Annotated in this window: 52 protein-coding genes, 1 pseudogene and 1 other annotated feature (1 of these 54 running past the window's edge); of the genes and pseudogenes, 26 read left to right on the top strand and 27 right to left on the bottom strand. The window is 35.4% G+C overall.

Features of this window, described 5'->3' with window-relative positions; all coding sequences use genetic code 11:
- The 3 genes in view from TS1_RS04800 to TS1_RS04790 are tightly spaced (at most 24 nt apart) and all read right to left on the bottom strand, a layout consistent with a single transcriptional unit that may run on beyond the window.
- On the bottom strand, positions 1–1,109 hold the 5' portion of the coding sequence (locus TS1_RS04800) for a PIN/TRAM domain-containing protein (RefSeq protein WP_068708376.1). 4 nt of this gene lie to the left of the window's left edge; only the first 1,109 of its 1,113 coding nucleotides appear in the window; it begins with the start codon at positions 1,107–1,109; its stop codon lies off the left edge, out of view.
- A gap of 24 nt (positions 1,110–1,133) precedes the next feature.
- Complete coding sequence (gene radA, locus TS1_RS04795) at positions 1,134–2,504, bottom strand: DNA repair protein RadA (RefSeq protein ID WP_068708393.1); 1,371 nt, start codon at positions 2,502–2,504, stop codon at positions 1,134–1,136.
- Positions 2,505–2,517: 13 nt separating this feature from the next.
- Complete coding sequence (locus tag TS1_RS04790; RefSeq protein WP_068708375.1) at positions 2,518–3,027, bottom strand: dCTP deaminase/dUTPase family protein; 510 nt, start codon at positions 3,025–3,027, stop codon at positions 2,518–2,520.
- Positions 3,028–3,216: 189 nt separating this feature from the next.
- Here TS1_RS04790 and TS1_RS04785 point away from each other — a divergent pair, with 189 nt between their 5' ends.
- Positions 3,217–4,116 carry an aldo/keto reductase gene (locus tag TS1_RS04785; protein WP_068708374.1) on the top strand — a complete coding sequence of 300 codons (900 nt, stop codon included), beginning with the start codon at positions 3,217–3,219 and terminating at the stop codon, positions 4,114–4,116.
- A gap of 43 nt (positions 4,117–4,159) precedes the next feature.
- Here the strand turns inward: TS1_RS04785 and TS1_RS04780 are convergent, their stop codons facing one another.
- Entirely contained in the window at positions 4,160–5,248 is a 1,089-nt protein-coding gene (locus TS1_RS04780) for a YkvI family membrane protein (protein ID WP_068708373.1), read from the bottom strand.
- A 36-nt stretch (positions 5,249–5,284) separates the two neighbouring features.
- On the bottom strand, positions 5,285–6,622 hold the full coding sequence (locus TS1_RS04775; protein ID WP_068708371.1) for an aspartate aminotransferase family protein: 1,338 nt from the start codon (positions 6,620–6,622) through the stop codon (positions 5,285–5,287).
- A 269-nt stretch (positions 6,623–6,891) separates the two neighbouring features.
- Between TS1_RS04775 and proB the strand changes: the two genes are divergently transcribed.
- Together proB and TS1_RS04765 are read left to right on the top strand one after the other, a co-directional pair.
- On the top strand, positions 6,892–7,698 hold the full coding sequence (gene proB, locus TS1_RS04770) for a glutamate 5-kinase (RefSeq protein ID WP_068708369.1): 807 nt from the start codon (positions 6,892–6,894) through the stop codon (positions 7,696–7,698).
- Positions 7,695–8,942 (top strand): glutamate-5-semialdehyde dehydrogenase, encoded by a 1,248-nt coding sequence (locus tag TS1_RS04765; RefSeq protein WP_068708367.1) that lies wholly within the window; start codon positions 7,695–7,697, stop codon positions 8,940–8,942. Before proB ends, TS1_RS04765 begins: the two co-directional genes overlap by 4 nt.
- Positions 8,943–8,977: 35 nt before the next feature.
- On the opposite strand, the gene TS1_RS04760 is transcribed toward TS1_RS04765, so the two are convergent.
- Complete coding sequence (locus TS1_RS04760; RefSeq protein WP_068708365.1) at positions 8,978–9,616, bottom strand: pentapeptide repeat-containing protein; 639 nt, start codon at positions 9,614–9,616, stop codon at positions 8,978–8,980.
- 118 nt (positions 9,617–9,734) lie between these two features.
- On the opposite strand from TS1_RS04760, the gene TS1_RS04755 reads away from it, so the two are divergent.
- Entirely contained in the window at positions 9,735–9,941 is a 207-nt protein-coding gene (locus tag TS1_RS04755; RefSeq protein WP_068708364.1) for a hypothetical protein, read from the top strand.
- Between the two features lie 238 nt (positions 9,942–10,179).
- On the top strand, positions 10,180–11,802 hold the full coding sequence (locus TS1_RS04750; RefSeq protein WP_068708362.1) for an ABC-F family ATP-binding cassette domain-containing protein: 1,623 nt from the start codon (positions 10,180–10,182) through the stop codon (positions 11,800–11,802).
- 39 nt (positions 11,803–11,841) lie between these two features.
- On the opposite strand, the gene TS1_RS04745 is transcribed toward TS1_RS04750, so the two are convergent.
- From TS1_RS04745 to dnaA, 15 genes are all read right to left on the bottom strand, one after another.
- On the bottom strand, positions 11,842–12,702 hold the full coding sequence (locus TS1_RS04745; protein WP_068708360.1) for a DegV family protein: 861 nt from the start codon (positions 12,700–12,702) through the stop codon (positions 11,842–11,844).
- Between the two features lie 338 nt (positions 12,703–13,040).
- Positions 13,041–14,333 carry an adenylosuccinate synthase gene (locus TS1_RS04740; protein ID WP_068708358.1) on the bottom strand — a complete coding sequence of 431 codons (1,293 nt, stop codon included), beginning with the start codon at positions 14,331–14,333 and terminating at the stop codon, positions 13,041–13,043.
- A gap of 225 nt (positions 14,334–14,558) precedes the next feature.
- Complete coding sequence (locus tag TS1_RS04735) at positions 14,559–16,481, bottom strand: fructose-bisphosphatase class III (protein ID WP_068708356.1); 1,923 nt, start codon at positions 16,479–16,481, stop codon at positions 14,559–14,561.
- A gap of 137 nt (positions 16,482–16,618) precedes the next feature.
- A complete protein-coding gene (gene dnaB / locus TS1_RS04730) occupies positions 16,619–17,983 on the bottom strand; it encodes a replicative DNA helicase (protein ID WP_068708354.1) in 1,365 nt (454 codons plus the stop codon).
- Between the two features lie 89 nt (positions 17,984–18,072).
- Positions 18,073–18,525, bottom strand: coding sequence for a 50S ribosomal protein L9 (rplI, locus tag TS1_RS04725; RefSeq protein ID WP_068708352.1), 453 nt, complete (start codon positions 18,523–18,525; stop codon positions 18,073–18,075).
- Positions 18,526–18,534: 9 nt separating this feature from the next.
- Complete coding sequence (locus tag TS1_RS04720) at positions 18,535–19,989, bottom strand: GGDEF domain-containing protein (RefSeq protein WP_068708350.1); 1,455 nt, start codon at positions 19,987–19,989, stop codon at positions 18,535–18,537.
- A 185-nt stretch (positions 19,990–20,174) separates the two neighbouring features.
- A complete protein-coding gene (gene rpsR / locus TS1_RS04715; RefSeq protein ID WP_068708348.1) occupies positions 20,175–20,414 on the bottom strand; it encodes a 30S ribosomal protein S18 in 240 nt (79 codons plus the stop codon).
- A gap of 24 nt (positions 20,415–20,438) precedes the next feature.
- Entirely contained in the window at positions 20,439–20,933 is a 495-nt protein-coding gene (ssb, locus tag TS1_RS04710) for a single-stranded DNA-binding protein (protein WP_068708346.1), read from the bottom strand.
- Between the two features lie 41 nt (positions 20,934–20,974).
- Positions 20,975–21,274: a 30S ribosomal protein S6 gene (gene rpsF / locus TS1_RS04705; protein WP_068708344.1), complete on the bottom strand. Its 300-nt coding sequence runs from the start codon at positions 21,272–21,274 to the stop codon at positions 20,975–20,977.
- A gap of 246 nt (positions 21,275–21,520) precedes the next feature.
- A complete protein-coding gene (gene gyrA, locus TS1_RS04700) occupies positions 21,521–23,983 on the bottom strand; it encodes a DNA gyrase subunit A (RefSeq protein ID WP_068708343.1) in 2,463 nt (820 codons plus the stop codon).
- 26 nt (positions 23,984–24,009) lie between these two features.
- Positions 24,010–25,974, bottom strand: coding sequence for a DNA topoisomerase (ATP-hydrolyzing) subunit B (gene gyrB, locus TS1_RS04695; protein WP_068708341.1), 1,965 nt, complete (start codon positions 25,972–25,974; stop codon positions 24,010–24,012).
- A complete protein-coding gene (gene recF / locus TS1_RS04690) occupies positions 25,975–27,096 on the bottom strand; it encodes a DNA replication/repair protein RecF (RefSeq protein WP_068708339.1) in 1,122 nt (373 codons plus the stop codon).
- On the bottom strand, positions 27,083–27,322 hold the full coding sequence (yaaA, locus tag TS1_RS04685) for a S4 domain-containing protein YaaA (protein WP_068708337.1): 240 nt from the start codon (positions 27,320–27,322) through the stop codon (positions 27,083–27,085). Before yaaA ends, recF begins: the two co-directional genes overlap by 14 nt.
- A gap of 191 nt (positions 27,323–27,513) precedes the next feature.
- Complete coding sequence (gene dnaN / locus TS1_RS04680) at positions 27,514–28,644, bottom strand: DNA polymerase III subunit beta (protein WP_068708335.1); 1,131 nt, start codon at positions 28,642–28,644, stop codon at positions 27,514–27,516.
- A gap of 157 nt (positions 28,645–28,801) precedes the next feature.
- Positions 28,802–30,136 carry a chromosomal replication initiator protein DnaA gene (gene dnaA / locus TS1_RS04675; protein WP_068708334.1) on the bottom strand — a complete coding sequence of 445 codons (1,335 nt, stop codon included), beginning with the start codon at positions 30,134–30,136 and terminating at the stop codon, positions 28,802–28,804.
- 536 nt (positions 30,137–30,672) lie between these two features.
- Between dnaA and rpmH the strand changes: the two genes are divergently transcribed.
- The 4 genes from rpmH (at position 30,673) to jag (ending at position 32,946) form a co-directional block, all read left to right on the top strand.
- Positions 30,673–30,807: a 50S ribosomal protein L34 gene (gene rpmH / locus TS1_RS04670; protein WP_014125892.1), complete on the top strand. Its 135-nt coding sequence runs from the start codon at positions 30,673–30,675 to the stop codon at positions 30,805–30,807.
- Positions 30,808–30,927: 120 nt separating this feature from the next.
- Entirely contained in the window at positions 30,928–31,263 is a 336-nt protein-coding gene (gene rnpA / locus TS1_RS04665) for a ribonuclease P protein component (RefSeq protein ID WP_068708333.1), read from the top strand.
- 19 nt (positions 31,264–31,282) lie between these two features.
- Positions 31,283–32,125, top strand: a complete 843-nt coding sequence (locus TS1_RS04660; protein ID WP_068708332.1) for a YidC/Oxa1 family membrane protein insertase — start codon at positions 31,283–31,285, stop codon at positions 32,123–32,125.
- Between the two features lie 20 nt (positions 32,126–32,145).
- On the top strand, positions 32,146–32,946 hold the full coding sequence (gene jag, locus TS1_RS04655) for an RNA-binding cell elongation regulator Jag/EloR (RefSeq protein ID WP_068708330.1): 801 nt from the start codon (positions 32,146–32,148) through the stop codon (positions 32,944–32,946).
- A gap of 132 nt (positions 32,947–33,078) precedes the next feature.
- Here the strand turns inward: jag and TS1_RS04650 are convergent, their stop codons facing one another.
- A complete protein-coding gene (locus tag TS1_RS04650) occupies positions 33,079–33,390 on the bottom strand; it encodes a heavy metal-binding domain-containing protein (protein WP_068708327.1) in 312 nt (103 codons plus the stop codon).
- A gap of 240 nt (positions 33,391–33,630) precedes the next feature.
- Here TS1_RS04650 and mnmE point away from each other — a divergent pair, with 240 nt between their 5' ends.
- The 4 genes from mnmE (at position 33,631) to TS1_RS04630 (ending at position 38,405) form a co-directional block, all read left to right on the top strand.
- Entirely contained in the window at positions 33,631–35,025 is a 1,395-nt protein-coding gene (gene mnmE / locus TS1_RS04645) for a tRNA uridine-5-carboxymethylaminomethyl(34) synthesis GTPase MnmE (RefSeq protein WP_068708326.1), read from the top strand.
- A 12-nt stretch (positions 35,026–35,037) separates the two neighbouring features.
- Entirely contained in the window at positions 35,038–36,927 is a 1,890-nt protein-coding gene (gene mnmG / locus TS1_RS04640) for a tRNA uridine-5-carboxymethylaminomethyl(34) synthesis enzyme MnmG (protein WP_068708325.1), read from the top strand.
- Positions 36,928–37,163: 236 nt separating this feature from the next.
- On the top strand, positions 37,164–37,664 hold the full coding sequence (locus TS1_RS04635; protein ID WP_068708324.1) for a phosphatidylglycerophosphatase A family protein: 501 nt from the start codon (positions 37,164–37,166) through the stop codon (positions 37,662–37,664).
- A gap of 117 nt (positions 37,665–37,781) precedes the next feature.
- Entirely contained in the window at positions 37,782–38,405 is a 624-nt protein-coding gene (locus TS1_RS04630) for a phosphoribosyltransferase (protein WP_083498241.1), read from the top strand.
- A gap of 93 nt (positions 38,406–38,498) precedes the next feature.
- Here TS1_RS04630 and TS1_RS04625 read toward each other — a convergent pair whose 3' ends face one another.
- A complete protein-coding gene (locus TS1_RS04625; RefSeq protein WP_068708322.1) occupies positions 38,499–39,395 on the bottom strand; it encodes a LysR family transcriptional regulator in 897 nt (298 codons plus the stop codon).
- 489 nt (positions 39,396–39,884) lie between these two features.
- Between TS1_RS04625 and TS1_RS04620 the strand changes: the two genes are divergently transcribed.
- A complete protein-coding gene (locus TS1_RS04620; RefSeq protein ID WP_068708320.1) occupies positions 39,885–41,027 on the top strand; it encodes a lactate oxidase in 1,143 nt (380 codons plus the stop codon).
- A 186-nt stretch (positions 41,028–41,213) separates the two neighbouring features.
- On the opposite strand, the gene TS1_RS04615 is transcribed toward TS1_RS04620, so the two are convergent.
- Positions 41,214–42,038, bottom strand: a complete 825-nt coding sequence (locus tag TS1_RS04615) for an Rgg family transcriptional regulator (RefSeq protein WP_068708318.1) — start codon at positions 42,036–42,038, stop codon at positions 41,214–41,216.
- Positions 42,039–42,129: 91 nt separating this feature from the next.
- Here TS1_RS04615 and TS1_RS04610 point away from each other — a divergent pair.
- The 12 genes and pseudogenes from TS1_RS04610 to guaB all read left to right on the top strand — a co-directional run bounded on the left by TS1_RS04610 (position 42,130) and on the right by guaB (position 53,817).
- Positions 42,130–43,358: pseudogene (locus TS1_RS04610) on the top strand (MFS transporter).
- Between the two features lie 202 nt (positions 43,359–43,560).
- A complete protein-coding gene (locus TS1_RS04605; RefSeq protein ID WP_068708317.1) occupies positions 43,561–44,058 on the top strand; it encodes a hypothetical protein in 498 nt (165 codons plus the stop codon).
- Complete coding sequence (locus tag TS1_RS04600; RefSeq protein ID WP_068708315.1) at positions 44,055–44,843, top strand: DUF6681 family protein; 789 nt, start codon at positions 44,055–44,057, stop codon at positions 44,841–44,843. Before TS1_RS04605 ends, TS1_RS04600 begins: the two co-directional genes overlap by 4 nt.
- A gap of 274 nt (positions 44,844–45,117) precedes the next feature.
- Positions 45,118–46,434 (top strand): C1 family peptidase, encoded by a 1,317-nt coding sequence (locus TS1_RS04595; protein ID WP_068708313.1) that lies wholly within the window; start codon positions 45,118–45,120, stop codon positions 46,432–46,434.
- A gap of 259 nt (positions 46,435–46,693) precedes the next feature.
- Positions 46,694–47,518 (top strand): glycosyltransferase family 8 protein, encoded by an 825-nt coding sequence (locus TS1_RS04590; RefSeq protein WP_068708311.1) that lies wholly within the window; start codon positions 46,694–46,696, stop codon positions 47,516–47,518.
- Between the two features lie 143 nt (positions 47,519–47,661).
- Positions 47,662–48,378, top strand: coding sequence for a 16S rRNA (guanine(527)-N(7))-methyltransferase RsmG (gene rsmG, locus TS1_RS04585; protein WP_068708309.1), 717 nt, complete (start codon positions 47,662–47,664; stop codon positions 48,376–48,378).
- A 68-nt stretch (positions 48,379–48,446) separates the two neighbouring features.
- Positions 48,447–49,217: a ParA family protein gene (locus TS1_RS04580; protein ID WP_068708307.1), complete on the top strand. Its 771-nt coding sequence runs from the start codon at positions 48,447–48,449 to the stop codon at positions 49,215–49,217.
- Entirely contained in the window at positions 49,201–50,085 is an 885-nt protein-coding gene (locus tag TS1_RS04575; protein WP_068708305.1) for a ParB/RepB/Spo0J family partition protein, read from the top strand. Before TS1_RS04580 ends, TS1_RS04575 begins: the two co-directional genes overlap by 17 nt.
- Before the next feature lie 14 nt (positions 50,086–50,099).
- Positions 50,100–50,288, top strand: a complete 189-nt coding sequence (locus tag TS1_RS12510; RefSeq protein WP_068708299.1) for a DUF951 domain-containing protein — start codon at positions 50,100–50,102, stop codon at positions 50,286–50,288.
- A gap of 6 nt (positions 50,289–50,294) precedes the next feature.
- Positions 50,295–51,395, top strand: coding sequence for a redox-regulated ATPase YchF (ychF, locus tag TS1_RS04565; protein ID WP_068708297.1), 1,101 nt, complete (start codon positions 50,295–50,297; stop codon positions 51,393–51,395).
- A gap of 85 nt (positions 51,396–51,480) precedes the next feature.
- Positions 51,481–52,176, top strand: coding sequence for a DUF1129 domain-containing protein (locus tag TS1_RS04560; RefSeq protein ID WP_068708295.1), 696 nt, complete (start codon positions 51,481–51,483; stop codon positions 52,174–52,176).
- A gap of 156 nt (positions 52,177–52,332) precedes the next feature.
- Positions 52,333–53,817, top strand: coding sequence for an IMP dehydrogenase (gene guaB, locus TS1_RS04555; RefSeq protein WP_068708294.1), 1,485 nt, complete (start codon positions 52,333–52,335; stop codon positions 53,815–53,817).
- A gap of 46 nt (positions 53,818–53,863) precedes the next feature.
- Here the strand turns inward: guaB and serS are convergent, their stop codons facing one another.
- The 3 genes from serS to TS1_RS04535 all read right to left on the bottom strand — a co-directional run bounded on the left by serS (position 53,864) and on the right by TS1_RS04535 (position 57,280).
- Entirely contained in the window at positions 53,864–55,135 is a 1,272-nt protein-coding gene (gene serS, locus TS1_RS04550; protein ID WP_068708292.1) for a serine--tRNA ligase, read from the bottom strand.
- 58 nt (positions 55,136–55,193) lie between these two features.
- Positions 55,194–55,397, bottom strand: a binding site (T-box leader).
- Positions 55,398–55,431: 34 nt separating this feature from the next.
- Positions 55,432–56,601 carry a sensor histidine kinase gene (locus tag TS1_RS04540; RefSeq protein WP_068708285.1) on the bottom strand — a complete coding sequence of 390 codons (1,170 nt, stop codon included), beginning with the start codon at positions 56,599–56,601 and terminating at the stop codon, positions 55,432–55,434.
- On the bottom strand, positions 56,591–57,280 hold the full coding sequence (locus TS1_RS04535) for a response regulator transcription factor (RefSeq protein WP_068708283.1): 690 nt from the start codon (positions 57,278–57,280) through the stop codon (positions 56,591–56,593). Before TS1_RS04535 ends, TS1_RS04540 begins: the two co-directional genes overlap by 11 nt.
- Positions 57,281–57,671: the final 391 nt, after the last annotated feature.

The raw sequence follows: 57,671 nt of genomic DNA, 5'->3' as shown, positions 1-57,671 counted from the left end.
GTCTGACTATCGATGCCTCGCCCAGCATGGGCTGGCTTAGCAAAAATCATACGACCAGCAGCAGTTTGTAAAGCACTCGTTACAACAACGCTTAAACGCTCATTCATATAATGAAGTCCTTCTTCTACAACTACCATCGTTCCATCATCTAAGTAAGCAACTCCTTGCTGGCGCTCTGTTCCGGCTTTTATGATCATAACTTCCATCGTTTCACCCGGGATGACCACTGGTTTTACTGCATTTGCTAATTGATTAATATTTAATATAGGTACATTTTGAAATTCAGCTACCTTATTTAAATTATAGTCATTAGTCACAACAATTCCATCTAGCAGCTTAGCAAGTTTTAATAGTTTACTATCCACTTCCGAAATATCTTCAAAATCGCCATCATACATTTCAACAGAAATACCCTCTTCTTTTTGTAAAGAATTTAAGATATCTAATCCTCGTCTTCCACGTACTCGTTTCAAGCTATCCCCAGAATCAGCAATGTATTGTAATTCATACAACACAAAATTAGGAATCAGAAGTGTTCCTTCAATAAAACCAGTTTGAGCAATATCATAAATCCGACCATCGATAATGACACTTGTATCCAATATTTTATATTTATGAAAATTATCTTCAACTTTACGTTCAAGCAATTGCTGTGTTTGCTGTTCGTTTTTCTTTGTCTTAGATACAAAAAGTTTTTTCCATTCCTCAATCCTTGTCACACTTATTTGAAAACCAAAATATGCAAATAAAATCATTAATACAAATGGAATAATGCTATTAACAAATGGAACCTCCCAATTGTAAAATGGAACGGAAACAATTACACCGATAATCAAGCCCACAATTGTTCCCAAAGCGCCAAACAATAGGTAAGTTAAGCTAAATCCACTTAACCATTTTTCAACTTTTTTTATCCCAGTAGAAATCATATTAACAACCAATAGTGAAAATAAATAAAAAATAAGTGCGCCAATCAGACTATTGGTAATGTTATTATTTAACCAAGTATTTTGCTGCTGTCCAATCGTTTCCCAGGCTAAGGGTAACAAGGAGATACCTAGACTCGCGCCAGCAAAAACCATTAAAACAGTAATGACTCGTTTTTGCATATGCACACCCCCATTTGTCTATTTTTATCGAAATACACGTTTTAATGCTTCATCGAGTGTTGCTACACCAACGACTTCGATGTCAGCCGGCGCCTTCCAACCGCTTAAATTATTTTTTGGTACATATACTTTTTCAAATCCTAATTTTTGGACTTCTTTTACACGTTGCTCAATCGCACTAACGCGTCGAATCTCACCAGTTAGTCCGATCTCGCCGATAAAACATTCTGTCGGTTTAGTCCCTTTTTCTTTATAGCTTGAAGCAATACTAATCGCTGTAGCAAGATCAATCGCTGGTTCGTCTAATTTTACACCACCAGCTGCTTTTAAATAAGCATCCTGATTTTGTAAAAGCAAGCCAGCACGTTTTTCTAATACTGCCATGATTAAAGAAACTCGGTTAAAATCAAGGCCTGTAGTCGTCCGCTTAGCATTACCAAACATCGTTGGAGTAACTAATGCTTGTATCTCAACTAAAATAGGACGAGTCCCTTCCATTGCTACTACAATTGCAGAACCACTAGTCCCTTCCAAACGTTCTTCTAAAAAGACCTGTGAAGGATTGACCACCTCTTTTAGCCCTTGCTCATACATTTCAAAAATACCAATTTCATTGGTTGAACCAAAGCGGTTTTTTACAGCTCGCAAAATACGAAAACTTTGATGCTTATCTCCTTCAAAGTACAATACTGTATCCACCATATGCTCAAGCATACGAGGTCCAGCAATAGAACCTTCTTTTGTAACATGTCCCACTACAAAAATAGCGATTCCGTTCGATTTAGCGATTTTTAATAGCTCAGCTGTTGTTTCCCGAACTTGGCTAACACTGCCTGCAACGCTTGAAATGTCGGGTTGAGTCATTGTTTGTATAGAATCAATAATCACATAATCAGGTTGCAATTTTTCAATTGTATCGCGGATATCTTGCATATCTGTTTCGGCAAACAAATAAAAGTCGTTTTCTGCACCGCCTAAACGTTGAGCACGCAATTTTATTTGTTCTGCACTTTCTTCCCCTGAAACATAAAGTACTTTACCACCTGTTGCCGCTAGTTGTTGCGACACTTGTAAAAGCAAGGTAGACTTCCCAATTCCAGGATCACCGCCTAATAAGACCATCGAGCCTGGTACAACTCCGCCTCCTAATACACGATTTAATTCATTTAAAGTTGTTTTTACTCGTGGCTCTTTTTTAGGGACAACATCTTTTAAAAGAGTGGGCTGCATTTTTTCTCCAGTCAATGTGGAACGACTTTTACGATCAGTAGTATCTTGAATTTTTTCTTCTACCATTGAGTTCCAACTGCCACAGTTAGGGCATTTACCTAGATACCTAGGTGAAATATAGCCACAATTCTGACATTCAAATTGTGTTTTTGCCTTTTTTGCCATAATTTCCCTCACTTTAATTCTCTTGATCAGACGAGCCTAAGCCTCCTGTGCGATCATGAATCGTTTGATCTTCATCTGCCTTTAAAAAAGGTAAGAAAATCCCTTGTCCGATACGTTCACCCTTTTTTATAACTACATCTTTTAGACCAAAATTAGAAAACTGGAACATAATATGTCCTTCATTTTCTGTGTTATTATAATAATCACTGTCTATAACGCCTACGCCATTTGATACAAGCAAAAAGCGTTTTAACGGATTGCTTGAACGATTAGCTAATTGTAAAAATTCATCGTCCATCATATACGCCTTAATTCCAGTAGGTACCAAAACAGGTTTTATCTTTTTTTCTGTTGTAGCATTATCATTTATTTTTCTTGTTAAAAACTGCTTCCATATACTCGGAATAACAACCTCTTCTGCAGCTTCAAAGTCATAACCAGCCGAGTGATGAGTCGCTCGCTGTGGTAAATGAATTTCTTTTTCTCTATAGTCTGTAATAATTTCAAATCCTCTTTTTTTCATAACAACCCTCCGTAAAGACTACGCCTATTTTACCATATCTTAGCTAAAAAACTGAGTATCTTTCTGTTTTCTAAAAATTTCTCAAGAATTTGTTGAAAAAAATAGTTTTTTTCATAGAACTAGTTTATTTTTGCATCTTTTTAACGAACGCGTTACGATAAAATTAAATAAGGAAAGAGGGGATTATTGATGACAAAAAGCATCCTAGATGAAACGACCACACTAAACAATGGCGTTAAAATGCCCTACTTTGGATTAGGTGTATGGCAAACTGATAATCATACCGCACAAAACTCTGTTACTGAAGCCATCAAAAATGGTTATCGTCTGATCGATACGGCTAAAGAATATGGAAATCAAGCAGGTGTTGGCAAAGGAATTCGTGAGAGCTTAAAAGAAACTGGCGGCAACCGAAAAGATTTGTTTATCACTACAAAAGTATTTAATGGAGACGCTGGCTATGATTCCACATTAAATGCTTTTTATGATACATTACACGAATTACAGTTAACTTATATTGATTTATACCTAATTCACTGGCCAGTGGATGGTCGTTACATTGATACTTGGCATGCCTTAGAAAAACTATACAAAGATGGTTTAATACGTGCCATTGGTATTTCTAACTTTGATAATGAACGGCTACAAAACCTATTAGACCATGCCACTGTTACTCCAGCAGTTAACCAAATGGAATACAATCCATTAAACCAAGAAAAAGAAATTCATGAAATGGCAAAAATGACCGGTATTCAACTAGAAGCTTGGTCTCCATTAGGTGGGGGCGAAGCATTGAATGATCCAACGATCAATCAATTAGCAGAAAAATACCATAAAACGGCTGCACAAATTATCTTGCGTTGGAATTATCAACAAGATGTAGTAACCATTCCGAAATCAACACACACAAATCGTATAATTGAAAATAGTCAAATTGCTGATTTCGAGCTATCTGAGGAAGATGTTCAAAAAATTCAAGCGATGGATAAAAAGAAACATACCATTTGGTACGACGAGTTTGATTGGCATAACGCAATTAAACCCGAAACTGTACAAGAGTGGGACGATACTGAACAATATAAAAAATAAACAAGAGCGGTTGTCTGTTTTACATGTAGACAACCGCTCTTGTTTATTCTTCAGTGGGTTTCACCGACACGTTTTTTTGATAACTTTTTTGTCTTATACAAAATTTATACCAAGTATAGACAAAAATCCCCAAAATAATAAAACCACCATAACCAACAGCAGGGTAGACAAATCCAATAACATTGGTAAAGCCACCAAAGCTTAGCGTAAATGCTGCTACTGTGGTTACTAATAATACATAACGAAATTTCTTCTTATTTGGTGTAATAAAGCTAGTTGAAAAAGAATATAAAACGCTCATTGCTGTATTCCAAATTTCAAAGAAAATCAAAATTGACATAATAAATCCAACCCATGGCTGGATTAAACGAGCCATTTGTAGCATTGGTAAGTCAAAACTAGCTACTTGCGTAGAAGTTGCAAATAACGTTAAATTAATCAAAACAATAAGAAAGCCAACGACAGTACCCCCAATTAAACCACCATGCCGTGCAACCTTTTTATCCTTTTCTACGCCTCCTAAAAGAAAGGCTGTTGCAACACCAGTAGTTAGGTTTACTGAAGCATAGTTTAATACACTGATCCACCAATTAGGCAGTGGCGAGGATAATTCTAATGCGTCTGCATTCATAGCAACAATATCCCAATCTGCCGTAGAAAGTGAGCGAAAACTGATAATAATAACTAAAATAATTAAAAAAGGAGCAATCGCTCCGATTGCGTTAACAACTTTTTCTGTATCCATCATGCCTACTAGAAAAACAAGCGTCACACAAATTAAATTTCCTAACCAAACAGGCCAACCAAATTGTTGGTTCAAATTACTACCTGCGCCAGCTACCATTACTACACCTATCCCAAATAATGTTAATAATAAGAAAATGTCAATGACACGACTGGTAATCGGCGAAACAACATGTTTTAACACATCGCGATGAGAATAAGCTTTGAAAAAATGGCCCATATCAACAATAACAAAACCAAAGAATCCGAAAATAAAAATAGAAGCTATCGTTCCAACAATTCCCCAGATACCAAAACTAGTAAAATACTGCAGCATCTCTTGTCCAGAAGCAAATCCAGCCCCAATAATAATACCTACAAAAGCCATCGCGATTTTAAACTGTCTCATAAGCTAACAACCTTTCTAATTACTAAATTAACGAAATTACCAACCTTGTCCGGATACATCATAATCATCTAATTTGCCTTCAGCTAACTCCTTTATCGTTTCTTCAATTAAATCTAAGGCTTTTGTTAATTCCTGATCTGTGATAACTAAAGGAGGTTGAAAGCGCAAAACACTCTCCCCAATTGCAATCAAAACAGCCCCTCTTTCAAATAAACGATTGCAAAGCTTTAAAGCTGCTTGTTCATCTTTTGTTTTACTTTTTTTATCGGTCACAATATCAATCCCTATAGATAATCCTAAACCACGGACATCCCCAATAAATGAATAATCCTCTTGCCATTTTTTCATCCGTCTTTGTGCAATTTCGCCCTTACGGGTACTTTCTTGAAGAAGATTATCTTCTTCAATCATGTTTAAAGTGGCTAAAGAAGCAGCACAACAAACCGGATTTGCTCCCGTTGTAAATAAATGAGCGGGTGCTTCTAAGCTGTCCATAATCTCTTTACGTCCTACAATGGCAGATAACGGCATGCCGCCAGCTAGTGATTTACCGTAAGCAACTAAATCAGCTTCAATATTAAAGTGTTCAGTTGAACACCAAGTGCCTGTTCGTCCCAATCCTTGCTGCACATCATCGACAGCAAATAAAATGCCATGTTCATGACAAAGTTCATACAAAGCCTCGAAGTATCCAGGTACGGGCTCTAACAATCCGCCATCTCCTTGCAATGTTTCAATAACAACACAAGCAATCTCTTCTGGCGGTAAATAAGTCTCCATCATTTGTTTAAACGGTGCTAAATATTCTTCAATCGAATTAGATTCCACTTGGCCGTACATTCCCCGATAGTTATCAGGAAATGGAATATGCTCAATATTAGGTACGATTGGACCGATTTTAGCGCGCATCTTGGTATTAATTGCTGACATTGAGATAGCACCATAAGTGGACCCATGATAAGCATTTTGAAAAGTAACGATATTCGGTCGTCCTGTGTAAGCTCGTGCATATTTCATTATTCCATCACATGCATCAGATCCAGTTAAGCCAAAGGTAGCTTTTTTATCAAAATTTCCTGGAGTGATTTCGCATAATTTTTCTGCTAGATGAATAGCCGGTTCATGATACATATATGCTGGAGTATAATGAATCATTTTATCCGCTTGTACTTTAATCGCATCTGTAATCTTTTTAGGTGAGTGGCCCACATTAATTGCACTAGCACTAGATAATAGATCTATGTATTCCTTCTCATCAAAATCTACTAGCGTTGCCCCATAAGCATGCTCAATTAATAGCGGATAATAAGAGATTCTCCCGGCCTTAGCAAAATATCGCTCGTCTTTTTGCATTAATTCTTCATATGTTGTCATACAATAAACCTCCTACTTCATATAAGTATGATAATTCTGACTTTTCCAAATTTTTTCGTAGATAATCAAGTTGAATAAAAGAACACTTTGTTTAATATTTAACAAATTAACACCATGGAGACCTTATGTCAATCGTTTTTTGAATCTTTCGAATATTCAATAAAACATGTTTGATTCTAAACTTTCTCTAATAATTTTTGCATAATAAATGACGAAACCTGCAAATGTTAGTACAATAGGTAGTAATAAGGAAAAAGATGGAGAATGTTATGTGTAAAACAATTAAAGATGCAAAACGTATTGTAATAAAGGTCGGCACTACTACTTTGATTTATCCAAATGGAAATATTAATTTATCAAGCATTGACGAATTAGCTTTTGTCTTAACCGATTTGCAAAATCGTGGCAAAGAAGTCATTTTGGTTTCCTCTGGAGCGATTGGCGTGGGGTTAAACCAGTTACAGTTAACCCAGCGGCCTGTTTCAATTCCAGAGCAACAAGCCGTAGCAGCGGTTGGGCAAGCAGAACTAATGGATATTTACAGCCAACGTTTTCAAGTGTACAGTCAACAGATAGCTCAGGTTCTTTTAACCAGAGACATTGTAGAATATCCAGAAAGCCGCAACAATGTGGTCAACACCTTAGAAGAGCTACTTGCTATGGGTATTATTCCTATTATTAATGAAAATGATACCGTAGCAGTGGATGAATTGGATCACTTAACAAAATTTGGCGATAATGATCGACTTTCGACTATCGTCAGTGAACTAATGCGAGCTGAATTATTAATTATGCTTTCTAACATTGATGGCTTTTATTCTGACAATCCGTTAAAAAATTCTCAGGCCAAGCTGCATCAACGTATCACAAAGATTGACGATGAGTTAATGGAACAGGCTGGAGCCAGCAATGATCGTTTTGGTACTGGCGGCATGGTAAGCAAACTCAAAGCGGCAAAACAAGTATTAGATGTAAATGGTAGTATGGTACTGGCAAATGGAAAACGGCCTAGAATTATTTTTGATATACTAAATGGTGCAAAGGTCGGCACCTTGTTTAAGGGGGAATCATCTTGACAGATTTACAATTATTAGGAGACCAAGCGAAACGAGCAGCGACTCAATTAGGGCTCTTAGATACAAAACAAAAAAATCAGCTTTTGTACTCTATGGCTGCAGCAATCCAGGATAATACGGAAGAAATTTTACAGGCCAACCAAAGTGACCTCGATCAAGCAGACGAAAATGGTATAAAAGAAGTAATGAAAGACCGCTTGCGTCTAACAAAAGAACGTGTTGAAGCAATGGCAGATGGTATACGCCAGGTGGCTCAGTTAAAGGATCCAATTGGTACAATCAAACATATGTGGAAAAATGAAGATGGTTTGACGATTGGACAAAAACAAGTCCCCATTGGTGTCATTGGTATTATTTATGAATCACGTCCTAATGTGACAACAGATGCAGCAAGTTTGTGCTTTAAATCAGGAAACGCAGTTATTTTACGGGGAGGTAAGGAAAGTTTCTACTCTAACCAATTATTAGTGGATATTTTACAAGAAGCTTTAGAAAAAAATCATTTTTCGAGGTATGCCATCCAGTTTGTTGATGATACTATGCATGAGACAGCTGATGAAATGATGCAGTTAACCGACTTTTTAGATGTTTTAATCCCACGTGGCGGTGCTGGTTTAATCAAACATGTCAAAGAAAACGCAAAAGTACCCGTCATTGAAACTGGTACAGGCAACAACCATATTTACGTTGATAAAGAGGCACAACTCGATATGGCAATTGAAATCATTGCCAACGCCAAAGCACAACGACCTTCTGTCTGCAATGCATGTGAGACACTTTTGATTCATAAAGAAGTTGCTGCTTTTTTCTTACCGGCAATAGAAGAAAAATTAATCGAACTGGACGTTGAACTACATGCGGATCAACGTGCTAGCGAGTATCTTCCTTCTGCAACCTTAGCTACAAAAGAAGATTGGGCTACTGAGTTTTTAGATTATATTTTAGCCGTAAAAGTAGTAGATTCTATTGATGAAGCCATCGCACATATCAACTATTATAATACAAAACATTCAGAAGCAATCGTAACTGATAATTACTTTGCTACACAAAAATTCTTAAATGAAGTCGATGCAGCTGCCGTTTATGTCAATGCCTCCACTCGTTTTACTGATGGTTTTGTTTTTGGATTTGGCGCTGAAATTGGCATTTCTACCCAGAAATTACACGCTAGAGGTCCTATGGGGTTAGAAGCATTAACCAGCACAAAATATATTATCTATGGGGATGGCCAAATTAGAAAGTGAGTTTCACGTGAAACAGGACTTACAGCTTTTCTAACTTATTCAATCACTAGCCCTAGCCCTCTTGCAATCGTGATCGCTTGCTCTTGGTTGACTTTAAGGCCCTTGAGAAGTTCTTGTGATAAAGCGATGTTTTCAAAAGAATTGGTTGATAAATCAAGACCAGCCAAGTTAGTAAAAAACCAGCTTGAGCGAGTTAATTGATTGTTTTGTATAGTTAAATTTTTCCATTTCACTTCGTTAAATTCTGCTTCATTTAGCGCACAATGGTTAAAGCTAACCGTGTTAAGCTTTGTATAACTAAATGAAGCAAAATTAATGAGACAATCGTCAAATACACAATCACGCAAATAGCTTTCAGCGAAATTGGTTCCGACTAATTTACATTGTCGAAAAATAACCTGGTGAAAACTAGCACCTAACCAGCTTAAATTAGAAAAATCACAGTGGTCGAAAATAACATTGCTACACTCAAAACGTTCTAATTGAGTATTTTGCATAATAAAATGTTTTAATTCAGATTCTCTCAGAACAATATTTTTGGCTGATACGTAACTCTGATCTTTATTTTCGACTTTTATTCCAGAAACAATGACTTCATCTTCAAGGAAAAATTCTCCTGTTGTCAAAGCAGGAAGTTTGGGCGATAAGGGTACTTTTGGGGTTGTTTTGGACATATAATATTCCTCTTTTCTAAACTATTTCTTTTATTTTAACAGAACTTACTGTTTAAGTCGGATGCGTAGTGGGAAAAAATTTGCTATTCTTAATAATGAAAAATAGGAGGGACATTTTATGAAAAATCGCTCAAACTTATCCAATATTTTAATTATTTTTGTAGGACTGATTTTAGCAAGTATGCTACTAAAAATTCTCTTAACCTTAACAACCGGCGTTTTATATCTTATTTTTAAATTTGGCATTCCTTTATTAATTATCGGTGGTATCATTTACTGGTTAACTAATAGAGATTCAAATAGATATAAAAGACGTAGAAGATGATAGGGCTGTGACATAAGTCTTTAACAAAAAGCCGAACGGACAAACTATTTGTCCGTTCGGCTTTTTAATCTGTAGTTCATTTCCCTTACTCATTTGTAATATTAAAAAGAAGGTTTAAGTCCTTAAGACAATGGTAAAAATGAGTACAACTAGACTGTAAACTTGAAAGACTTAAAAATCCTCGCTATAATGATCAGAGGTCTGTAAAAGACCAATACCGAAAAAGCGAGGAAATTTATTGATTACTGTAAATAATGTAAGTTTGCATTTTTCTGGACGCAAACTTTTTGATGATGTTAATTTAAAATTTACACCTGAAAACTGCTACGGCTTAATCGGTGCTAACGGGGCTGGTAAGTCCACCTTCTTAAAGATTCTTTCAGGAGAAATCGAACCATCCACAGGTACAGTTAGCATGGGGCCTGATGAACGAATGGCTGTATTAAAACAAAACCACTTTGATTACGAACAGTTTCCAGTGATCGAAACTGTTATTATGGGGCATAAACGTTTATATGATGTAATGAAAGAAAAAGATGCACTATATACGAAAGAAGACTTCACAGACGAAGATGGTATACGAGCCGCAGAATTAGAAACAGAGTTTGCCGAATTAAATGGTTGGGAAGCTGAATCAGAAGCGGCTGTGCTTTTACAAGGTTTAAACATCCCTGATATAATGCACCAAGTTCAGATGAGTGAATTGACTGAAGGACAAAAAGTAAAAGTACTGCTAGCCCAAGCATTATTTGGTAAACCGGATGTTTTGCTGCTGGATGAGCCAACAAATGGTTTAGATATTCCTTCTATCAACTGGTTAGAAGAGTTTTTGATTAATTTTGAAAACACCGTTATTGTAGTATCTCATGACCGTCACTTTTTAAATAAAGTATGTACACATATGGCAGATTTAGATTATAAAAAAATTCAATTATATATTGGAAACTATGATTTTTGGTTAGAATCTAGTCAATTAGCCACAAAACTACAACAACAAGCCAATGCCAAAAAAGAAGAACAAATTAAAGAACTTCAAGAATTTATTGCTCGTTTTAGTGCCAACGCTTCAAAATCAAAACAAGCAACTTCCCGTAAGAAAATGTTGGATAAAATTACTTTAGATGACATCCAGCCTTCTTCTCGCCGTTATCCTTTTATTAGTTTTAAACCAGAACGTGAAATCGGCAATGATTTATTACAAGTAGAAAATGTTAGTGTTACAATCGATGATAAGAAAATTTTGGATAATATTTCTTTTACGCTAAATAAAAATGATAAAGTTGTTTTTATAGCAAAAGATGACATTGCAACTACAACTTTGTTAAACGTTATTACTGGCCAAATTAAACCTGATACAGGTACAGTACGTTGGGGCGTAACTACTAGCCAGGCTTACATGCCTAAAGACGCTAGTAACGAATTTGACAGCCAATTAACGATTTTAGAGTGGTTGCGTCAATACGCATCCAAAGAGGAAGACGATAACACCTTTTTAAGAAGTTTTTTAGGCAGAATGTTATTTTCTGGTGAAGAAGTGAATAAGAAAGTGAATGTCCTTTCTGGTGGTGAAAAAGTTCGTTGTCTATTATCTAAACTTATGTTGACTAAAGCGAATGTGTTGCTTTTAGATGACCCGACCAACCATTTAGACCTGGAATCAATTACAGCTCTAAATAATGGACTAATGGACTTTTCAGGAGCACTTCTTTTTACTTCTCATGACCATGAATTTATACAAACTTTAGCTAATCGCGTAATTGTCGTTTCTAACCAAGGCGTTGTAGACCGTATGGATACGACTTATGACGAATTCTTAGAAAATGAAGCCGTACAAGAACGCATTACTCAACTATATACTTAAATAAAAAAGCAAGGGCATGTCAAAAATGTCCTTGTTTTTTTATCTACTTCCCATTGAAAACACCGCAATACATCCATAGCCTGTATGACTAGAAATTGTAGGTCCTAAAGGATAATACGTTACCGGTGTTTTAGGAAAAAGTTGTTTTAATTGTTGAATAACTTTATCCAGTGCCTTTTCATCACCACTATAAGCTACATAAAAATGATTAACGAGCGACAAATCTACCCCAGTGACGGTTTCATCTACCATCCTCTGTAAGGCCTTTTTTCGTCCATGTACTTTGTCAACATTTTGTAGTTGTCCATTCTCATCTACGTTAAGAATAGGTTTTATATTTAATAATCCGCCAATAGCTGCTTGAGTTTTAGATACTCGACCACCGTGTACCAAGTGCTTTAAATCATCAACAGTAAACCAAGAACGCAAATGCATTTTATTTTTTTCTAACCATTGTACTGTTTCTTCTAACGTTTTGCCTGCTTTTTGTAACCGAACTGCTTCCATCACCAGCATGCCCTGACCTAAGCTAGCTGTTTTTGTATCGAGGCTGGTCGCTACGAAATTAGGATATTTTTCCTTTATCAACTTAATTGCATTAAGAGAACTTTCATAAGACCCACTTAGACCCGAAGAAAAGCTGATATATAAAACAGGGATAGAATTTTTTGCATAAGGTTCTAAAAATTCTATATATCTTCCCACATTGATTTGTGAGGTATTTGGATGCTTGTTTTCTTTTAACTGGGCCAAAAACCAGTTATCATCAAAAGTTTTACCAAGATCGTCAGTATATTCTTTCCCTTCTAATTCAATAAACATAGGAATATAGGTCACTTTGTATTTGTCTAATAAATTTGCAGGTAAATCACAGCAAGCATCTGTTATAATCTGAAACATATTCTCGCTCCTTTAAAGTCGACTTTTATTCATTATACCTTACCTTTCCGAATAAATTAAACTTTTTACGTTCATTAAAAAAACACCAGATAAAATTCTGGTGTTTTTTTAGTGAGAACAACATTACTGTCTCCGATGAATTAAAGGGCGTAAAAATCCCTTTAACTATCTTTCTGATAATGCCGTTTATTTATGTGTCAAAATTAGCCTTTTTTTGCATCCTTGCGTCCTATTAACAGTCCGCACACCTGAAAAACGTTATTCAAAAATCCCTCATTCAAGATTTAATCTAATTTCTACTTAACTTTTCGCAGTATTTAAAACTAGAATTTAGTTTTTTAATTTTGTGACCAAACGCTTTCTAAAATATTTGTTTGATTGCGATCAGGTCCTACTGAAAAAGTAGAAATTCTTACACCGACAAGTTCTGAGATCCGACGAAGATAATTTCGAGCATTTTCTGGCAATTCTTCTAAAGTTTTACAATTTGTGACATCTTCTTGCCAACCTGGTAGTTCTTCATAAACTGGCTTACAACGGTTCAGTTCTTTTAAACTAGCAGGATAATGATAGATTAATTTTCCATCAAGTTCATAGGCAGTACAAATTTTTACCGTATCCAATCCGCTTAATACGTCGATACAGTTTAGTGATAGGTTCGTAATACCTGAAACTCGGCGCGAATGACGCATAACCACTGAGTCAAACCAACCAACACGGCGTGGACGTCCTGTTGTCGTCCCGTATTCATGACCTACTTCTCTAATTTGATCGCCTACTTCGTCAAATAACTCTGTAGGAAATGGGCCATCACCAACACGAGAAGTATAAGCTTTACATACGCCGACAACTTTATCAATCTTAGAAGGGCCAACGCCACTACCAATAGTTACGCCTCCAGCAACTGGATTGGATGAAGTGACAAAAGGATATGTTCCTTGGTCAATATCCAACATTACGCCTTGAGCTCCTTCAAATAAGACACGTCTTCCTCGATCCAAAGCATCATTTAAAATGACAGAAGTATCTGTTACATATTGTTTAAATTGTTGACCATATTCATAAAATTCTTCAAAAATATCTTCAAAAGCAATGGTTTTTTCACCATACATTTTTTCAAATTGTCTATTTTTATCTGCTAGATTAGCTTTTAAACGCTCACTAAAGATATCCTTGTCCAGTAAATCAGCAATACGGATGCCTACGCGAGCTGCTTTATCCATATAAGCCGGCCCAATTCCTTTAATCGTCGTCCCGATTTTATCAGCACCTTTAGCATCTTCTTGTAGTTGGTCTAATTGAATATGATAGGGTAAAATAACATGAGCACGATCAGAAATCCGTAGATTTTCTGTTGAGACACCGTGTTCTTTTAGATAATTTAATTCTTCTACAAGAGATTTAGGATTAACGACTACGCCGTTGCCGATAACGCTTGTTTTTTCCTTATAAAAAATACCAGAAGGAATTAAATGTAACTTATAAGTTACGTTATCAAATTTAATCGTATGACCGGCATTATCACCACCTTGATAACGCGCAATAACTTCTGCATCTTCACTTAGAAAATCAGTAATTTTTCCCTTTCCTTCATCGCCCCATTGAGTTCCTACAACTACCACTGATGACATATGGATACCTCTTTCTTTTTGGTCTATTGAAATGAACAAAAAAGTAAGTTGTAACAAATAAACTTCGTTATTACTGTTTCTTACTCCCGCATTATTGTATCAACTTATTCCTTTTATTACAATGAAAAATCGAATATTTTTCTTTCAACAAAATTAGTGTTAGTTAATTCCCGAACATTAAAAAATAAATTAAATTAAATTGCCACAAAGGACGAAAAATAGCCCTTAATAAAAATCATAATTTTTATACAATTTTTCAAGTACCTTTTTTTCTTGCGTTAATTTCTTACCAACATTCGTTTGTGATACAGTTGTACGTTTTTCGACTCTTTCTACCAAACGTTTGGTAGATAAAATATCATTTTGACGTTCTACCGAGGCTTTTACTGAAGAAAATGGTTGGTGAGCGACTAATTGTAAACCATAGCTGTTTGACAATAGAGTGTATCCAGCTAAGCCAGTTTCTTTTTGATAACTTTTAGCAAAACCTCCGTCAATGACCAACATCCGACCATTCGCTTTAATAGGGCTTTCGCCCTTACTTGCTTTTACTGGTGTATGACCGTTAATAATATGTCCAGTAATGGGCAAACCAAAATCACTCAAAATTTCTTGACAGATTTCTTCCTGATTTCTTAAAAAATAGTAAGCATTTTTTTCTTCATGGTGCGTTTGTTTATCTGCTATATAATATCGTTCAAAGGTGGCCATCACTTTTTTACCAAATAACGAAGAACATTCTCCTGTCCACAAATACCATAGTAAATCAGTTAAAAAATCATTCGAAATATCAGGATGAGCATAACTATAGCGAATTTGCTCTTCAAAAAAGTCTAGTAATTTCTGACCAGAATAATGTTTCTGACCAATACGCAGTGATTTAAAATCCCCATTTTGATGAAGCGGGATACAACCATGAAGTAATAAGTTTCCGTTGTAACATAAATACATACTTCCTTTTTCCATCAAGAAATCCATATGCCGCTTTAATGGTTCAGAACTTTGAAAAGAATGTAGTAAACTTTTTATTAATTGTTGTTCCTCTTTAGTTAAAGAACAAGGGTTTGTAGGATCAATAGTAGGTGCTGTAAAATTAACAAGCGGATATACTTTATCACCAAGTTGAATTGTTTTTTTCGCATAATCAATAAAATCTAACATAGTACGCTCATCCATGAGGAATTCTGGCCGTCGTTTGATTAATTGGCCTTCTAATTTAAATTGTAAGATGGCAGTTGCTTGCTGGATTTTATTTAAATTATCTTTTTCAGCCGCAGTAAAACTATTCTCGTCTTCTAATTTAGGAGAAAATTTATCCAACACAGAATAATATTTTTGACTATATTCCACTAAAGGACGTAAGTTAACTCCATAACGATCTTCAATAATGGTTAAGTTTCCATATCTAGCACAAATACGTAAAACATTAATGAGAGCAAGAGGTGAACCTGCCATACTCGCTAGCCAGATAATATCGTGATTTCCCCATTGAATATCAACTGAATGATAATTAATTAAACGCTCCATAATTAAATCAGGTGCTGGGCCACGATCATAGATATCACCAACCACATGTAAATGATCAACGACAAAACGTTGAATAACATAACATAAAGCACTAATTAGAGCCGTAGCTTGGTTTAATTGAATCACATGATCAATAATTGCTTGAATATAGGCCTGTTTATCAGTTTCTTGTTGTTTTTCAGTTAATAGTTCTTCAATAATATAACTAAAACGCGCTGGTAATGCTTTATGGACTTTTGAACGAGTATATTTACGACTCGCATGATTTACAACAGTAATTAACAAACGAATGTTTTGCGCATACCAACTTTTTATTTCTTCTTTTGTTTTGTTTCCTTTTTCTAAATGAATCTTTTCTTCTGGGTAATAAATTAAGCTAGCCAGGTCATCAATATCTATATCTTTTTTATTAAAACATTCTGTTAATTTTTCTTTTACGCTACCTGAACCATTGCGTAGTACATGGTCAAATGCACCGTATTCTCCGTGTACATCACTAATAAAATGTTCAGTTCCCTTGGGCAAATGTAAAATCGCTTCTAAATTAATAAGTTCAGTTACTACACTTTCTTTACTATTAAAATTTTCTTTTAACAATCTATAATAATTTTCCTCTAGCATTTATATACGCCTCTCATAAAAATTGGTATTGTTGTATATAAATACAATACAAGCTTACAAAAATAGTTGCAAGCTTTTTTTAAAATAAAAAAACTTGCAACTATTTTTCATTCAGACAAATTGGTATAGGTGTAATTTTACTCAAAAGGCGTCCGCGGCGAAAGCGATGAAAATTTATTGTATTCTTTGATAAACAATAATTCTACTGTCCCTCGTGCACCATTCCGATTTTTTTCGATAATAACTTCAATCACATTGTCATTACCCGCTTCTTCTTCCTCTTCATCATTCTCACGTTGATAATAATCGTCACGATACAAAAAGGCAACAATATCCGCATCTTGTTCAATCGAACCAGATTCCCGTATATCACTTAAAACTGGACGTTTATCTTGCCTTTGTTCAACACTACGAGATAACTGTGAAAGAGCTACAACAGGTACATTTAATTCTTTTGCTAGTTTTTTCAATTGTCGAGAAATTTCTGATACCTCTTGTTGTCTACTCTCTCTTCCGGAACCTTCAATTAATTGCAAATAATCAATTAAAATAAGTCCTAAGTTTCCTTTTTCTTGTGCTAACTTACGGCAACGAGCACGGATTTCAGAAACTTTAATTCCTGGCGTATCATCTATATAAATACTTGCCTTAGATAAGCTTCCCATTGCCACAATCAAATTACGCCACTCTTCATCAGTTAATTGTCCAGTACGCAAATGACTCGCATCAATGGAGCCTTCTGCACAAAGCATCCGGCTAACTAGCGACTCGGCTCCCATTTCTAAACTAAAAATAGCTACCGTATTATCTGTTTTTGTGCCGACATTTTGTGCAATATTTAAAGCAAATGCTGTTTTCCCGACTGCTGGACGAGCTGCAATGATTAACAATTCATCTTTTTGTAAACCCGCTGTCATTTTATCTAAAGCTTGATAGCCAGTAGGTAAACCGGTAATTTCTTCATTATTTTGTGCCAATTGGTCAATGTTTTCAATTGTTTGATTCAACACGTCAGCAATGGATTGGAAGCCGTTGCTATTTCTCTTTTCAGAAACTTCTAAAATGCTTTTTTCAGCATCTTCAACAATTTCTTGAACATTTTCTTTCTGCTCAAAACCAGACGTTACAATTTTATTAGCTGTTTGAATTAACTGGCGTAGTGTTGCCTTATCATCCACAATTTTTGCATAATAAGAAACACTTGATGAAGTAGGCGAAACCTGACTTAACTCCGTTAAATAACTAATACCGCCTACATCTTCTAAAGAATTACTTTTTTCAATTTCAGCTTTTAAAGTGATTAAATCAATGGCTTCATTTCGCTCGTTTAACTGAAACATACACTGAAAAATAATTTGGTGGCTTCTGCGGTAAAAACTACTAGGTTCTAGTAGTTCCATTGCTTCTATAATCGCATCTGGATCAAGAAAAATTGCACCCAATACAGCTTGTTCTGCTTCTATATCTTGTGGTGGGATACGATCTTGCCAAACTTCATTCATAATTTTTCTCCTAAATACTTCGTTTTAACCCCTATTAACAATTTTTCTAAAAACATAAGACAGATCCGATCATTTCAGATCTGCCTTTTTTATTCTTCTACTACATGCACCTTAATCGTGGCTGTCACTTCTGGGTGTAACTTCACAGGAACGTTGGTAAATCCCATTGTACGAATGGGTTCTTTTAATTCAATCTTCCGCTTATCAACTTTGATATCAAATTGTTTTTTTAAACCTTGGACGATTTGCTTAGAAGGTACTGAACCAAACAATCGTCCATCTTCACCAGCTTTGGCTTTAATTTCTACTACTGTATTTTCATCTTCTAAATAACTTTTTAATTTTTGGGCTTCTTGTAAATTTTCCGCTTCTTCTTTTTCTTTTGCTTGTTTTTTTCCGCGCATTACAGCTATATTTTTTTGACTTGCTTCTTTAGCTAAATTATTTTTAAAAAGATAATTTTGGGCATACCCATTAGGTACGTCTTTAATATCTCCTGCTTTTCCTTTACCTTTTACATCTTGTAAGAAAATAACCTTCATCTTTGTCTTTCACTCCTTATCATCTAATTGTTTTAACTCGTTAATTAACATTTTCCGTACTTTTTCGAGCGACTTTCCTTTGATCTGCGTCGCAGCATTACTAAAATGCCCTCCGCCGCCAAGCTTTTCCATCACCCGTTGGACGTTTACACCACCAGAACTGCGAGCATTAATAGTAATTTCATCTTCAAGTTGGCTAGTGATAACAAAAGCTGCTTCAATGTCATTCATTGATAGTAATGTATCAGCTGCTTTTGAAGCTGTGACATTATCATAAGTTTCATTTTCAGAAGCTACTGCCACAACAATATTTTTAGTTACATATTCACTGCGAGAGACTAATTCGCTCATTTGCAAATAAGAATTTAAATCTGAGCTTAACAGATATCGCACCAATGAAAGATCGGCTCCATGATTTTTTAAATAACTGGCTACATGGAAAGTCTGAGCTGTCGTTCGAGTAAAAAAACTTTTTGTATCAACATAAATGCCTGACAATAATAAGCTAGCAATAAATTTTGATACTTTTTTTCTTTTATTCGATTGAAATTGGATGATTTCAGCTACTAATTCACTAGCAGAAGAAGCAGCCGGCTCAATGTAAGTTAATAACGGACGCTCAGGAAATTCTTCGCCACGACGATGATGATCAATGATCATTATTTTATCAAAGGCATCAAAGACTTCTTTTGAAATCGAAAGTGCAGGACGATTGTAATCGACCATAACTAAAACACTGTTCTCGTCAATATGTTCTAATGCTTGTTGCCCAGAAATAATTAATTTGGCTATTTCTGGATGTTTGCTTATTTCTTCTAAACAACGCTGGGTATCTTCAGTGACTTCTTCTTGTTCAATAATTACATAGCTTTCTTTTTGATTAAACTGAGCTAAAGCAGCCACACCAAACGCACTGCCAATTGCGTCCATGTCAGGATAACGATGTCCCATAATGAAAATCTTTTTATTTTCTGAAAAAATCTTTTTTAACGAAGCACTCATGGCTCGTGAGCGTGTACGCGTTCGACGAATCGTTCCTTCTGTTTGGCCACCAAAAAACTGGGGTTTTGCTTGTGAGTCGGCATCTTTTAACACAACTTGATCGCCGCCTCTTGCTAAAGCCATGTCTAGGTTGTTTTGAGCAACTTCGCCCACTTTTTCCATTGAACCATGGCCATAGGCAATTCCCATACTCATCGTCAGTATAAATTCACTATTGATGTTTGATTCTTTTAATCGTTGCAAAATATCAAACTGTTTTTCTTTGATTTGTTGTAATTCGTCCATGCTAGCAACAAAAAAATAACGATCCGTATTTACACGTTTATAAAAAATCCGATATTCGTTTGCCCAATCAGAAATCATTGTCGTAACCAAAGTATTTAGTAATGAAATATTCTTATCGTCCATTTTATCAATGATATCATCATAATTATCTAAAGAAATAATGCCGATTACAGTCATAGCCAAGGCCCCTTATAATCTAAATCCAACCAGTAAAATTGAATAACTACTTCAACTGTTCTAAAATTTTAACTGAACATATCCACTTATTTTTTATTTTATCATAAACAGTTTATTTATGCGATTTACAAAATAAAGCAGTTGATAAAAAAACCGAATGACAAAAATGTCATCCGGGTCATTTTTTAAGATTCTTCACTTACAAATGGAAGTAATCCCATAATACGTGCACGTTTAATAGCAATTGTCAATTTACGTTGATTTTTTGCTCCTGTACCTGTTACACGACGAGGTAAGATTTTACCACGCTCTGAGATAAATCTTTTTAATAATTCAACATCTTTATAGTCTACATGTTCAATGTGGTTTGCTGCAAGATAGTCTACTTTACGACGTCTACGTCCGCCTCTTCTTTGTTGAGCCATTCTATTTCCCTCCTATCAAATTTGTTAGAATGGTAAGTCATCATCTGAAATATCAATCGATGATCCGCCGAAAGGATCGGCATTATCACGATCAAAATTAGGTGTTTGAGATGTTTGTTTTTGATTGTAATTGTTCCCAAAGTTCGATTGATTATTACCGGAGTCATTTCCTTCAGAAGAACGACGTTGCTCGCTGACAGAACGAGGTTCTAACATTTGGAAATTATCTGCTACAACTTCAGTCACAAAAACACGTTGTCCTTGTTGGTTTTCGTAATTTCTTGTCTGAATTCTTCCAGTAGCGCCAATAAGTGCACCTTTGCGTCCTAAATTTGCCAGATTTTCTGCTGCTTTTCTCCAGATAACGCAGTTAATAAAATCTGCTTCTCTTTCACCATTTTGATTCGTAAAAGTACGATTTATGGCTAAAGTAAAAGTCGCAACTGCTACTCCATTGGATGTGTAACGTAAATCAGGGTCTTTTGTCAATCTTCCTACTAGTACAACGTTGTTAATCAAATTTACCATCTCCTCATCGTTGTCGTTTCGTGTGAAACGCGTTATTCTTCTTCTTTGACAATCATATGACGAATGATATCGTTGTTGATTCTTGCAAGACGGTTAAATTCGTTAACCGCGTCTGCAGTTGATGGAGAAGAAACGTTAACGATGTGATAGATTCCTTCACGGTAACCGTTCATTTCGTACGCAAAGCGACGTTTTTCCCAGTCTTTAGATTCAATGACTTCAGCTCCGTTATCAGTGATAACAGCGTCAAAACGTTCTACTAAAGCTGTTTTTGCTTCTTCATCAATGTCAGGACGAATGATGTACAAGATTTCATACTTCGTATTTTCCATTGATTTTTCACCTCCCTGTGGTCTTTGGCCCCTTTTTCCAGGAGCAGAGAGAGTTGTCCTTTAAGACTACTCACGAAGTGAAATTATACACTTATTTGTCTTGATACGCAAGATATTTCGCCTTGATTATTTAGAATTTGTTGTACATACTTAAATACGCAAAAAATCAACAAAAGTTTTTTGATTTTATACTTTTGTTGATTTTTTACAAATAAAACCAATATTTTAACCCTATCTGAAAAACAATTACTCTTTTATAGGCCCCTCAATTTTTTCCAACTCTTCATCATCCACTGTTGCCATAGTAACAACTCTTGAATGATCTTCCATTTTCATCAAACGAACACCCAATGTAGCTCGTCCTGTTTGAGAAATATCCTCAACATGGAAACGAATGATAACACCCTTGTCAGTGATCAACATAATATCTTCGTTGCCAGAAACAGTGGTTAATCCCGCTAGAGGACCATTTTTTTCGGTAATATTGGCTGTCTTAATTCCTTTACCGCCACGACCTTTGACTGGATATTGATCAACTGCGGTACGCTTGCCGTAACCTTTTTCAGTAATAACTAAGACTTCTTCGCCTTCTTTTATAACGGAAGCTCCGATCACATAATCTTCCGGTCTTAAACGAATCCCTCGAACACCGCTGGCTGTCCGTCCCATATCTCGCACAGCTGCTTCTTTAAAGGTGACAGAGTAACCATTATGAGTACCAATAACCATTACGTCATCGCCGCTAGTACTTAAAACATTAACTAGTTCATCTTGTTCTTTTAAACCGATAGCAATTAGACCATTGCTCCGAATATTTTTAAAGGCTTCTACCGAGGTACGTTTTACAATGCCATATTTTGTAGTAAAGAAAAGATACTTTCTCTCTTTAGCATCATTAGATAGAGCAATGACAGTTTGAATTCGTTCATTTGAATCAATTCCTAGGAAATTAATGACCGGAATTCCTTTTGCCGTACGACCATACTCTGGTACTTCATATCCTTTTGCTTTATAAACTTTCCCCGCATTAGTGAAAAATAATAAATTATCATGAGTAGAACAAGAGACTAAAGTGGTCACAAAATCCTGATCGTGAATTCCCATCCCTTGTACGCCGCGTCCACCACGATTTTGTGTACGGAATTCACTATTAGCAGCTCGTTTAATATAGCCATTGTTCGTTAAGGTAACTACGATTTCTTCTTCTTCAATTAAGTCTTCATCTTCTAAACTTAATACTTCTCCAACCAATAGTTCTGTCCGACGTTTATCACCAAAACGTTGTTCGATGTCATGTAATTCTGTTTGAATAATTTCAACGACGCGTTCTGGTCTAGCTAAAATATCTGCTAAATCTTCAATTTGCTTTAACAAATCTTGATATTCATTCTCAATCTTATCTCTTTCTAAACCAGTTAAACGACGTAACCGCATATCCAAAATTGCTTGGGCTTGACGGTCAGATAACTTAAATTGAGCCATCATCGTTTCTTTTGCTTGTGCGTCGGTTTCAGAACCACGAATAATGGCAATGATTTCATCAATATGATCTAAAGCAATGCGTAAACCTTCTAAAATATGCGCACGTGCTTCAGCTTTTTGTTTTTCAAAAATTGTACGACGTGTAATGACACTTTTTTGATGCTCTAAGTAATCTTCTAAAATTCGCTTTAAATTTAAAATTTTTGGTACGCCATTTTCGATAGCTAACATATTAAAGCCAAATGAAGTTTGTAAAGAAGTCATTTTATACAGATTATTTAAAACAACAGAAGCACTCACATCACGTCTTACATCAATAACAATTCGCATACCTTCACGCGAAGATTCATCACGTAAATCAGTAATTCCTTCGATTCGTTTATCTCGATGAAGTTCAGAAATCCGCTCAATTAACTTGGCTTTATTGACCATATAAGGTAACTCTGTCACTAAAATACGTTCTTTACCATTGGCCATTTCGCTAATTTCGACTTTACCACGTACAGTAATTGTGCCTTTACCCGTTTCGTATGCTCGACGAATACCAGATTTTCCCATGACTAAGCCGCCTGTTGGAAAGTCTGGTCCAGGTAATACTTCCATTAATTCATTTGTCGTTACTTCTGGATTTTCAATCAAACGATCGATAGCTGCAACGACTTCACCTAGGTTGTGCGGAGGAATATTGGTTGCCATACCAACGGCAATCCCTGTCGTGCCGTTAACCAATAAGTTAGGGAAACGGGCAGGTAATACCTCGGGTTCTTTTTCGGTATCATCATAGTTTCCGATAAAATCAACGGTATCTTTATTAAGATCACGTAACATTTCAACAGATAGACGGCTCATGCGAGCTTCTGTATAACGCATCGCCGCAGCGCCATCACCATCTACAGAGCCAAAGTTTCCGTGACCGTCTACTAACATGTAACGGTAACTAAATGATTGTGCCATTCTCACCATAGCATCATAAATTGCGCTATCTCCATGGGGGTGATATTTCCCCATGACATCTCCGACAATACGTGCCGATTTTTTGTGTGGCTTATCAGGAGTTACCCCTAATTCACTCATCCCATATAAAATTCGCCGATGAACAGGCTTTAAGCCGTCACGAACATCAGGTAAAGCTCTAGCTACAATGACGCTCATTGCATAATCGATATAGGACCCACGCATCTCGCTTGATAAATTGGTATCATGAATATGATTTTCCTGATCTCTCAAAGTTTTTCCTCCTTTACGATTACGATCTAAACATCAAGGTTTTGAACGTAACGGGCATTTTCTTCAATAAAAGCTCGTCTAGGCTCTACTTGATCTCCCATCAGCATTTCAAAAACTTGGTCCGCTTCAATCGCATCTTCTATGCTTACGCGCAACATTAAGCGATTTTCTGGATCCATTGTTGTTTGCCATAATTGATGTTCATCCATTTCTCCAAGACCTTTATAACGTTGAACTGAAGGTTTTGGACTTTGCGGAAGTGAATTAATCACATTTTGTAATTCTTTTTCTGCATTTTCCCCAGGTTGAACATAGGTAATATTTTTCCCTTGCTTAACCCCATATAATGGTGGCTGAGCAATATAAACGTAGCCTGCTTCTACGACAGGTCGCATATAACGATAAAATAAAGTTAATAAAAGTGTACGAATATGAGCACCATCGACATCAGCATCCGTCATAATCACTAATTTATGATAACGAGCCTTTGATACATCGAATTCTTCGCCAAAGCCAGTTCCCATCGCAGTAAATAATGAGCGAATTTCCTCATTAGCCAAGATCTTATCCATACTTGCTTTTTCAACATTTAATATTTTTCCGCGTATAGGTAAAATTGCTTGAAATTCCCGGCTACGTCCTTGTTTAGCAGAACCTCCTGCAGAATCCCCTTCGACAATAAATAATTCACTTTTTTCTGGATCTCGGCTAGAACAATCGGCCAATTTACCTGGTAAATTACTAATCTCAAGTGCGCCTTTGCGCCGGGTGACTTCACGTGCTCGTTTAGCTGCTTGTCTAGCTTTTGAAGCGAGTACGCCCTTTTCTACAATGCGACGACCAACAGAAGGATTTTCCATTAAAAACTTGGCAAAATGTTCAGAAAACAAACGGTCAGTAACCGTACGTACTTCAGAATTTCCTAATTTCGTTTTTGTTTGTCCTTCAAACTGAGGATCCGGATGTTTGATCGATACCACTGCAGTTAAACCTTCTCGGACATCTTCTCCAGAAAGATTATCATCATTTTCCCTCATTAATTTTTGCTTACGTCCATAATCATTAATCACACGTGTTAGCGCCGTTTTAAAACCCGCCTCATGTGTGCCTCCTTCATAGGTATGAATATTGTTAGCAAACGTCATCAAATTTGTATGAAAACTATCAGTATATTGAATAGACACTTCAACATTAATATCTTGTTGTTGTCCTTCTAAGTAAATCGGTTCAGGGAATAAAACCTCTTTATTGGCATTTAAATGCTCGACGTAACTTTTGATTCCACCTTCATAATGATATTGATTAAATAGCGGTTCTTCTGGTCGCCGATCTTCAATGGAAATATGCAAACCACGATTCAAAAAAGCTAGTTCTCGAATACGAGTAGCAAGCTTATCGAAATTAAATTCTGTCGTTTCATTAAAGATTTCTGGATCTGGGACAAAATGAACTTCTGTTCCATGAACTTCTGTTCCATGAAGTTCTGTTTCTCCTATAACCTTTAAATCTGCGTTAATTTTACCTCGTTTAAAATCTTGATAGTATACTTTTCCATTTTTAAAAACTTTTACTTCTAATTTTTCCGATAAAGCATTTACTACAGAAGAACCTACACCGTGCAAGCCACCTGAAACTTTATATCCGCCACCACCAAATTTACCGCCAGCATGTAAAATTGTAAATACGGTTTCCACAGCGGGCCTACCTGTTTTGCTTTGGATATCTACTGGAATACCACGACCATTATCTGTAACTGTTATACTGTTATCTTTTTCTACAATTACTTGAATTTTTGTAGCAAATCCTGCAAGCGCCTCATCAATTGAGTTATCAACAATTTCCCAAACTAAATGGTGGAGACCTTCTGAGCTGGTAGAACCAATATACATTCCCGGTCTTTTTCTTACGGCTTCTAATCCCTCTAAAACTTGTATCTGACTGGCGTCGTATAGTTTTGCCTGTTCGCGCAAGTTCTTGTCTTCTTCTGCCACTTATACATCTTCTCCTTCTAATTGACCTTGATTAATATAAAAAATTTCAGGTTCAACAGTCATTTTATCTTTTATTTGTTTTAATGTTGTTGTTGTTAAAAAAGTTTGGACTTTTCCTTCAATTGTTTCTAGTAAATGAAGTTGCCTAGAATCATCTAATTCACTCATTACATCATCTAATAACAAAAGAGGATACTCCCCTGTTTCCTCTTTTATCAGATCAATTTCAGCTAGTTTCACACTTAAAGCAGCTGTCCTTTGTTGTCCTTGTGAGCCAAATATTTGAACATCTTTTTCATTGACTAAAAAAGATAAATCATCTCGATGCGGACCAACCAATGTCGTTTGGCGTAATCGCTCTTTATTTCTTACCTTTTCTATTTCTTGTTCGTATGCTTTTTTTACAGTTTGCTCATCAGTCCAATACTCACCAGACACGCTTGAACGATAACTAATTTTTAGCTGTTCCTTTGACTGGCTAATTTTTTGATGGAGCTGGTTGGCCCAGTATTCCAAACGTTTAACAAATTGTTGACGAACAAAAAGAACCTTACTGCCGTGGCTAATCAATTGTTCTGACAAAATATCCAGATATAATTCATCTGTTTGTTTATGCTCAGCAAGCTGTTTTAGATAATGATTACGTTGTTTTAAAATTTTCTGATACTGCGCTGACTCATAAAGATAAACAGAGTCAATTTGGCCGATTTCCATATCTAAAAATTTTCTTCTTACTTGCGGACTTCCTTTGACTAAAGAAAGATCTTCTGGTGCAAACAAAATAACGTTTAATTGTCCAATATAACTAGATAATTTTTTTTGTTCCATATGATTAATTTTTGTTTTACGTCCTTTTTTAGTTAAAAATAACTCAAGTGGAACGTTTGTATATTCTTTTTGCACATTTCCTTTAACAAAGGCTTGTTCTTTCTCCCACTGGATCAGTTCTTGTTCATTGCGAGTACGATGACTACGTGTTAAAGCTAGTGTATAAATACTTTCAAGAAGATTCGTTTTTCCTTGAGCGTTTTCGCCCAAAAAAATAACGACATTTTTATGAAAATCTACCATCAATTCTTCGTAATTACGAAAATTTTTAATATGTAGATTACTCAGACGCATCTTCTTTACCCTTTTCTGCCATAAAAAAAGTACCTATTTCAGGTATTTCAATCATCGTTCCAGCATAAAGTTTACGTCCTCTACGGTTTTCAATTTCACCATTTACAAAAACAGTATTTTCTTGTAAATACCCTTTTGCTTGTCCACCGCTTGAAATGACATCGAGTTCTTTTAGTAATTGAGCAAGTGTCATATATTCAGTTTTTAAAATGACGGTTTCTTTCATTTTATCCCTCGATTTTCTTTTCGACATATACATATATTATACCCTTTTTAAGCAAATAAAACAAATATATCCGTCTATTTTTCACTCTCAGAAGTTTTAATACATTTAGATAATTTTTATCCAAAATAAAAAGAAGAGCTTAGATTCGATTCTAAGCCCTTCATAGGAAAAAGCTATTTTTACTCTATTCATTAATTAGTTCTTACTGGGGTAATAAGTTGCAAAAAGTCTCCTTGTCCTTCAGAAGGTTCTAATGTAAACGGACGAACAGCTGAAATAAAGCAAATACGAATGGTTGTATCCCCAAAAGCTCGTAAAGCATCCTTCATATAATCAGGATTAAAAGAAATTTCTAATGGTTCTCCAGAAACTTTTTCATACTTTAGATCTTCTTCTACTTTACCGACTTCAGGTGAATTCCCATGCAAAACGACATTATCGTTAGCAATTTGCAAGCGGACAATATTGTTACGACTTTCATGAGACAATAAAGAAGCCCGTTCGATTGCCGATAAAAGAGCTGGGACAGCAAATTCGATTTCAGTATTAAAAGAAGAAGGAATCAAGCGATCTGTGTCAGGATATTTTCCTTCAAGTAGACGCGAATAAAATTTCATCGTTTTTGTTTCAAATAATACTTGATTTTCCATAATACTAATTTGTACTGTATCTTCTTCATCAGTTAAAGAACGCGATAATTCTGTCAAACTTTTTCCTGGAATGACAATATCGAATTCTTCATCATCATTTTCTAAAGGAATAATTCGTTGACTAAGTCGATGGGAGTCAGTAGCTACGGCCAATAAACGTTGATTTTTCAACGTAAAATGAACTCCCGTTAAAATAGGACGGCTTTCATGTTGTGAAACAGAAAAAACAGTCTCACTAATCAATTTATTTAATACGTCAGCAGATAGCTGGATTTCTTTTTGCCGATCTACTGCAGGTAAATGTGGATAACTTTCAGAATCTAATCCATTAACCAAAAAGTTGGCTTTGCCAGAGGTAATTTCTACTTGATTATTTTCTAGAACTTCTAAAGTAACATGGTCTTCTGGTAAACGTCGGATAATTTCACTAAAAAAGCGTGCTTGTAAAACAATACTTCCAGTATTTTCAATATTCATTTGCGCTTTTTCATCTTCAGAACTTAAAAATGACTCAATTGAAATATCGGCATTACTGCCTGTAAGTGTTAAGCCATCATTTGATAAATCAATCTTTACACCTGTCAAAATGGGCATGGTTGTTTTAGTTGAGATAGCACGTTGTACTGTTTGCAATTGTTGCATGAAGCTTGTTCGATTTAGTGTGACTTTCATGGTGAGCACTCCTTTATATATTATATTAGTAAAAAATTTCGTAGTAATAGTAGAGCAGTGAATAGTGTGGATAACTTTCTAAAATAAATACAGAATAAAGTTTTGCACTTGTGGAAAAGGTGTGGATATCTTTTTTGTTTTTTCACAGTTATGCACATTATTCCATTAGATGATTTTTAATTTCCTTGACGTCATTGCGTATTTTTTCGTCTTCTTCGATTAGCTTTTGAATTTTTTCATAAGCATGGATAACGGTAGTGTGATCTTTTCCGCCAAAGTCAGCTCCGATTTTTGGTAATGAATAATCTGTCAGTTCACGGCACAAATACATTGCAATCTGACGCGGAACAACGATTCCTTTTGTTCTTTTCTTTCCCGTTATATCACTCACTTTTAAGTGATAATAATCAGCAACTTCTTCTTGAATTTGTTCAACAGTAAGTTGGCTTAAACTTGTTCCAACTTTTAAGGCTTTTAGTGCTTCTGCTGCTAAACTGGTGGTGATATCTGAACTTTGGATTGCTGCATAAGCTTGAACCCGTACTAAAGCTCCTTCTAACTCACGAATATTAGAGTCAATTTGCCCAGCAATATAGCTTAGTGTATCATCTGGAATTTCAAGATTTTCTGCTTCTGCTTTTTTACGTAATATTGCGGTTCTGGTTTCCAAGTCTGGAGGAGTGATATCGACTGATAATCCCCAAGCAAAACGGGAAACAAGTCGTTGGGGAAGTGTCGGGATTTCGTTTGGCAAACGGTCACTTGTTAACACAATCTGCTTATTATTTCGATATAACTCTTCAAATGTATTAAAAAATTCTTCTTGTGTTCCTTCTTTGTTGACTAAAAATTGAATATCATCAACGAGTAATAGATCCATCGTACGATATTCATTACGAAACTCCTCCATCTTATTATTTTGGATAGAGCTAATAAAGTCATTAGTGAAATTCTCACTTGAAACGTATTTAATTTTAGCATTGGGATGAGTAACCAGCATTTGGTGACCAATCGCTTGCATTAGATGGGTTTTTCCTAAACCGACACCGCCATAAAAAAAGAGGGGGTTATAAATGGAAGCCGGTTCTTCAGCAACTACTAAAGCAGCAGCATGGGCCATTTGATTTCCCTTACCAATGACAAAAGTATCAAAAGTATATTTTGAATTAAGCATAGTTTTATGTTCAGGAACTTTTGGTGTTTTTTCTTCTGTTGGTTTTTCTTTTTGCTTATAGTTTTCTGCTTCGTCTGGTGTCACAAAAGTAGGAAGAATTTCTTCTCCGCTCATCATAAAGAAAGTTTCAAGAATTTTTCCTGCTAAATTTTTTTCCCAATAGTTTTTTTGAACCGTTGTTGGGACTTCGATGATCAATTGATTATCGTAGTATGAAATAGGTTTTGCAGGTTCAATCCAAGTATTATAACTAACTGGATTCATCTCTTTTCTATAACTTTCTTGAAGTTCTTTCCATATCGTCTCTAGAGATGGCATAGCAAATCCTCCTGTAAATAAATTAATCGAGATAGTATTAATTTATCATGGATCTTAAAAGTTTTCCACAGATAGCAAAGAAAAAAGACAGAGAAATTTCTTTTTCCACAAAGTACACAGAAAAAATAAAAAAGGAATCCCCATAGTGAAAAAATAGTTATCCACAGGAGGAAATTTTTGTGAATTTCGTTTTTTTAGTATTGCTTGTCCACAATTTTTCCTCGGATATAAGTCTGGAGTATCAAGGATTTTGGGAAAATATCCACAGAGTTTTCCGCAGCTGTGTATAACTTTTTTCACTGCTGTTTACTTGTGTATAATTTTGGGAAAATCTGTTGAACTACTTTTTTGTGGATAAGTATATAATTAAATTTTTTCCCATCTTTTTAACAAAAAAATGTGGATAACTGACTTAAAAAAATAGGAGCAAGTAAGAAAGATTGGAATTTTTATTGACAAAATAGGGGGAAAATCGATATACTATCAAAGTATGTCGTATAGACTTAAATAAGAAACCTTGATGGAGGTGGAATAAGATGAAAAGAACATATCAACCAAATAAACGTAAACACCAAAAAGTTCATGGTTTTCGTAAACGTATGAGCACAAAAAATGGACGACATGTTATCGCTAGCCGTCGTCGCAAAGGCAGAAAGGTTCTTTCTGCTTAAGCCACTGAGCTTCAGTGGTTTTTTTTTATTCTTTTTTGTACAAAGGATGATTCATCTTTATAAGTTATGGTATTATTTAGAAGTGAGTAGCTAGATATAGAAGGAATTGATGAAAAGGGCATGAGAAAGTCTTATCGTGTTAAAAAAGAAAAAGAATTTCAATATGTTTTTAAAAATGGCAAATCCTATGCGAATAAAAAATTTGTGGTATATGTGTTACCAAAAGAACAAGCGCATTTTCGTGTAGGAATTTCTGTTGGAAAAAAAATAGGAAATGCAGTCGCACGTAATGCTGTTAAACGCAAAATCCGCGCAAGTATTTATGAGATGAGAGAATTAATTGATCCATCGATTGATTTTCTTGTGATTGCTCGGCCCTCTGTTTCAGATTTATCTTCCAAAGAAGTGTACTCGAATTTATTGCATGTCTTCAAATTATCGAAGATTATTAAATAAACGAAAGGAAAATTGTTCAGTGAAAAAAAGAAAACGTCTACTACTGGTTTTAGGTCTTATTTCATTGGTGGTATTATTATCTGCCTGTGCTACAACCAACGAAGTGTCCTCTGAAAGTACTGGAATTTGGGATCGCTATATTGTTTATACTTTTGCACAGGTAATTAAATGGTTGTCTTTGGGAGGAAATCGAGGCGTAGGGATTATTTTATTTACGATAATAATCCGCATTATTTTATTCCCGTTGATGAATTTCCAAACAAAAAGCATGAGAAAAACACAAGACTTACAACCTAAAATCACAGCATTACAAGAAAAATATTCTTCCAAAGATACACAAACTCAACAGAAGTTGCGGGAAGAACAACAAAAATTATATCAAGAAAATGGTGTAAATCCTTATGCTGGTTGTTTACCGCTGATAGTACAAATGCCCATTCTTATGGCAGTCTATCAGGCGATTTCAAGAGTACCCGAATTAAGAGAAGGTAGCTTTTTATGGGTACGAGTATTAGGTGAGCCTGATCCGTACTATGTTTTACCTGTTCTGGCTGGTATTTTTACATTTTTAAGTACGTATCTTTCCAGCATGAGTCAAGCAAATCCTAATTCTAGCGTCAAGATTATGAATTACGTAATGCCGGTAATGATTTTAGTTATGGCAACCAATTTGCCGGGAGCATTATCTTTATATTGGGTAATTTCAAATGCCTTTCAAGTTGGCCAAACCTTGTTAATCAACAATCCATTTAAAATTCGTCGTGAACGTAAAGAAGCTGAACGTCAAGCAAGACAACGTCAACGTGAATTGGAAAAAGCTAAGTATCCAAACAAAAAACAAAGACATAAAAAACGTAAATAAGCCAGAAAGGAGTTTTATTTATGCCAATTTATGAAGGACAAAGTGTTGAAGAAGCGATACAAAATGGTTTACAAGCGCTTGGTGTATCTCAAGATGAAGTAACAACCACCATTATTGAAGAAGGAAAAAAAGGCTTCTTAGGTGTGGGGAAAAAAAATGCACGTGTTTCTTTAGAATATATGGCTAAACAGGAACCTGAGGTAAAAACAGAAGTTGTGTCAGATAGTCAAACAATGGAAGAAGAGAAAAGTAACACAGTAACAACTGAAACAGCGGAAGAGGGAGTCTTTGAAGAACAAACAGCAGAGGATAACTTCGAAGAGTCCAAAGAGCAGGAAAAAGGCTCGGAGAAATTAGAGGATCAACAAGCACTCACCCAGTTAGAAAATTATCTGACAGCTATTACAAAACAACTAAATGCTCCAGCAACAGTTACAATCACTTACGATCAAGAAAGAATTGTTTTTGAACTAGATACTCCTAAAAAAGGGTTATTAATTGGTCGGCATGGCAAAACACTGAACGCTTTACAATACTTAGCTCAAGTATATGTTCATCGAATTGCCAAAAATAAGCTTCCTGTTATGGTAAACGTAGGAGATTATCGCCAAAAACGACAAGATATCTTACAACAGTTAGCCGAGCGTACCGCAGAAAAAGTAGACCGGACTGGAATGCCAGTATTTTTAGAACCTATGCCGGCTTTTGAAAGAAAACAAATACATTTTGCTTTAAGCAAAAAAAATTATGTGACTACTCATTCTGAAGGAGACGAGCCTTATCGTTACTTAGTGGTGGAGCCAGCGAAAAAGTATTATTAAGCTTAATTTGCTTGGAGTGTTTGACTTCATCTTATTTTTTAAGTATAGTCTAGCTAGATCATTCTTATCAGAGTTATGACTTTGATAAAAAAGAGCCTGTATTTTTTCGACAGGCTCTTTTTTTTGGGCTTTTTAGCCACCAATAGTGGTTTGTGTAAATTGAACAGCTGTTCCGTAGGCAAAAATTTCAAAAAACGGTCCTTCTTCTCCATTGATCCTTTCATGTTCAAAATGACAATTAATTACTGCAGTTGCTCCGTAACTAAAGGCTTTTGATTTCAATTGATAAGCCACATCTGCTAGAGCCTTATTTGGGTCAAAATTAGGATCGAAAATATCAATAAACACTCGTTCTGTCACAAAAATTAGGTCTCTTATTATATAAGGTTTGTTAACGTTTCCAGTAGACAATAAAATTTGTTCGATTCGCTCTTGTTGCTCCATAATTATCCCTCTTTTCCCTTATTGTTAATTGTATTTTAGCTTTTTTCTAAGTGAAGAGCAAAGTTTCTAGTAAAAAAGTTAGAATGCTTGCCAACGTAAATGAAATGTGCTAATCTAATTTCATAATTTTATAGACAAGCAGTCAAAGTGCGAAGTCTACCCATAAGAAAATGGGTGGAGTGGGCACTTTTTTTTGTGCGATAAAAGATATAAAAAAATGAATGCATAGGAGGAACAGACGTGGCAGAAGTATTGCAAGAATTTGACACGATTGCAGCAATTTCCACTCCCCCTGGTGAAGGGGCAATCAGTATTGTTCGTTTGAGTGGCGAAGAAGCTATCCCAGCAGCAGATCGTGTGTTTAAAGCAAAGAGATCCTTAGAACAAGCTCAAAGCCATACTATCCACTACGGGCATATTGTAGACCCGAAAACTAATGAGCTACTTGATGAAGTAATGGTATCCATTATGCGCGCACCCAAGACATTTACTCGAGAAGATATTGTTGAGATCAACTGTCATGGAGGAATCGTTGTTGTTAATCAGATTTTACAATTATTATTAAGGTCTGGCGCTCGTTTAGCAGAACCAGGTGAATTTACTAAGCGCGCTTTTTTAAATGGAAGAATTGATTTATCACAAGCAGAAGCGGTAATGGATCTAATTCGAGCGAAAACAGATAAAGCGATGAATGTCGCATTAAATCAATTGGATGGCAATTTATCACACTTAATTCGTTCTTTAAGACAAGAGGTATTAAATACGCTAGCACAAGTTGAAGTCAATATTGATTACCCTGAGTATGATGATGTAGAAGAGATGACTAGTAAGTTATTATTGGAAAAAGCAACGCAAGTGAAACAACAAATTCAATCTTTACTAGCAACGGCTCAACAAGGAAAAATTTTACGAGAAGGGCTAAATACTGCCATCATAGGGCGTCCTAATGTTGGGAAATCGAGTTTATTAAACCAGTTATTAAAAGAAGAAAAAGCAATCGTCACAGAAGTGGCAGGGACTACGCGTGATGTAGTTGAAGAATACGTTAATGTTCGCGGCGTACCCCTTAAACTAATTGATACTGCGGGTATTCGTGAAACAGAGGACACCGTGGAAAAGATTGGAGTTGAAAAAAGCCGTAAAGCTTTGTCAGAAGCGGATTTGGTTCTTTTGGTTTTAAACCAAAGTGAACCTTTAACAAAAGAAGATAAACAATTACTTGAAATGACAAAGGAAACAAAACGAATTATTTTGCTTAATAAAACGGACCTTCCTCCACGTTTAGATCTTAAGGAGCTAAGTGACTTCCTTTATGAAGATCCAAAATTTGAAGTGTCTGTTACGAATAATGAGGGACTAGAACAATTAGAAGAAGCAATTTCTGAGTTATTTTTTGGCGGACAAACACAAGATAAAGACGCCTCTTATCTTTCGAACACACGGCATATCGCATTATTGGAGAATGCTTCTTCTGCTTTAGATGAAGTCATTACAGGCATTGAAGCTGGCATGCCAGTAGATTTAGTACAAATCGATATGACACGTTGTTGGGATGATTTAGGTGAAATCGTAGGAGATAGTGTACAAGACGAGTTAATTACGCAATTATTTAGTCAATTTTGTTTAGGAAAATAGGGGGAAAACGCAATGCAAGAATACCAAGCTGGCTTTTACGATGTGATTGTTGTCGGCGCAGGGCATGCTGGGGCAGAAGCAGCCCTTGCGGCTAGTCGTATGGGAAACAAAACTTTGCTTTTAACAATAAGTTTAGAAATGGTGGCGTTTATGCCATGTAACCCATCCATTGGCGGTCCAGCTAAAGGCGTCGTTGTTAGAGAAATTGATGCTTTAGGTGGTGAAATGGGCAAAAATATTGATAAAACATACATCCAAATGCGCATGCTTAACACTGGCAAAGGTCCTGCAGTGAGAGCTTTGCGTGCTCAAGCAGATAAACATGCTTATTCTGCAGAAATGAAACATACTATTGAAAAAGCAGAAAATTTAACTCTGCGACAAGGAATTGTTGAACGTTTAATTGTAGAAGACAACGTATGTAAGGGAGTTATTACAGCGACCGGAGCGCGTTACCAAGCAAAAGCGGTCATTATTACAGCAGGAACTGCTTTGCGTGGAGAAATTATTATTGGCGAGTTGAAATACTCTTCGGGTCCCAATAATTCTCAGCCTTCCGTTAGCTTAGCTGATCATTTAGAAGAGCTAGGGTTAGAAATTGATCGTTTTAAAACAGGCACACCACCTCGTATAAAATCTTCTTCTATCGATTATGATCAGACAGAAATACAACCTGGTGATAAGGTTCCCAATCATTTCAGTTTTAGTACGCCAGATAGTATTTATAAAAAAGAACAAATTCCTTGCTGGCTAACATATACTAACCCTGGAACCCATCAAATTATTCGTGAGAATTTAGATCGTGCGCCAATGTTTACGGGAATTGTTGATGGTGTCGGTGCGAGATATTGCCCTTCAATTGAAGACAAGATTGTACGTTTTGCCGATAAGAAACGTCATCAACTGTTTTTGGAACCAGAAGGCGCTAATACGGAAGAAGTTTATGTCCAAGGTCTTTCAACTTCTTTGCCTGAAGACGTCCAAACAAACGTCCTTCATTCCATTGAAGGGTTAGAAAAGGCGGAAATGATGCGAACAGGTTATGCGATTGAATACGACGTGGTCCTTCCTTATCAATTACGTCCTACGCTTGAAACAAAAGTTATTGAGAATTTGTTTACCGCAGGTCAAACCAACGGGACTAGTGGTTATGAAGAAGCTGCTGGTCAAGGTTTGATGGCAGGAATCAACGCTAGTTTAAAAATTCAAGGAAAAGAACCATTTATTATGAAACGAAGTGATGGCTATATTGGCGTTATGATTGATGACTTAGTAACAAAAGGAACCAACGAACCTTATCGTCTACTTACTTCACGGGCTGAATATCGCTTACTTTTACGTCATGATAATGCTGATTTACGTCTGACACAAAGTGGTTATGATATGGGGCTTGTTGGAGAAGAGCAGTATCAAAACTATTTAAAGAAAAAAGTAGCTGTCGAAGAAGAAATAAAACGACTAAAATCTATTCGTATCAAACCTTCAGAAGTTGAAGACTTTTTAAAGGAAAAAGGAGCAGCTCCGTTAAAAGATGGCGTATTAGCCAATGAATTTTTACGTCGACCTGAGGTAACCTATCATGACTTGTTACAATTTATACCAAATAATGAAGATTTAACGAATAAAGAAATTGAACAAGTGGAAATACAGGTTAAATATGAAGGTTATATCAAAAAGGCAATGACTAAAGTTGATAAATTAAAACGAATGGAAGCTAAACGAGTTCCTGAAAATATTGATTATGAAGTAATTGATGGAATCGCAACTGAAGCAAAGCAAAAATTAAAGAAAATCCATCCTGAAACGATTGCGCAAGCAAGTCGTATCAGCGGTGTAAATCCTTCTGATTTAAGTATTCTAATGGTCTATATCGAACAAGGAAAAGTCGCAAGAACGTCTTGATTTAAAGAAATTGAGATTATTTAATTTATAGATGTTTGTTATAACGCTTATTGATCAAAAATAAAAAAGGGTAAGAACATTTTTATTTTAAATGTTCTTACCCTTTTTTAGTAATGAATTTTTTTATGTTACAAACTATAAATATAGAATGTTAAATAGTTTATAGCAAAAAGATAAAGGTTTTTCTTGGAAAAAACCTTTGTTTTCCTAGTATAATGAAAAAAAGGAGGAGAATTATGCGAGAAGAAACATTTAAATATCCAGATACAAAAGCTTATGAATTTGTCAAACAAGAATTGAATAAGCGCGGTATTACTTACCAAGATATAGCAAAGATGGCTTATGACGTGGCCTACGAATTTATTCCTAATGCTCAATTGACTGAATTTGAAACAGCAACAGTTGATGTGCTGCATAAAAGAGAGGTACTAAACAATGCGATGGTTGCCTTGGATTTGGACCGCTTAGCAACTGAAGGCCAATTAAGCCAGCCACTACAAGCAATTATCGAAAATGATACAGGCGTTTTTGGTGTAGATGAAACTCTTGCTGTAAGTATCGCAAGTATTTATGGGACAATTGGTGTGACTAATTTTGGTTATCTAGATCGAGTAAAAAGCGGTGTTATACAAAAATTAGATACAGAAAAACAAGGGCGTGTAAATACCTTTATTGATGACCTAATTGGTGCATTGGTAGCTGCTGTTGCAGGGAAAATGGCCCACAAATATGCTTAAGACTTAGTAAGAAATTTCATTCCGCTTGTTTTAAGGTTTATTGTAGGAAAGATTTGGTAGCTGTTACTTTAAAAACGAGCAGATACGTTCGGTTTGAGAAAGGAGCATGTTGCTGTGATGTTTAAAGATCGAACAGATGCAGGTGAACAGTTGGCAGCAGTTGTAAATCCATTAGATACTAAAAGCACCATTGTTTTGGCGTTACCTAGAGGTGGCGTTCCTTTGGGAGCGTTAATAGCCAAAAAGTATGACGTGATATTTAATATTATATTGGCCAAAAAAATTGGTCATCCTTCAAATGCTGAATACGCGATCGGTGCCATTGCAGAGAATGGAAAACCTATCATAGGAGAAGGTTTTAGTGAGAAGTTGCATGCTGAGTGGCTAGAAAAAGAAATCCTTCGGCTCCAAAAAGAAATGAGACGTAAACGTGAGCTTTACAAAGAAAATCTACAGAAACTTTCATTAAAAAATAAAGAGGTTTTAATTGTTGATGATGGAATCGCAACAGGATTGACTATGTTTGCTGCCATAAGAGCGGTAAAAAAATATCAACCAAAAAGCGTGAGTGTTGCGGTGCCGGTAATTCCTAGAATAAGCTATGAGCAATTAAAACAAGAAGTAGATGAAATTTATGCACTAGAAGTCCCTGAATACTTTTTAGGTGGAGTAGGAGCTTATTATGAAAATTTTCCGCAATTAACAGATGAGCAAGTCAAAGAAATGCTAGAAAATAAATAGAAGAAAACTCTTTAAGCCTTCCTCATTTTTTGTTTGGATAGTTAATGTAACTGAATTTTTTAAATCAAAAGTTGAATAGTAAATTTAATTTTATTATAAAGCTTGTTTTGCTTGTTGAGATGCAATAGCAATAAGCGTTTGATTAAATTCTTGCTGCAAAGGGTTGATAGCAGCGTTTTTATTGACGACTAAGCTAATATAAAATTTTGGTGCGTTTTCTAAGGGAATAGTAACAATATCAGTACGATTTTTAACCAATAGATCAATCATAATGCCCACCGAAAGAACGGAAGAAATAAAAGAACCTGCTGTTTGTATTTCTTTGGTATAGGCAGCCTTTTTAAAATTAATTTGGTTCTCTTTAGCCCAGCGCTCAAACATAGAATAGTGGATGTACTCTTCGTCTAAACAAATAAAAGAATAGTTTGAAAGCATATCTGCTGTAACAAGGGATTCTTTAGCCAAAGGGTGATTAGAGGCTACACAAACTTGTAGCGGACGTTCGTCAATTAAGTATTGTTCCAGCCAAGTTTCTTTGCATTGAGGCACATCATCTCCACTAATTGCCACAGATAATTTATTTTCGCGCAATAAATTCATCATCACTTCAGAACTTTCTTCTTCTATAAGTTGTAAATTTGAATTAAATTTGTTCAATGAAGGCAACAATTTAGGCAAATAGAACCCTCCGATTGTTGGTAAAAATCCTAATTGAACCGTATGTGTCTCAATATTTTGCATTTCTTTTTTTGTTGCAGTCAATAAATCAATAATTTTACCTGAGTTTTTATAAAGAATTTCTCCGGCTGGTTCCAAATGAAAGTTTCGTGCTGAACGGTCTCTTGTAATTAGTTTAGTGTTAAATTCGTTTTCTAACCTTTTTAATGAAAGAGAAATGGAAGGTTGAGAGACATAAAAAGCTTCAGCTGTTTTGGTAAAGCTAGAGCTATCGACTAAGTGTTTAAAATAAATTAAATCTTGTATTTTCATTACATGTTTCCTATCTACTTATAAATTTTATTTATAATAGCATAAAAAAACTATATTTCACAAAGAAGATGCTCAATGATATATTAAATATAGTTATTAAAAAACGCTTACAGATTTGGCTTTTAAATTATAACTTGGATGAATTTTTCGTAGAAAACTAAAAGTTTGTTCACCTTTTAATTGTTTTGGTACAATAATGGAGGACGAAATTTAAGGAGTAGCTTAAAATCGTTTTCTTAGTTTTTTGTTTGCGCTTGCAATCAAAAGGGTGTCTTTGCTATTTTAAGTTTAACGCTATACGTGTTTTTATCTGTTTAAGAAGCAGCTTATTATGAAGTTTTTTTAAACGTTAGAAACTGGCAAAAATAAAAAATATGTTGAGTTTATCAACGGTTGTAACCGGTATTATTATCATCTTAGTTTGACCGGTTAATGAAATTATGTTCACTATATTTTTAAATGAAAATTATCAAAAAGGAGAAATTTGAAATGACTAAAAAAACAGTCGCAGAAGAAATAAAAGAAGAAGTGGATGCTGGTTATAATGCACCCAGTAATGTAAATGAAATTGAAGTGATTAACACTTATGAGTTAGAAGAAAAAGCAAGAGAAGTTGTTCCCAAAGGTGGGTTTGACTACATGTCAGGTGCTTCTGGCGATGAGTTTACTTTAAAACAAAATACTAAGGCATGGGATAAAAAAGGCATATTGCCTAGGGTTTTAGCAGATGTGGAATTTCCTGAAACAAGTACTTCCATTTTCGGTCAGGATTTAAAAGTTCCTTTTATTATGTCACCCATTGCAGCACATGGTTTAGCGCATCAGTCGAAAGAAGCTGGAACTGCAAAAGGAATTGCAGAATTTGGAGGAACTATCATGTCGATTAGCGCTTATTCTGGTGCTAGTTTTTCTGAAATAGAAGAAGGGCTAAAAGATAACAATCGTTGGTTCCAAATTTATATGTCAAAAGATGATGAAATGAATAAAAATATTATTGATGAAGCGAAAGCTGATGGCGCTACTGCTATCATCTTGACAGCTGACGCAACGCTAAGCGGCAATCGCGACAAAGATGATCATAATAAATTTGTTTATCCATTTGGTATGCCGATTGTTTCTCGCTATCTAAAGGGTGGCGCTAAAAATATGTCACTAAATAATATTTACGCGCAATCTAAGCAGAAAATTAGTGTAAATGATGTTCACTTTTTGAAAGAATATTCTGGTTTGCCAGTATTTGTAAAAGGAATACAAACGCCAGAAGATGCGATGGCAGCAATTGGTGCAGGTGCAGCTGGTATTTGGGTATCCAATCATGGCGGTAGACAGCTAGATGGTGCTCCTGGTTCTTTTGAAGCATTAGAAGCAATCAGTAAAGCAGTACAAGGACGTGTACCGATTGTTTTTGATAGTGGTATACGACGTGGGGAACATATTTTTAAAGCCATTGCTTCTGGTGCAGATATTGTAGGTGTTGGTCGACCAGTATTATATGGGTTAGCTTTAGGCGGCTGGAAAGGTGTTCAATCTGTTTTTGAATATTTTGAAGAAGATCTAAAACGTGTGATGCAATTAGCAGGTACGCAAACAATTGAAGATATCAAACATGCACGTTTATTTGATATTAAATAATAGTAATAATACGAATAAAAAGCTGGGCTATTAAGCTCAGCTTTTTTAAGTCTTAGGATGTTAGTTTTGCATATATACTAGAAGGCTTAAATTTAAAAAGATAGTTGGACATTTAATTCAAAATTCAATCATAGTAGAGAGGGTAAACAATCGCTTTTCTTTCTCTACTATGATTGTTTTTAATTTTTAGTCGATAAGATTTTTTATTTCAGTTACCAATTGTTCGTTGCCAAGGAATTTTGCTGTAGTTAATACATTAAGTAGCTTTTTTTCTCCTTTTTTCTTATTTAAATATAAAAAAGTTAATTTCGCTTCATAGTATTTTTCTAAAAGTCGGAAACCATCCATCGTAATTTCTATAGTTAAGTGATTCAATAATTTTAAATTTTGAGTGGCGTTAGCTACATCTCCTTCTACAATCATACGATCAATACAGTTACTTAGAACCGTAGCAAAAATAAAATCGCTGTTGCGGTAAAATCTATATCTGTTTTGCACTTTTAATACTTCTTCCAATAAAATAACCATTAAAGAATAGGGTAATATATAACAATTATTAGCAAAAAAGTTGATATCACTTAGTGTCCAGGTAGATAAATTTGTAAAATAGTTAACAACGAATCCTAATTCTTGTTTATTTGGTTTTAAATGTTCTTTATAAGATTTTAGGAGTCTATAACTCGCTAATTGTATCCTTTCAATTCCATTCGGATTGTCCTCAGCATGCTGCACATTTTTGTCAAATTCTTCAAGTCTATTTGCATTCCACGCTCTACTAACCATATATCTGAGATAATTTCTTTTTTGCGGTTTATATCCGTTTTTTATCCATTGAAATTCTTCCATAGTAATCATAAGGTTAGAAAGAACTTGATTAAATTTATCAACCGCCAATATACGGTCTCCATTTTCAAATTTAATGGCATTTGTTTTTGAACAAATATCAAAGTACACAGACTTTAAAGGTAGGCCTTTATTTAATCGAATTTTTTTTATTGTTTCTCCGTACAAACAATTCCTCCTTTATTAGGTAAACATTAGTTTACTTAAAAAGCATTATACGTCTTTTTGATACATAATGCTTTTTGAGGAGGGGAAAATGATGATTAACTTTTTGAAAAATAATCCATTGTTTTCAAAAGTAGCTGGTATTAATTTATTTTCTAAGATAGGTGACCGCCTATTTTACACGGTCTTATTAACAATTGCTGCTTCATTGCCTAAGGGAAATGTTGCAGTAATGATTGTATCAGTTTCAGAAACGTTCCCCATTTTATTAAGCTTTTTTTTGGGTGCTATCGCTGATAAAAAGAAGAATAAAGTTCATTTACTTATCAAAAATTCTTTTGTTAGAACTGCTATGTATTTGTGTATAGGTTTACTATTTCGTTATTCTTACACAGTATTCTTGATTTTTTTAATGTCTTTATTAAATTTTATTTCTGATTTATCAGGGAATTATTCATCGGCTTTAATTACCCCATTTACAAAGACATTAGTTCAAGTTGATGACATGGAACAAGCACAAGGGATTATTAGTATGACTACACAACTGATTAACGTGCTCGCAACATTTGCGGGTTCCATTCTGTTGGCTATTTTTTATAGAAGTATTATAGCGTATATTAACGCTTTAATTTTTATTATCGTAGGAATTAGTTATTTTTTAATACATCCGAAATTAATAACTGTTGAAAAAAATATTACGGTTAATACTAACGAGAACACATTACCTACAATCAAAAAAATTTTAAATTATTACTTCATAATCGTTCCAATTTAAATAATCTGTTCCAACTTTCTTTAATAAATGGTTTCTTTGGCGGTCTAACGCCAATTTTTGTTCTGTTTATTCAAACAAATCAGTCCTTAAAGTTTATTCCTAATCCAATAAAAATTTCTTTGTTATCAGGTTTAATCACCATTTCTATGATACTAGGAAATGTCTTAAACACTAAGTTATTTCTAAAAATTTCAATGCATAAATTAAACAATGTTGCTAACTTGTTTATTAGTATAGGAGGAATTGGGTTTCTTTTAAATAATTTGTATTTAGTTTTTGTCAGTGCAGGAATTGTTTCATTTTTACTTGGGGTTGTTTCACCACGTTTTTCAGCTAAAGTTATAAACAAGTACCCTACTGAACACTTAGGCGGTATCGTAACGACAGTAAATTCACTGTTAGTTCTAATTCCTCCTGTAACTAGTTTTATTTTCCCCATTTTGACCAATGTTAGTTTAACTTTTGCTTACTCGGGCTTTTTATTTTACAGTTTAATTTTGTTAATTTTAAGTTTTATAATATTGAGAATTGAAAAAGATATTCACTGAAATTCTTTTGAAAAGCTATACAACATAAGTTAGTTTCAAAGGTATAATATTGGTAAAAAAACAAATCAAAATGTGATTGAAAAGTATTCAGTAAATTATTATTCTGGTATTTTTCATGAAATAAACAAAATCTTCAAACATTCGTAAGAAAAAAATAATCTTCTGATGCTATACTAGAAAAAAATAAAGAAGGAGTGTTCGTATGAGAAAAGTGCCGCCTATTTTAAAACCCATTGCATTATTAACTTTTTCTCTTATTATTGCGACCGCTACAGGGGTTGTTAACGGAAAGAGCTATCGTCAAGCAACAACACAAACAACGACGACCGAAACGACAACCGAAAATTCCGCAAGTACAGATATGACGACAGGAACATCTGGTACAGGAATAACTGATGAGTCTAATTTTGAAGAAGATAGTAGTTTGCAGCAAACACAAGGTTCAAATGAAGGTTTGGAAGGTGATTCGGCAAATTCGAATGAAACACCGCAACAGGCGACTGAATCAAGTTCGGAAGCTGGACAAACGCCTGGTTCTGCTGAACAATCGGCTGAAGATCAACAAGAAACACCGAATAATCAGCAAGAAGAACAAGATCAAGGGAACCAACAGCAAGATCAACAAAATCAGCAAGGACAACAGAACCAACAGAATCAACAAAACCAACAAAATACGCCTGAAGAAGGTGATGACCAATGACCTTTTTATTAGATATTATTAATAGTTTTCATAAATTTTTAGGTTATTTGGATATTAGCCCTAAATATTTAAACCGAGCTTATACAGTTTTAAGTCTTTTTCCTACGCTTTATATTTTACGTATTGTTTATGGGTTATGGCTAAATCAAAATTATATCCAGTTTAGTTTATATTTAATTGTTTTTATCATCTTACTGTATTTTGTTGTTTTGAATTTCTTTTACTATTTTTTTGATAAAAATGTTAAAGGGGATGTCACTCAGCTGTTTGTTAAGTATCTGCCAGAAGATGTATTTAATATCGAAGAAGGCAGTCAAATTTCACAGAGCTTAATGCCCAATACAAGTGAAGTTAAAGTGGATTTTGTCGATAACTATGAGTTAAAATTAGAAGAAAATATTCAGTCCTTAATTCATCAAGATAAGATACCCACAAACAATTTAACAAATAGTGACGGTTTTTTGCTTATGAAAAATACTTTGCATCCTTTTTACTATTTGAAGAAAACATCAGAAGAGACTTATGACTTGCAAATTGGTACAAGTTTTCAGGATTTAGAAAAAATAGGAACGATTCAACAAAAAGAAACATTAGATCCGGTTGGTTTGTTTATTGTTGGCGGAGATTTTGTTAAAGATGGGGTCCGCTATCATGAACGTTATCATTTAAAATTACTTGTTAAAGATAAGAAAAATCAAGATGTTAGTGCTAAACCAACGAATGACACAGAAGTAACAAGCGAGGTTGGGAGTCGTAGTCAACGTCATAAAAAGAAAAAGCACTAAATAAGTTTTTGGGGACTGTGGTATAAGTTTCTTTAACAATAAAATATCCGAACTATAAGAGAGATTGCTCCTGCGATTACTCGTCGCACGGACTGCATTGCTCCTGTGATCCAGTGGGTCCTCGTCGCAAATTCACGACAATTAGGGAATCTTATCAAATATAGTTCGGGTATTTTTGTCTTGTCTTTACTTATGTCACAGTCCCTTTGTGTTTTTGATATTACAATGATAGACTTTACTCAGTAATAAATAATATACAGAAAAGAGTGAAAAGATGACTAAAGATTTGAGTTTTGACGACTTAGCTGATTTCGCAGCTGATTTTAAGCAAACGCCAGCTAGTGATGTAATTGCTCGTGCTGTCCAAGAAAATGGCATTGATGCTGTTAGTAAAGATCTCAGTGCAAAAGCAGTATTAAACCGAGTATTTTCTGTTGAGATTGAAACTGGCGAGGTCACCCATCAAAAACAAAGTGGCAGGTGCTGGTTATTTGCTACTTTAAATACCTTGCGTCATAATTTTACTAAAAAATACAATTTGAAAGATTTTCAGTTCTCTCAAAATTATATTTCTTTCTACGATCGTTTAGAAAAGGCAAATAAAATGTTGGAGTGGGCGATTGATTTGATCGATCGGCCTGAAGATGACAGAGAATATTTAGCGATGCTTGAATGGGGCGATGACGATGGCGGCCAATGGGCAAATGGTCCAGCGTTAATGAATAAATATGGTTTAGTTCCTAAAAGTGCGATGCCAGAAACTTATAATAGTGATAAAACAGCTGAAATTTCTACTATGCTTAATTTAAAGTTGCATAAAGCAGTGGCACATATGAAAAAAATGGCAGTTACGCCCACTCATAAAGCAGATCTACATGCTTATAAATTAGAATGCTTACGTGAAATTTATCGGATGTTAGTTTATGCTTTTGGTCAACCCCCAGCTTCTTTTGACTTTGAGTATCGTGATAAAGATAAGAACTATCATATTGCGCGTAATTTGACTCCTAAAACTTTTTTTACAGACTATGTAGCAGTTGATTTTGAACAGTATACGGTATTGGTCGATGCTCCTGACCATAAATATGGGAAAAATTATGGTCTGCCAAGCCAAGATTATATTTTTAATGGGAAAAAGATTGAACTAGCAAATGTTGGAATTACTGCTATGAAAAAGGCAGCTATTGCTTCTTTAAAAGACGGACAGGCTGTTTGGTTCGGCTGTGATGTAGTAAAAGATATGGACCGTAAAGAAGGTATCTTAGATCCAAATTATTTTAAAAAGAGCGAACTTTTTGGGGCAGATCTGCAGTTAGATAAAGCAGACCGCTTAGCAACTCGAGACGGACAAGTCACCCATGCAATGACGCTGACAGGTGTAGATCTTATTGATGGTAACCCTACGAAATGGAAAGTTGAAAATAGTTGGGGAGACAAGGTCGGCAATAAGGGTTATTTTGTCATGTCAGATGTTTGGTTTGACGAGTATGTATACGAAGTTGTTGTTAAAAACAAGTATCTACAAGAAGAAGACAAACACGTAGCAGCCAAAGAAAAAGAAGACCTTGCTCCATGGGATTCTTTACGTTAACAAGTGAGTAAGAGAAAAAACTTTTTTGTTAAATTTCATGGAAAAGTAGTAACGGTAACGAAAGTTCCCAAGAATTTTATCTTTCTTTTCATGCCGGTAAAAGATAATTTTTCATAGGTAAGTAATCAGCTTACTTTTTCGTAAGTCGTGAGGCTGGTATTTTGTTTCACGTGAAACTTATTGTGTTTATCGTTAGCTTTGAAAATTTTGTTTTATAATAAAAGGATAGTACTTATTGTAAGAAACAAGGAGAAAAGCAATGAAGATCAATTTACTTTTTTCAATTGACGATAGCTTTGTTGATCAGATGAAAACGACTTTGTTTTCAATTTATCAAAATACAGATCATAAACATCAATTTACAGTTTATATTTTACAAAAAAGATTGTTAAAGCAAACTGACGCTATTCAAGAGTTTTGTAAGTGGTTGGAAATGAAGTATGTTCCGCTGGTAATTGGTGAGGATTCTTTATTTGAGCAGGCTCCTGTTTCTTCTCGTTATCCAGAAACGATTTATTATCGATTAATGGTGCATAAATATTTACCTGAAAGTGTAAATAAAATTCTTTATTTAGATGCAGATATTCTTTGTATTAATGATTTTTCAAATTTGTATAAATTGGACCTTAAAGATGATCTATATGCAGCTGCTAGTCACAAGAAGCTAACTAATGTGACGAAAATGATTAATCAAGTACGGCTAAAAAATTACGAAGCAGAAGGGTACTATAACTCAGGGGTTTTACTTATTAATGTCAAAAAGACCCGAGAGAACGTCCAGGCAAGTGATATTTTCCATTTTATTAAGGAAAACCAATACAATCTTTTGTTACCAGACCAAGATATCTTAAACGGCTTATATGGAAATAAGATTTTGTCCATTCCCGATGAAGTTTATAATTTTGATGTAAGAAAAAATGCGACTTACGATGCTATCAGTATGGGGGAATGGGATTTAGATTGGGTTATCCATAATAGCGTATTCTTACATTTTTGTGGAAAAGAGAAACCTTGGCAAGAAAAATATCGAGGTCGTTACGCTGCCTTATATAAGTATTTTTGGTACAAAGCGATGAATCAATAACATTTGCACACTTGCGCGATTTATTGCAAGTGTGTTTGTTTATGTAAAAAGCATACAAACTATTGCATAGGTAATTATTTTGCGTTAAAGTAGAAAATAGTTCGTGAAACAATTTCTGTTTCACAAAAAAGAAAGGGAATTGTATGTTACCGGAAGAATTTCAACAAAAGCTTCAAAAGTACGGTCTTAAGCTTACACAAAAGCAAATGGAGCAATTTGAACATTATTACAAGCTTTTGATAGAATGGAATGAGAAAATAAATCTTACAGCTATTACAGACAAAAAGGAAGTTTATTTAAAGCATTTTTACGACTCAGTAGCATTGGCCTTATCAGTTGAACTGGATAAGAAAGCTTCTATATGTGATATAGGTTCTGGTGCGGGATTTCCTAGCATCCCTTTAAAAATTATTTTTCCCGAACTAAAGGTAACTATTGTTGATTCGTTAAACAAACGAATCAATTTTCTTCGTACATTAGTCAGTGAATTAGAATTAAACGAAGTTTTTTTGTTCCATGACCGAGCGGAAACCTTTGGACAAGCTCCAACTTACCGAGCTTCTTATGATTATGTAGTAGCAAGAGCAGTTGCTCGTTTAAATGTTTTGTCTGAGCTTTGTTTGCCGTTGGTTAAAAAAAATGGTTATTTTTATGCATTAAAAGCAGCTAAAAGCCAAGAAGAACTGGCTGAAGCCAAAGGGGCAATAGCAATTTTAGGTGGTAAGTTTATAGAAGACAAGCAAATTTATTTACCTAATACCGAAGATGAACGGCATGTTTTAGTAATTGCAAAGAAAAAAGAAACGCCAAAAAAATATCCAAGAAATCCTGGCTTACCTAATAAAAAGCCGATAAAATAAAAATCTCAAAGGCAGTGATGTGAGGAAAAAACCTCTTTTACCAGCCTCTAATAGAGGAGGAAAGTTTTATGGTACGTATTATTTCTGTGGCAAACCAAAAAGGTGGGGTCGGTAAATCAACTACGGCAGTGAACCTAGGTGCTTGCTTGGCTTACCTAGGTAAAAAAGTTTTACTAGTGGATATTGATGCACAAGGAAATGCTACCAGTGGTGTAGGCATACGTAAACCTGACGTGGTGCAAGATGTTTATGATGTATTGATTAATGAGATTAAAATGGAAGATACAATATTGCCTAGTTCTCGTGCAAATTTAGATGTTGTGCCGGCTACGCTGCAATTAGCAGGAGCAGAGATTGAATTGACCGCTATGATGGCTAGGGAGTCCCGTTTAAAAACGGCGATCGATGAACTTAAAGACCAGTATGATTTTATCTTAATTGATTGCCCACCATCTTTGGGACATTTAACGATTAACGCCTTTACGGCAAGTGACGGAATCTTAATTCCTGTTCAATGCGAATACTATGCATTGGAAGGGTTAAGCCAGTTATTAAATACCGTTCGCTTGGTACAAAAGCACTTTAATCCTGAACTGGAAATTGAAGGGGTCTTATTGACCATGTATGATGCCCGCACCAATCTTGGTATAGAAGTAGTCGAAGAAGTACGACGTTATTTCCAAGAAAAAGTTTATCAAACGATTATTCCAAGAAACATTCGGTTATCTGAAGCGCCAAGTCATGGGCTTTCCATCGTTGATTACGACTTGCGTTCCAAAGGTTCTGAGGTCTATCAAGCACTAGCAAAGGAAGTGTTGGCTCGTGAAAAAGAAAAATAAAAGTTTAGGTAAAGGAATAAATGCACTATTTCAGGACCTATCAGATATTGAAGAGGTCGAAGCAACGGAGAAAATCGTTGAATTATCATTAAATGAATTACGTCCCAACCCTTATCAACCACGAAAAACGTTTGAAGAAAAATCATTGCAAGAATTGGCCAATTCGATTGAAAAATCGGGTGTTTTTCAACCTATTATTGTACGCAAATCAAAAGTAAAAGGTTACGAGATTATTGCTGGTGAACGGCGTTTTCGTGCTTCTAAATTGGCGAAAAAAGAAATGATTCCTGCTATTATTCGTGATTTTGATGAAGAAGCAATGATGCAAGTAGCTGTTTTAGAAAACTTACAGCGAGAAGATTTAAATCCTTTGGAAGAAGCAGAAGCTTATGAGATGTTGATGAATAATCTTCATTTAACACAAGCAGAGGTAGCTGAGCGTTTAGGAAAAAGCAGGCCTTATATTGCCAATTACTTGCGTCTTCTGACTTTGCCAAAATTAGTAAAAGAGATGGTACAAGACGACCGATTGTCAATGGGACAAGCACGTACTTTGCTAGGGTTAAAAAATAAGGAACAAATATTAAAACTCGCCAATCGATGTGTAAAGGAAAATTTGACTGTACGACAATTAGAACAATTGGTTACAGAGGCCAACGAAATAAAAGATAAAAAGAAAGTTCCGCGCGTAGTAAAAGAAAAACCTTATTATATACGCGAAAGCGAAGATCGTTTGATGGATAAATTTGGAACAAGTGTACAGATTAAAGAGAAAAAAGGCAAAGGAAAAATTGAAATTGATTATTTGTCGCAAAATGATTTGACACGTATATTAGATATTTTAAATATTCATTTTGATGAAGAATAATAAGGAGAATGCTTATGTACGATCTAGGGGATACTGTAGAAATGAAAAAACCTCATGCTTGTCAGACAAACCGTTGGCAGATTATACGTATGGGAGCTGACATTAAAATAAAGTGTGAAAATTGCGGACACATTGTTATGATGACACGTCGTGAATTTGAAAAGAAAATGAAAAAAGTACTAGAAAAGAAAAAGGAAGAGTGAAGTTAGATGCCATTGACTGCTGGAATTGTGGGCTTACCTAATGTAGGGAAATCCACTTTGTTTAATGCAATTACAAAAGCTGGCGCAGAAGCAGCAAATTATCCTTTTGCAACAATTGACCCTAATGTTGGAATTGTCGAAGTACCAGATTGGCGCTTACAACGATTAACTGAATTGTTCCAACCGAAAAAAACAACACCTGCGACATTTGAATTTACTGATATTGCGGGGATTGTTAAAGGAGCAAGCCAAGGAGAAGGTTTAGGAAATCAATTTTTAAGTCATATTCGGCAAGTAGATGCCATTTGTCATGTAGTACGTTGCTTTGATGATGAAAATGTGACTCATGTCGAAGGGCGTATTGATCCTTTGGCTGATATTGAAACGATTAACTTAGAATTAATTTTAGCTGATTTAGAATCTGTGAATAAACAATATAATCGAGTAGAAAAAGTTGCTAAAACAAAAGACAAGACAGCGATGGCTGAATTGGCTGTTTTAGATAAAATTAAACCTGTTTTAGAAGCGGGCAAATCCGTACGTACAATTGATTTTTCTGAAGAGGAACAGCCAATTGTCAAAGGGTTATTTTTATTAACAGCCAAGCCCGTCTTATATGTTGCGAATGTAGCAGAAGAGGATGTGCAAGATCCAAAAAGCAACCATTACGTTCAAGAAGTACAAAAGTTTGCCACAACGGAAAATGCTGAAGTTATTACAGTTTGTGCTCAAATTGAAGAAGAGATTGCTGAATTAGAAGATGAGGACAAAATAGAATTTTTGGAAGATTTAGGGATCAAAGAAAGTGGTCTTGATCAGTTGATTCGTGCGTCATTTCATCTATTAGGATTAGCGACTTATTTTACTGCTGGTGAGCCAGAGGTTCGTGCTTGGACATTTCCTAAGGGGATTAAGGCACCGCAAGCTGCAGGAATTATTCACTCTGATTTTGAACGAGGATTTATTCGTGCTGAAACGGTCTCTTTCGATGACCTTAATAAATATGAGAGCATGCATGCAGCTAAAGAAGCCGGACGCGTGCGTTTAGAAGGCAAGGATTATGTGGTGCAAGATGGCGATGTCATGTTATTTCGCTTCAATGTATAATAGACTATCAAAGTATGAATAAACTATGTTAGAATAATTCTTGTCAAATGCTTGTTTACCAGGCAAGAAGGGAGAAACGACAAACATGGAAGCAGAAAAGCTGCGAGAATATGTTGCCCAAAATCGTGAATGGGAAAAACAACTAACCAAAAGGAATCAGCAGTATATCTTTGATTTAAACAAGGCACTCGATGCTGCTAACCTCTCTGAAGAAGAGAAAGTTCAAGCACTACATGAAATGCTGCCGGTTTTAGTACAAGAACAAAAAGGTGGACGTACAGCTCGACAACTTTATGGAACTGTCTCAGAACGGACAGAAGCAATTTTAGCTGAGCCGACAAAGGCTGAAGAAACTACAAAACCTGTTTTGATGTGGGTCGATAATACACTATTAATTTTAGGTGTTTTTGGTGTAATGATGGGAATTGTAGGCTTATTTTCCTCAAAGAATACGCAAGTTTACGGTATCGTCACCTTAATATTAATGGCTATGGTTGGAGGCTGGGTCTTTTATTTGATGTATAAATATATGTATCAATATGAACGACCAGGTGCTGATAAAAGTAAGCGCCCCAAATTATGGAAATCAATATTGATTTTAATTGGTTCGTTTTTTGTGTGGACGGCTGTTATTTCACTTTCGGCCTTACTGCCAAGCGTGATTAATCCTGTATTAGATCCGTTTGTCTTGGTGATCATTGGTGGTGCTGCATTATTACTTCGATATTACTTAAAGAAGAAATACAATATCATTGGCAGTTTATCAATGCCTAAACAATAAATATAAAAGGGTTCCCTGGATAGGAACCCTTTTTTACATCATAATGGTTGACTTCAAACGTGAATTTTGCTACTTTCATTAAAATATATTGATTTACTCTAACAGTAGTAAAGACGTTTGTTATTAAATTTATAAATTGAAGGAGTGTTACAACTAATGTCCAACTGGGAAACGAAGTTTGAAAAAAAGGGAATAACATTTGATGATGTGTTACTTGTCCCGCAAGAAAGTCACGTATTACCTAATGACGTTGATTTGAAGGTAAAATTAGCTGAAAATATTCAACTCAATGTTCCGATTTTAAGTGCCAGTATGGATACCGTAACGGAAAGTAATATGGCAATTGCGATGGCTAGACAAGGTGGACTTGGTGTTATTCACAAAAACATCTCAATTGAGGCTCAAGCTGACGAAGTACGAAAGGTAAAGCGATCAGAAAGTGGTGTGATTATTGACCCTTTCTTTTTAACTCCTAATCATTTAGTTTCTGAAGCAGAAAAGTTAATGAGTCGTTATCGAATTAGTGGTATCCCAGTGGTAGAAACAATGGAAAATCGAAAATTAGTGGGAATTATGACGAATCGCGATTTACGTTTTGTTACGGATTACTCTATTGCTATCGGCGAAATTATGACCAAAGACGATTTGATTACAGCTCCAGTAGGCACTTCTTTAAAAGATGCAGAAGAAATTTTACAAGCACATAAAATTGAAAAATTACCGATTGTCGATGATAAAGGACGCTTGAGCGGGTTAATTACTATCAAAGACATTGAAAAAGTGATTGAATTTCCTAATGCAGCTAAAGATGAGCATGGTAGATTACTAGCTGCAGCGGCAGTTGGGATAACGAGTGATACCTTTGAACGAACACAAGCCTTGTTAGAGGCTGGCGCTGATGCTATTGTCATTGATACAGCACACGGTCATAGCGCCGGTGTATTACGCAAAATTTCAGAAATTCGGGCAGAGTTTCCTAATGCAACTTTAATTGCTGGTAATGTTGCAACAGCCCAGGGAACTAAAGCTTTGTATGATGCTGGCGTTGATGTGGTAAAAGTAGGCATTGGACCAGGTTCAATTTGTACAACTCGAGTGGTTGCAGGTGTGGGAGTTCCACAGTTGACTGCTATTTACGATGCAGCTTCTGTTGCTCGTAAATATGGGAAAACAATTATTGCAGATGGCGGGATTAAATTCTCAGGAGATATCGTAAAGGCTCTGGCCGCCGGTGGTTATGCAGTAATGTTGGGAAGCATGTTAGCAGGAACAGAAGAATCCCCTGGTGAATTTGAAATCTATCAAGGACGTCGTTTTAAAGCTTACCGCGGCATGGGTTCGCTTAGTGCGATGGAAAAAGGGTCAAGCGATCGCTACTTCCAAGGTGGAGTTAACGAGGCGAATAAATTAGTCCCCGAAGGTATTGAAGGGCGAGTTGCCTATAAGGGCAGTGTAGCGGATATTATCTTTCAAATGCTAGGTGGACTGAGATCTGGTATGGGATACGTTGGAGCTGCAAATTTACAAGCTCTGCGTGATGATGCTCAATTTATTCAGATGAGTGGCAATGGACTAAAGGAATCTCACCCTCATGACATTCAAGTGACAAAAGAAGCACCTAATTATTCAGTTGAACAATAATTAAAAGGCACGGCAACAAGGGAAAAGTTGTCGTGCCTTTGTTTATTTAACCGATTTTTGTTGCACCGCCCATATAAGGAACCAGTACATCAGGAATAGTGACAGAGCCGTCTGCATTTTGATAATTTTCTAAAATAGCGGCTACCGTGCGACCTACAGCTAGACCTGAACCGTTCAAAGTATGAGCATAATGGGGTTTACCGTCTGCATCACGATAACGAATCATCGCACGTCGTGCTTGAAAATCTTCACAATTTGAACAAGAACTGATTTCTCTATAAGTGTCTTGTCCCGGAATCCATACTTCTAAGTCATAAGTTTTTGCCGCAGAAAAACCCATGTCGCCTGTTGATAATGTAATAACGCGATAAGGAAGCTCTAATTTTTGCAAAATGGCTTCCGCATCAGCTGTCATTTTTTCTAGTTCGTCGTAGGAGTGTTGGTTATCTGTGAATTTAACCATTTCTACTTTATTGAACTGATGGAGTCGAATTAAACCTCTAGTATCGCGGCCCGCGCTTCCAGCCTCAGAACGAAATGCCGGGCTTAGTGCAGTGAAATAAACTGGTAATTGATTTTCATCTAGAATTTCATTGTTATAGTAATTAGTTAAAGGTACCTCAGCTGTTGGGATCAAAGTTAAATCACTATCTTCTAGTTGAAAAACATCTTCAGTAAACTTAGGAAATTGTCCAGTACCAAACATTGCTTGGCTATTTACCGCATATGGTGGAATCATTTCAGTGTAACCTTGATGGTAAACATGTTCATCTAACATAAAATTATATAGTGCCCGTTCTAATCGTGCACCTAATCCTTTGTAGTAAACAAAGCGACTACCAGAGACTTTTGCTCCTCTTTCAAAGTCGAGAATATCTAAGTTTTCGGCAATATCCCAATGGTTTTTTGGTTCGAAATCAAAGGTTCGTGCAGTATGCCATCTTCGTACTTCTACATTATCATCTTCGTCTTCCCCTATTGGTACACTTGGATGAGGAAGATTGGGTAAACCTGTTGCTATGCTTTTTATTTTTTCATCAATTTCAGCGATTTCTTTATCTAATGATTTAATTTCGCTGCCAACTTCTCGCATTTCAGCGATTTGTTCAGTGGCATCTTCTTTATTGCGCTTAGCTTGAGCAATTTTTTCAGATACATTATTGCGGTATTTTTTCTTTTCTTCTGTTTCAACTAATAATTTACGACGTTGCTTATCCAACTGAAGAAAGTTTGTTAACGTTTCTTCTGGAACACCTCGGCTTTGTAATTTTTCTTTGACTTCATCAAAATGCTCGCGGATTAATTTAATATCTAACACTATTTCTCCTCCTCAAAAAATAATAAAATAAAAAACTATTTCATCCTTAAGCTAATTTGCTTGGGACGAAATAGTTGAATTCGCGGTGCCACCCAAGTTCGGCTATGATGCCGCACTTGTCTCTTGTAACCAAAGAGTGCAGGTTCTTTTTTTAAAAGAAACATTGAAAACTGGATTCCATCATTTACCTTTACTGATTTACACCACCCATCAGCTCTCTTAAAAGGATAAACCATGTACTAGGTTTTCTGCTAGTTATTATGTTGCATTTAGCATAGCTGAAAAAAATTATTTCGTCAACTAGAAGAATGCTTATTACTGACTAAAGGCAAATGTATGATAAAAGATGTCCAGTCTGGGTTGGATTTTGCGTAAATATAACCACCATGTAAAGCAACAATGCTTTGAGCAATAGCCAAGCCTAACCCAGTTCCGCCAGTTTCTTGTGAGCGTGATTCTTCCACGCGATAAAAACGATCGAATAACGAATCTAATGACTGTTTTGGAATCATTTTACCATTGTTTTTTACTGTAATAACAGCTTCAGTACCTGTTTTTTCAAGTTGTATGACGATCTTGTCAGCGCCTTTACCGTATTTTAAAGCATTTGAAAGCAGGTTATTGAATACACGAACGAGTTTTTCCGTGTCGCCTTCCATTAAAAGTTGCTGTGGTTGTGCGCTTGTTTCAATGGTGATTCCTTTATTGCGTGCTTCAAGCTCGAAGTCAGCAGCCAATTGTTCCACTAACTGAACCATATCAAAGGTCATTAGGTTTACTGGATTACTTGGTTGGCGAGCTTTGGTATATTCAAATAAGTCATCAACAAGAGACTTCATTTGTTTTGTTTTGACAAAAGCTGTATGTGTGTACTTCAATAGTTCTTCTTCAGAATGGTACTGTCGATCTTCAATCAAACCTAAATAACCGATAATTGAAGTCAAAGGTGTCCTAATATCATGGCTAATATTTGTAATTAATTCATCTTTTGATTTTTCAATGCGCCGCTCTTCTTCAATAGCTGTAACCGTACTATCCACTAGACCGTTAATGCTGTCAACTAGTCGCGCCAAGTCACCACGTAGTTCAAAAGGAATACGATGACCGTAATTGCCGTTAGCAATATAGTGTAGTTCACTTATAATATGACGTTGTTGCATTTGACGATAGCGTCGTATTAAACGCCAATATAAAAAAATGACATCTAAAATAAGCAGAATAGGAATTAAAATGTTTTTTCCGCTAAGAAAAATATCCGTATTGAGGTTTCTTACAAAACTCGTACGTGATTCAAATACTGCTTCGTTTAAAGCAGGAGTACTACTTATTACAGAAGAGATCATAACTAATATTGCTATGTTGACAATAATTAGTAAGATGATCGTAACGATCGCTTCAACAAATAGTTCACTAATTTCTTTTGACGTGAGAACGACTCTTTTTTTTGGTTCTTTTTTATTTCGCATCGATCTTGTAGCCAACTCCCCATACAGTTTGAATGATTTTTTCTCCTCCAGTGGCTTCTTCAATTTTATCACGTAGGTGGCTTACGTGAACCATAACTGTTTTCGCTGACACAACGCTTTCTTGTTTCCAAACACGTTCAAAAATTTCATCAGCACTAAAGACACGATTTGGATGGGAAGCTAATAGATAAAGAATACCAAACTCCAAAGCGGTTAATTGAATTTCTTTCCCATCAACAGTTCTTACTTCATGAGAATCACGATTAATAACAAGCGAACTGATTTCCAAAATGTCCGGTTGTTCTGAAGATATTTGTGTTTGCGTTCTTCTTAGCAAAGATTTAACACGTGCCATTACTTCTAATGGATTAAATGGCTTTGTTACGTAATCATCTGCTCCAGCGACTAATCCTTTGATTTTATCCATGTCAGTCGTTTTGGCCGTTAATAGTATGATGGGGATTTGTGATTCTTTCCTTAACGTTTTAACTACTTGCATTCCATCTAATTCTGGCATCATAATATCTAAAATGACCAGTTCAATATCAGAAATAGTACGTATTTTTGATAGAACTTCTTTTCCATCGTAAGCTACGATAGGTTCATAGCCTTCGTTGTGTAAATAAATACTCAATAATTCAACAATTTCTTTATCATCGTCAGCAACTAATATTTTCATTTAGAGCCCTCCTTTTAGTTAACGAAGATCTTTAACTACATTTTACCAAAAAAAGAAAAAATTTGATAAATTTATACCTATTCTTTAGAGAATAATAGGAATTAAAATATGAAAGATTAGAAAAACGAACATTTTACCAAAAAAAGTAGTAGTTTTAGGATATTTATTTGTTAAAAGCGAACGAAAGTAAGCCATAAGGTAAAAGAAAGCGAAGTAACTAAAAACGTTGGCATAACAACAACTTTTTTGTTGACGAAATGTTATTTTATTGATATATTATTATTTGTCTTCAGGGGAACAGCTAAATTTTAAATTAGCACATACTTTGTTAATTTAAAATAGCTTAGTTAATAAATATCCTTTGGAAATAAAGTAAAAAACTTTGAAAAAA

It is taken from the genome of Tetragenococcus solitarius NBRC 100494 (assembly GCF_001544195.1).
Lineage (GTDB): Bacteria > Bacillota > Bacilli > Lactobacillales > Enterococcaceae > Tetragenococcus > Tetragenococcus solitarius.
The sequence above is the reverse complement of the archived record's forward strand: the minus strand, read 5'-3'. Positions and strand labels throughout refer to the sequence as shown.

Excerpts from the sequence above, each read along its gene's own strand:
- TS1_RS04790 (WP_068708375.1), bottom strand. The coding sequence starts at position 3,027 with ATGAAAAAAAGAGGATTTGAAATTATTACAGACTATAGAGAAAAAGAA.
- TS1_RS04560 (WP_068708295.1), top strand. The coding sequence starts at position 51,481 with ATGGAAGCAGAAAAGCTGCGAGAATATGTTGCCCAAAATCGTGAATGG.
- recF (WP_068708339.1), bottom strand. The coding sequence starts at position 27,096 with ATGCGTCTGAGTAATCTACATATTAAAAATTTTCGTAATTACGAAGAA.
- TS1_RS04630 (WP_083498241.1), top strand. The coding sequence starts at position 37,782 with ATGTTTAAAGATCGAACAGATGCAGGTGAACAGTTGGCAGCAGTTGTA.
- TS1_RS04650 (WP_068708327.1), bottom strand. The coding sequence starts at position 33,390 with ATGGAGCAACAAGAGCGAATCGAACAAATTTTATTGTCTACTGGAAAC.
- TS1_RS04540 (WP_068708285.1), bottom strand. The coding sequence starts at position 56,601 with ATGCGAAATAAAAAAGAACCAAAAAAAAGAGTCGTTCTCACGTCAAAA.
- TS1_RS04620 (WP_068708320.1), top strand. The coding sequence starts at position 39,885 with ATGACTAAAAAAACAGTCGCAGAAGAAATAAAAGAAGAAGTGGATGCT.
- TS1_RS04535 (WP_068708283.1), bottom strand. The coding sequence starts at position 57,280 with ATGAAAATATTAGTTGCTGACGATGATAAAGAAATTGTTGAATTATTG.
- TS1_RS04740 (WP_068708358.1), bottom strand. The coding sequence starts at position 14,333 with ATGTCATCAGTGGTAGTTGTAGGAACTCAATGGGGCGATGAAGGAAAG.
- jag (WP_068708330.1), top strand. The coding sequence starts at position 32,146 with ATGCCAATTTATGAAGGACAAAGTGTTGAAGAAGCGATACAAAATGGT.
- TS1_RS04590 (WP_068708311.1), top strand. The coding sequence starts at position 46,694 with ATGAAGATCAATTTACTTTTTTCAATTGACGATAGCTTTGTTGATCAG.
- TS1_RS04625 (WP_068708322.1), bottom strand. The coding sequence starts at position 39,395 with ATGAAAATACAAGATTTAATTTATTTTAAACACTTAGTCGATAGCTCT.
- TS1_RS04580 (WP_068708307.1), top strand. The coding sequence starts at position 48,447 with ATGGTACGTATTATTTCTGTGGCAAACCAAAAAGGTGGGGTCGGTAAA.
- TS1_RS04775 (WP_068708371.1), bottom strand. The coding sequence starts at position 6,622 with ATGACAACATATGAAGAATTAATGCAAAAAGACGAGCGATATTTTGCT.
- dnaA (WP_068708334.1), bottom strand. The coding sequence starts at position 30,136 with ATGCCATCTCTAGAGACGATATGGAAAGAACTTCAAGAAAGTTATAGA.
- guaB (WP_068708294.1), top strand. The coding sequence starts at position 52,333 with ATGTCCAACTGGGAAACGAAGTTTGAAAAAAAGGGAATAACATTTGAT.
- TS1_RS04780 (WP_068708373.1), bottom strand. The coding sequence starts at position 5,248 with ATGAGACAGTTTAAAATCGCGATGGCTTTTGTAGGTATTATTATTGGG.
- TS1_RS04745 (WP_068708360.1), bottom strand. The coding sequence starts at position 12,702 with ATGTTTCAGATTATAACAGATGCTTGCTGTGATTTACCTGCAAATTTA.
- rplI (WP_068708352.1), bottom strand. The coding sequence starts at position 18,525 with ATGAAGGTTATTTTCTTACAAGATGTAAAAGGTAAAGGAAAAGCAGGA.
- TS1_RS04755 (WP_068708364.1), top strand. The coding sequence starts at position 9,735 with ATGAAAAATCGCTCAAACTTATCCAATATTTTAATTATTTTTGTAGGA.
- radA (WP_068708393.1), bottom strand. The coding sequence starts at position 2,504 with ATGGCAAAAAAGGCAAAAACACAATTTGAATGTCAGAATTGTGGCTAT.
- dnaN (WP_068708335.1), bottom strand. The coding sequence starts at position 28,644 with ATGAAAGTCACACTAAATCGAACAAGCTTCATGCAACAATTGCAAACA.
- rnpA (WP_068708333.1), top strand. The coding sequence starts at position 30,928 with ATGAGAAAGTCTTATCGTGTTAAAAAAGAAAAAGAATTTCAATATGTT.
- TS1_RS04760 (WP_068708365.1), bottom strand. The coding sequence starts at position 9,616 with ATGTCCAAAACAACCCCAAAAGTACCCTTATCGCCCAAACTTCCTGCT.
- yaaA (WP_068708337.1), bottom strand. The coding sequence starts at position 27,322 with ATGAAAGAAACCGTCATTTTAAAAACTGAATATATGACACTTGCTCAA.
- TS1_RS04595 (WP_068708313.1), top strand. The coding sequence starts at position 45,118 with ATGACTAAAGATTTGAGTTTTGACGACTTAGCTGATTTCGCAGCTGAT.
- TS1_RS04720 (WP_068708350.1), bottom strand. The coding sequence starts at position 19,989 with ATGACTGTAATCGGCATTATTTCTTTAGATAATTATGATGATATCATT.
- TS1_RS04605 (WP_068708317.1), top strand. The coding sequence starts at position 43,561 with ATGAGAAAAGTGCCGCCTATTTTAAAACCCATTGCATTATTAACTTTT.
- ychF (WP_068708297.1), top strand. The coding sequence starts at position 50,295 with ATGCCATTGACTGCTGGAATTGTGGGCTTACCTAATGTAGGGAAATCC.
- dnaB (WP_068708354.1), bottom strand. The coding sequence starts at position 17,983 with ATGAATGAAGTTTGGCAAGATCGTATCCCACCACAAGATATAGAAGCA.
- rsmG (WP_068708309.1), top strand. The coding sequence starts at position 47,662 with ATGTTACCGGAAGAATTTCAACAAAAGCTTCAAAAGTACGGTCTTAAG.
- TS1_RS12510 (WP_068708299.1), top strand. The coding sequence starts at position 50,100 with ATGTACGATCTAGGGGATACTGTAGAAATGAAAAAACCTCATGCTTGT.
- rpsF (WP_068708344.1), bottom strand. The coding sequence starts at position 21,274 with ATGGAAAATACGAAGTATGAAATCTTGTACATCATTCGTCCTGACATT.
- TS1_RS04735 (WP_068708356.1), bottom strand. The coding sequence starts at position 16,481 with ATGCTAGAGGAAAATTATTATAGATTGTTAAAAGAAAATTTTAATAGT.
- TS1_RS04785 (WP_068708374.1), top strand. The coding sequence starts at position 3,217 with ATGACAAAAAGCATCCTAGATGAAACGACCACACTAAACAATGGCGTT.
- mnmG (WP_068708325.1), top strand. The coding sequence starts at position 35,038 with ATGCAAGAATACCAAGCTGGCTTTTACGATGTGATTGTTGTCGGCGCA.
- proB (WP_068708369.1), top strand. The coding sequence starts at position 6,892 with ATGTGTAAAACAATTAAAGATGCAAAACGTATTGTAATAAAGGTCGGC.
- TS1_RS04635 (WP_068708324.1), top strand. The coding sequence starts at position 37,164 with ATGCGAGAAGAAACATTTAAATATCCAGATACAAAAGCTTATGAATTT.
- TS1_RS04600 (WP_068708315.1), top strand. The coding sequence starts at position 44,055 with ATGACCTTTTTATTAGATATTATTAATAGTTTTCATAAATTTTTAGGT.
- rpmH (WP_014125892.1), top strand. The coding sequence starts at position 30,673 with ATGAAAAGAACATATCAACCAAATAAACGTAAACACCAAAAAGTTCAT.
- rpsR (WP_068708348.1), bottom strand. The coding sequence starts at position 20,414 with ATGGCTCAACAAAGAAGAGGCGGACGTAGACGTCGTAAAGTAGACTAT.